Source organism: Acetobacter sp. DmW_136, from assembly GCF_008690365.1.
GTDB classification, from domain to species: Bacteria; Pseudomonadota; Alphaproteobacteria; order Acetobacterales; family Acetobacteraceae; genus Acetobacter; species Acetobacter oryzifermentans.
In genome coordinates this window covers 1-55,835 of record NZ_VHON01000018.1, presented here as the reverse complement: position 1 = coordinate 55,835, position 55,835 = coordinate 1, and the positions used below count along the sequence as shown (strand labels likewise).

General features: G+C 46.9%; 52 protein-coding genes and 1 pseudogene. 37 read left to right on the top strand and 16 right to left on the bottom strand.

The annotated features are described in order from the left end of the window. Window positions 1-352: 352 nt before the first annotated feature. The 10 genes from FKW31_RS07375 (at window position 353) to FKW31_RS07330 (ending at window position 13,129) form a co-directional block, all read left to right on the top strand. A complete protein-coding gene (locus FKW31_RS07375; RefSeq protein WP_063354666.1) occupies window positions 353-805 on the top strand; it encodes a MarR family winged helix-turn-helix transcriptional regulator in 453 nt (150 codons plus the stop codon). A gap of 306 nt (window positions 806-1,111) precedes the next feature. Further along, entirely contained in the window at window positions 1,112-2,236 is a 1,125-nt protein-coding gene (locus FKW31_RS07370) for an FAD-dependent monooxygenase (protein WP_006115757.1), read from the top strand. Between the two features lie 23 nt (window positions 2,237-2,259). Then, window positions 2,260-2,742, top strand: coding sequence for a (2Fe-2S)-binding protein (locus tag FKW31_RS07365; protein ID WP_063354972.1), 483 nt, complete (start codon window positions 2,260-2,262; stop codon window positions 2,740-2,742). Then, on the top strand, window positions 2,739-6,311 hold the full coding sequence (locus FKW31_RS07360; RefSeq protein ID WP_150178210.1) for a molybdopterin cofactor-binding domain-containing protein: 3,573 nt from the start codon (window positions 2,739-2,741) through the stop codon (window positions 6,309-6,311). Before FKW31_RS07365 ends, FKW31_RS07360 begins: the two co-directional genes overlap by 4 nt. A gap of 67 nt (window positions 6,312-6,378) precedes the next feature. Next, entirely contained in the window at window positions 6,379-7,419 is a 1,041-nt protein-coding gene (locus FKW31_RS07355) for a 2,5-dihydroxypyridine 5,6-dioxygenase (protein WP_089179666.1), read from the top strand. Then, entirely contained in the window at window positions 7,416-8,048 is a 633-nt protein-coding gene (locus FKW31_RS07350; RefSeq protein ID WP_006115760.1) for an isochorismatase family protein, read from the top strand. The genes FKW31_RS07355 and FKW31_RS07350 overlap by 4 nt, the downstream gene beginning before the upstream one ends. A gap of 21 nt (window positions 8,049-8,069) precedes the next feature. Further along, window positions 8,070-8,864 (top strand): alpha/beta fold hydrolase, encoded by a 795-nt coding sequence (locus FKW31_RS07345; protein ID WP_150178209.1) that lies wholly within the window; start codon window positions 8,070-8,072, stop codon window positions 8,862-8,864. Between the two features lie 93 nt (window positions 8,865-8,957). Further along, window positions 8,958-9,710, top strand: a complete 753-nt coding sequence (locus FKW31_RS07340) for an Asp/Glu racemase (protein WP_150178208.1) — start codon at window positions 8,958-8,960, stop codon at window positions 9,708-9,710. A 402-nt stretch (window positions 9,711-10,112) separates the two neighbouring features. Then, window positions 10,113-11,426 carry an MFS transporter gene (locus tag FKW31_RS07335; RefSeq protein WP_050793108.1) on the top strand — a complete coding sequence of 438 codons (1,314 nt, stop codon included), beginning with the start codon at window positions 10,113-10,115 and terminating at the stop codon, window positions 11,424-11,426. Between the two features lie 335 nt (window positions 11,427-11,761). Further along, window positions 11,762-13,129: a carbohydrate porin gene (locus FKW31_RS07330; protein WP_238332773.1), complete on the top strand. Its 1,368-nt coding sequence runs from the start codon at window positions 11,762-11,764 to the stop codon at window positions 13,127-13,129. An 89-nt stretch (window positions 13,130-13,218) separates the two neighbouring features. Here the strand turns inward: FKW31_RS07330 and FKW31_RS07325 are convergent, their stop codons facing one another. Continuing rightward, on the bottom strand, window positions 13,219-14,142 hold the full coding sequence (locus tag FKW31_RS07325) for a LysR family transcriptional regulator (RefSeq protein WP_150178207.1): 924 nt from the start codon (window positions 14,140-14,142) through the stop codon (window positions 13,219-13,221). Window positions 14,143-14,262: 120 nt separating this feature from the next. On the opposite strand from FKW31_RS07325, the gene FKW31_RS07320 reads away from it, so the two are divergent. Genes FKW31_RS07320 through FKW31_RS07305 form a run of 4 tightly spaced genes read left to right on the top strand, consistent with a single transcriptional unit; the run spans window position 14,263 to window position 19,264 of the window. After that, window positions 14,263-15,900 carry an MFS transporter gene (locus FKW31_RS07320; protein WP_150178206.1) on the top strand — a complete coding sequence of 546 codons (1,638 nt, stop codon included), beginning with the start codon at window positions 14,263-14,265 and terminating at the stop codon, window positions 15,898-15,900. 15 nt (window positions 15,901-15,915) lie between these two features. Next, window positions 15,916-16,992, top strand: a complete 1,077-nt coding sequence (locus tag FKW31_RS07315) for an HlyD family secretion protein (protein ID WP_089179658.1) — start codon at window positions 15,916-15,918, stop codon at window positions 16,990-16,992. 4 nt (window positions 16,993-16,996) lie between these two features. Next, window positions 16,997-18,520, top strand: a complete 1,524-nt coding sequence (locus FKW31_RS07310) for an efflux transporter outer membrane subunit (protein ID WP_150178205.1) — start codon at window positions 16,997-16,999, stop codon at window positions 18,518-18,520. A 9-nt stretch (window positions 18,521-18,529) separates the two neighbouring features. Further along, window positions 18,530-19,264: a hypothetical protein gene (locus FKW31_RS07305; protein ID WP_150178204.1), complete on the top strand. Its 735-nt coding sequence runs from the start codon at window positions 18,530-18,532 to the stop codon at window positions 19,262-19,264. Between the two features lie 102 nt (window positions 19,265-19,366). Here the strand turns inward: FKW31_RS07305 and arsC are convergent, their stop codons facing one another. Continuing rightward, on the bottom strand, window positions 19,367-19,714 hold the full coding sequence (gene arsC / locus FKW31_RS07300) for an arsenate reductase (glutaredoxin) (RefSeq protein WP_006115773.1): 348 nt from the start codon (window positions 19,712-19,714) through the stop codon (window positions 19,367-19,369). Between the two features lie 80 nt (window positions 19,715-19,794). Here arsC and FKW31_RS07295 point away from each other — a divergent pair. Then, window positions 19,795-21,476: pseudogene (locus FKW31_RS07295) on the top strand (SulP family inorganic anion transporter). A 3-nt stretch (window positions 21,477-21,479) separates the two neighbouring features. Here the strand turns inward: FKW31_RS07295 and FKW31_RS07290 are convergent. Both FKW31_RS07290 and FKW31_RS07285 read right to left on the bottom strand, forming a co-directional pair. Next, window positions 21,480-22,265 carry a sulfite exporter TauE/SafE family protein gene (locus FKW31_RS07290; protein ID WP_089179653.1) on the bottom strand — a complete coding sequence of 262 codons (786 nt, stop codon included), beginning with the start codon at window positions 22,263-22,265 and terminating at the stop codon, window positions 21,480-21,482. 28 nt (window positions 22,266-22,293) lie between these two features. Further along, window positions 22,294-23,220, bottom strand: a complete 927-nt coding sequence (locus FKW31_RS07285) for an MBL fold metallo-hydrolase (protein ID WP_150178203.1) — start codon at window positions 23,218-23,220, stop codon at window positions 22,294-22,296. 88 nt (window positions 23,221-23,308) lie between these two features. Between FKW31_RS07285 and FKW31_RS07280 the strand changes: the two genes are divergently transcribed. The 5 genes from FKW31_RS07280 to FKW31_RS07260 all read left to right on the top strand — a co-directional run bounded on the left by FKW31_RS07280 (window position 23,309) and on the right by FKW31_RS07260 (window position 25,909). Further along, window positions 23,309-23,989: a peroxiredoxin gene (locus FKW31_RS07280; protein ID WP_006115778.1), complete on the top strand. Its 681-nt coding sequence runs from the start codon at window positions 23,309-23,311 to the stop codon at window positions 23,987-23,989. Window positions 23,990-23,993: 4 nt separating this feature from the next. Further along, complete coding sequence (locus FKW31_RS07275) at window positions 23,994-24,425, top strand: helix-turn-helix transcriptional regulator (RefSeq protein WP_006115779.1); 432 nt, start codon at window positions 23,994-23,996, stop codon at window positions 24,423-24,425. 14 nt (window positions 24,426-24,439) lie between these two features. Further along, window positions 24,440-25,003 (top strand): DNA-3-methyladenine glycosylase I, encoded by a 564-nt coding sequence (locus tag FKW31_RS07270; protein ID WP_150178202.1) that lies wholly within the window; start codon window positions 24,440-24,442, stop codon window positions 25,001-25,003. Window positions 25,004-25,073: 70 nt separating this feature from the next. Beyond that, the gene (locus FKW31_RS07265) at window positions 25,074-25,520 is read left to right on the top strand and encodes an HIT family protein (protein WP_150178201.1); all 447 of its coding nucleotides are present in this window, start codon (window positions 25,074-25,076) and stop codon (window positions 25,518-25,520) included. Window positions 25,521-25,549: 29 nt separating this feature from the next. Further along, entirely contained in the window at window positions 25,550-25,909 is a 360-nt protein-coding gene (locus FKW31_RS07260) for an ArsC family reductase (protein WP_150178200.1), read from the top strand. A gap of 52 nt (window positions 25,910-25,961) precedes the next feature. Here FKW31_RS07260 and bfr read toward each other — a convergent pair whose 3' ends face one another. The 3 genes from bfr to FKW31_RS07245 all read right to left on the bottom strand — a co-directional run bounded on the left by bfr (window position 25,962) and on the right by FKW31_RS07245 (window position 29,620). Continuing rightward, complete coding sequence (gene bfr / locus FKW31_RS07255) at window positions 25,962-26,447, bottom strand: bacterioferritin (RefSeq protein WP_035352900.1); 486 nt, start codon at window positions 26,445-26,447, stop codon at window positions 25,962-25,964. A 186-nt stretch (window positions 26,448-26,633) separates the two neighbouring features. Next, complete coding sequence (locus FKW31_RS07250) at window positions 26,634-27,659, bottom strand: DUF4105 domain-containing protein (protein WP_150178199.1); 1,026 nt, start codon at window positions 27,657-27,659, stop codon at window positions 26,634-26,636. Continuing rightward, window positions 27,656-29,620, bottom strand: a complete 1,965-nt coding sequence (locus tag FKW31_RS07245; RefSeq protein WP_150178212.1) for a triacylglycerol lipase — start codon at window positions 29,618-29,620, stop codon at window positions 27,656-27,658. The genes FKW31_RS07250 and FKW31_RS07245 overlap by 4 nt, the downstream gene beginning before the upstream one ends. 116 nt (window positions 29,621-29,736) lie before the next feature. Here FKW31_RS07245 and FKW31_RS07240 point away from each other — a divergent pair, with 116 nt between their 5' ends. Continuing rightward, entirely contained in the window at window positions 29,737-30,330 is a 594-nt protein-coding gene (locus tag FKW31_RS07240; RefSeq protein ID WP_193562057.1) for a histidine phosphatase family protein, read from the top strand. A 322-nt stretch (window positions 30,331-30,652) separates the two neighbouring features. Next, the gene (locus FKW31_RS07235; RefSeq protein WP_150178198.1) at window positions 30,653-32,329 is read left to right on the top strand and encodes an alpha-keto acid decarboxylase family protein; all 1,677 of its coding nucleotides are present in this window, start codon (window positions 30,653-30,655) and stop codon (window positions 32,327-32,329) included. Between the two features lie 66 nt (window positions 32,330-32,395). Here FKW31_RS07235 and FKW31_RS07230 read toward each other — a convergent pair whose 3' ends face one another. Continuing rightward, the gene (locus FKW31_RS07230; protein ID WP_150178197.1) at window positions 32,396-33,430 is read right to left on the bottom strand and encodes a HoxN/HupN/NixA family nickel/cobalt transporter; all 1,035 of its coding nucleotides are present in this window, start codon (window positions 33,428-33,430) and stop codon (window positions 32,396-32,398) included. A gap of 188 nt (window positions 33,431-33,618) precedes the next feature. Between FKW31_RS07230 and FKW31_RS07225 the strand changes: the two genes are divergently transcribed. From FKW31_RS07225 to FKW31_RS07185, 9 genes are all read left to right on the top strand, one after another. Further along, window positions 33,619-34,440 (top strand): urease accessory protein UreD, encoded by an 822-nt coding sequence (locus FKW31_RS07225; protein ID WP_150178196.1) that lies wholly within the window; start codon window positions 33,619-33,621, stop codon window positions 34,438-34,440. A 27-nt stretch (window positions 34,441-34,467) separates the two neighbouring features. Next, complete coding sequence (locus tag FKW31_RS07220) at window positions 34,468-34,770, top strand: urease subunit gamma (RefSeq protein WP_006115792.1); 303 nt, start codon at window positions 34,468-34,470, stop codon at window positions 34,768-34,770. Next, entirely contained in the window at window positions 34,754-35,098 is a 345-nt protein-coding gene (locus FKW31_RS07215) for an urease subunit beta (RefSeq protein WP_089179645.1), read from the top strand. The genes FKW31_RS07220 and FKW31_RS07215 overlap by 17 nt, the downstream gene beginning before the upstream one ends. Beyond that, complete coding sequence (ureC, locus tag FKW31_RS07210) at window positions 35,095-36,801, top strand: urease subunit alpha (RefSeq protein ID WP_150178195.1); 1,707 nt, start codon at window positions 35,095-35,097, stop codon at window positions 36,799-36,801. Before FKW31_RS07215 ends, ureC begins: the two co-directional genes overlap by 4 nt. Further along, a complete protein-coding gene (locus tag FKW31_RS07205; protein ID WP_150178194.1) occupies window positions 36,801-37,286 on the top strand; it encodes an urease accessory protein UreE in 486 nt (161 codons plus the stop codon). Before ureC ends, FKW31_RS07205 begins: the two co-directional genes overlap by 1 nt. A gap of 10 nt (window positions 37,287-37,296) precedes the next feature. Further along, window positions 37,297-37,962, top strand: a complete 666-nt coding sequence (locus tag FKW31_RS07200) for an urease accessory protein UreF (RefSeq protein ID WP_150178211.1) — start codon at window positions 37,297-37,299, stop codon at window positions 37,960-37,962. Beyond that, window positions 37,959-38,573, top strand: a complete 615-nt coding sequence (gene ureG, locus FKW31_RS07195; RefSeq protein ID WP_006115797.1) for an urease accessory protein UreG — start codon at window positions 37,959-37,961, stop codon at window positions 38,571-38,573. The genes FKW31_RS07200 and ureG overlap by 4 nt, the downstream gene beginning before the upstream one ends. A 527-nt stretch (window positions 38,574-39,100) precedes the next feature. Further along, window positions 39,101-40,051, top strand: coding sequence for a porin (locus FKW31_RS07190; protein ID WP_170315294.1), 951 nt, complete (start codon window positions 39,101-39,103; stop codon window positions 40,049-40,051). Between the two features lie 50 nt (window positions 40,052-40,101). Beyond that, the gene (locus FKW31_RS07185) at window positions 40,102-40,551 is read left to right on the top strand and encodes a hypothetical protein (protein WP_063354636.1); all 450 of its coding nucleotides are present in this window, start codon (window positions 40,102-40,104) and stop codon (window positions 40,549-40,551) included. A gap of 31 nt (window positions 40,552-40,582) precedes the next feature. Here the strand turns inward: FKW31_RS07185 and FKW31_RS07180 are convergent, their stop codons facing one another. Both FKW31_RS07180 and FKW31_RS07175 read right to left on the bottom strand, forming a co-directional pair. Beyond that, window positions 40,583-41,470, bottom strand: a complete 888-nt coding sequence (locus FKW31_RS07180) for a DNA-binding response regulator (RefSeq protein ID WP_150178193.1) — start codon at window positions 41,468-41,470, stop codon at window positions 40,583-40,585. Beyond that, window positions 41,467-44,784, bottom strand: coding sequence for an ATP-binding protein (locus tag FKW31_RS07175; RefSeq protein WP_150178192.1), 3,318 nt, complete (start codon window positions 44,782-44,784; stop codon window positions 41,467-41,469). The genes FKW31_RS07180 and FKW31_RS07175 overlap by 4 nt, the downstream gene beginning before the upstream one ends. A gap of 139 nt (window positions 44,785-44,923) precedes the next feature. Between FKW31_RS07175 and urtA the strand changes: the two genes are divergently transcribed. Genes urtA through urtE form a run of 5 tightly spaced genes read left to right on the top strand, consistent with a single transcriptional unit; the run spans window position 44,924 to window position 50,468 of the window. Next, complete coding sequence (urtA, locus tag FKW31_RS07170; protein WP_150178191.1) at window positions 44,924-46,264, top strand: urea ABC transporter substrate-binding protein; 1,341 nt, start codon at window positions 44,924-44,926, stop codon at window positions 46,262-46,264. After that, window positions 46,257-47,861 (top strand): urea ABC transporter permease subunit UrtB, encoded by a 1,605-nt coding sequence (urtB, locus tag FKW31_RS07165; RefSeq protein WP_150178190.1) that lies wholly within the window; start codon window positions 46,257-46,259, stop codon window positions 47,859-47,861. The genes urtA and urtB overlap by 8 nt, the downstream gene beginning before the upstream one ends. After that, entirely contained in the window at window positions 47,858-48,997 is a 1,140-nt protein-coding gene (urtC, locus tag FKW31_RS07160; protein ID WP_150178189.1) for an urea ABC transporter permease subunit UrtC, read from the top strand. Before urtB ends, urtC begins: the two co-directional genes overlap by 4 nt. Next, complete coding sequence (gene urtD, locus FKW31_RS07155) at window positions 48,994-49,734, top strand: urea ABC transporter ATP-binding protein UrtD (RefSeq protein ID WP_150178188.1); 741 nt, start codon at window positions 48,994-48,996, stop codon at window positions 49,732-49,734. Before urtC ends, urtD begins: the two co-directional genes overlap by 4 nt. Before the next feature lie 38 nt (window positions 49,735-49,772). After that, window positions 49,773-50,468: an urea ABC transporter ATP-binding subunit UrtE gene (gene urtE / locus FKW31_RS07150; RefSeq protein ID WP_063354630.1), complete on the top strand. Its 696-nt coding sequence runs from the start codon at window positions 49,773-49,775 to the stop codon at window positions 50,466-50,468. A gap of 223 nt (window positions 50,469-50,691) precedes the next feature. Here urtE and FKW31_RS07145 read toward each other — a convergent pair whose 3' ends face one another. The 3 genes from FKW31_RS07145 to FKW31_RS07135 all read right to left on the bottom strand — a co-directional run bounded on the left by FKW31_RS07145 (window position 50,692) and on the right by FKW31_RS07135 (window position 52,801). Further along, a complete protein-coding gene (locus FKW31_RS07145; protein WP_150178187.1) occupies window positions 50,692-51,717 on the bottom strand; it encodes a PD-(D/E)XK nuclease family protein in 1,026 nt (341 codons plus the stop codon). A gap of 409 nt (window positions 51,718-52,126) precedes the next feature. Further along, window positions 52,127-52,360 (bottom strand): hypothetical protein, encoded by a 234-nt coding sequence (locus FKW31_RS16395; RefSeq protein ID WP_238332771.1) that lies wholly within the window; start codon window positions 52,358-52,360, stop codon window positions 52,127-52,129. Window positions 52,361-52,381: 21 nt separating this feature from the next. Further along, window positions 52,382-52,801: an MFS transporter gene (locus FKW31_RS07135; protein ID WP_006115811.1), complete on the bottom strand. Its 420-nt coding sequence runs from the start codon at window positions 52,799-52,801 to the stop codon at window positions 52,382-52,384. 300 nt (window positions 52,802-53,101) lie between these two features. Here FKW31_RS07135 and FKW31_RS07130 point away from each other — a divergent pair, with 300 nt between their 5' ends. Further along, complete coding sequence (locus FKW31_RS07130; protein ID WP_089179633.1) at window positions 53,102-53,977, top strand: arginase family protein; 876 nt, start codon at window positions 53,102-53,104, stop codon at window positions 53,975-53,977. 42 nt (window positions 53,978-54,019) lie between these two features. Here FKW31_RS07130 and FKW31_RS07125 read toward each other — a convergent pair whose 3' ends face one another. From FKW31_RS07125 to FKW31_RS16385, 3 genes are all read right to left on the bottom strand, one after another. After that, complete coding sequence (locus tag FKW31_RS07125; RefSeq protein ID WP_238332770.1) at window positions 54,020-54,910, bottom strand: LysR family transcriptional regulator; 891 nt, start codon at window positions 54,908-54,910, stop codon at window positions 54,020-54,022. Between the two features lie 127 nt (window positions 54,911-55,037). Beyond that, window positions 55,038-55,298, bottom strand: a complete 261-nt coding sequence (locus tag FKW31_RS16390; RefSeq protein ID WP_238332769.1) for a hypothetical protein — start codon at window positions 55,296-55,298, stop codon at window positions 55,038-55,040. A gap of 39 nt (window positions 55,299-55,337) precedes the next feature. After that, window positions 55,338-55,661, bottom strand: coding sequence for a hypothetical protein (locus FKW31_RS16385; RefSeq protein WP_238332768.1), 324 nt, complete (start codon window positions 55,659-55,661; stop codon window positions 55,338-55,340). Window positions 55,662-55,835: the final 174 nt, after the last annotated feature.

The following is a 55,835-nucleotide window of genomic DNA, read 5'->3' as shown; positions in this document are numbered from 1 at the left end:
CTTGGCGGGGTGCTGCATATATGACTCGCCTCAACAGGCGTCTAAATCACTAGAATAATACATAATGGTGTCCGCGGCGGGATTCGAACCTTATTTTAAATGATTTGTCTAACATCTATAATTTCTATTCAGTCCCATTAAAGTCTCTGTTTCTTGCTTTGAATGACTCATAAGGCTTTTATTAAAGATTATTTGAGCCGATTAGGGAGAAAACATGCTAGTAGAAATAGGAACTCTCATAAGATTAGTTTTTTAAGCTGAGCTGAAGGCTAGATTATGTATAAAAGTGTATATCGAACAACAGAAATTTAAATGTTATTTTTTATCAAAATATACTTAAGGGAAATGTGATATGAAGAATAATAAAAAGAAATCTGAACAGAATTATGCCTTGGATGAACAAGTTGGTTTTCTGTTACGGCGTGCTTATCAGCGTCATACAGCTATTTTTCAGGAGCATATTCCAGACCAACATCTTACCTCTGCGCAATTTGCTGTTTTGGTTACCACCCATAAACTTGGTCAGGCTTCTTTGGTTCAGATTAGCCATGAAGCTGCGATTGATCATGCGACATTGCGTGACATTGTATCGCGTCTAAAAAAACGTGGGTTGTTGAAGGTAGAACAGAGTAAGCAAGATCGTAGGCAGAAACTTGTTTCGCTCATGCCTGAAGGTGAACAACTTTTACATGAGACCACTCCTGTAGCACGGCAGGTGACTGATATAACGTTGTCTCCGTTAAATGAGTGTGAGCAGATTGCTGTGCTCCATATTTTACAGAAGTTATCTCATTTTGAAGTATAATGCTGTCATATTGGCATCTTATTGATGGCAGAGAAATACGCTACGGCTACATCTGTTGTTATAGAAAATCATAAAAATATAACTAGTTTTAATACTTTAAAATTCTGATGATTTTCGTAATTTGAAAATCTCAGGCTATTTTGCACGAAGAGCAAAGAATAATAAAACTATAAAAATCAATATGTTATAAAAAAACGTAACGATAATGAAATTATTATCTTGACGTTTCTCCGTTCCTCCCTGAACATTCATATATCGCGTATACGCTATTAAGTCTGTAATTTTACTGCTGGTCGGAGAGTTAATATGTCAGGTGGAGTTCGTATAGGCATTGCAGGGGCAGGGCTTGGTGGCGTTGCAGCAGCAGGGCTGCTGGAGAAAGCTGGTTTTGATGTTGTTCTGTTTGATCAGGCTCCCGCTTTTTCTCGGCTGGGTGCGGGCATCCAGTTTGGTCCCAACGTCCTTAAAATTCTCGCCACTTTAGATGGTCTCGATAAAAAGCTAGAAGAAATTTCATGTCTTCCTGATTATTGGCTCAGCCGTAAGTGGGACGACGGCACAGTTATGGCCAAGATTCCGCTTAATGCTGAACGGGGACGCTATGGTGCGCCTTATATTACCATTCATCGTGGTGATCTGCATCAGGCTATGCTGGATTGTGTAAGTTCGGAACGTGTGAAATGGGCTCACAAACTGGTCGATTTTACAGATGATGGTCACGGCGTTACACTGAATTTCGAAAACGGCGCTTCAGAAAAGGTTGATATCCTTATTGGTGCTGACGGTATAAACTCACGTGTACGCGAAAAAATCTTCGGTTTGGATGAGGCTGTTTATACCGGATGGATTGCACATCGTGCCATTATTCCGGGTGCAGCCGCCAAGAGCTTGGGAGCTGACCTGAACGCGAAGTGGTGGTCTGCTGATCGGCATATCGTGTGCTATTATCTTGATAAGAACGAGGATGAGTTCTACCTGGTAACAGGGGAGCCAGCAGAATGGACTTCTCGTGCAGGACAGTTGCCAAGCTCACGTGAAGCGTTGCGTGAAGCATTCAAGGGCTTCCATCCAATGGTTCAGGGCTATATCGACGCGACTGATGTTGTTACGAAATGGCCGCTTAAAACGCGTGCACCATTGCCTGTTTGGTATCAAGGTCGTTCTGTATTGCTGGGAGATGCTTGCCACCCAATGAAGCCGCATATGGCGCAAGGGGCGGCTATGGCAGTGGAAGATGCAGCTGTTTTGGCCCGGTGCCTTACTGAGTTAGGTACAAAGGATCTGGAACGTACATTCCGTTCTTATCATGAAGCACGAAAAGAGCGTGCGACCAAAGTTCAGAGCATTTCCAATGCCAATACATGGCTACGGCAGCCTGAAGATCCTTACTGGTGTTACGGTGATAATATCTACGATCTGACAATCGAATAAGCGTAGAAAAGAGGATGGGCGTTATGGCAGCCAGCGTCTTTCTAACAGTTAATGGCCGCCGTCATACCATTACGGCAGTCGGGAATACGCCGCTTCTTACAGTTTTGCGTAATGATTTGGGGCTGAATGGCCCCAAATATGGCTGCGGTTTAGGGGCATGTGGTGCCTGCACGGTGCTAATGGACGGGAAAGCTGCACGGAGTTGTGTGGTCTCGTTAAACGCTGCAGCAAAGTGTAAAAACATTGTGACACTGGAAGGCCTTTCTCCAGATGGAAGTGATCCTGTGCAAAAGGCTGTGGTTGCAGCACAGGCAGCGCAGTGCGGCTATTGCCTGAACGGTATGGTCATGACGCTGCGGGCGTTTTTAGACGCGACCCCCAATCCCGATGAAGACGCACTAAAGGCTGCCCTGCGCTATAATCTTTGTCGTTGTGGCACTCATGTAGAAATTATGCGTGCTGCACGAATTGCAGCCGGATTGGAAAAGGAGGATAGCGGAAAATGACCGGTGTGCTCCAGATATTCCGGAAATCACTTCCTCCCCAAGGGCTTTCTGCACGAGGAGAATTTATCCCACGGGATGAGGTGCTGGTTCAGGTTGATGAAAACGGTCAGATTTTAGGGTTTTGTGGGCATGTAGATCTTGGGACAGGTATTGCAACTTCTCTGGCTCAGATTGTAGCAGAAGAACTGGATGCAGATCCTACATATGTCCGGATGGTATTGGGGCATACAGATCGTACCCCTGATCAAGGGGCGACAATTGCAAGTGAGACCATTCAGGTTTCATCTCGTCCGTTACGTCGGGCAGCGGCGCAGGCACGCAAGTTGCTGCTACAACGTGCTGCGCAACTTACAAAATTCCCTGTTGAATCATTATCTTTCCGCAATGGGAAGTTAACAGGATCTTTGCCCGGAATAACAAACTGGGGGATGGGAGATATTGTACGTGGTGTTCAAATCCGTGAGGAATTGGATGAAACTACGCCGGTGAAGCCTCCATCTGAATATCGTCTGGTGGGCCGCAGCCATCCGCGGGTCGATATTCCGGATAAAGTAACGGGCCGCATGGTTTATGTGCATGATGTGCGCGTAGAGGGCATGCTGCATGGTCGTGTTATTCGGCCTCCCTATGCGGGTTATGATCATGGTCCGTTTGTAGGGCGTTCGTTATTAAAGGTGGACCGTGCATCTGTGACCCATATTGAGGGCCTTGTGGATGTAGTGGTGATTGGTGATTTTGTCGGGGTGGTTGCTGAGCGTGAAGAACAGGCAATTGCAGCGGCAGAAGCGTTACAAGTTACGTGGGCACCAGTTGCTGTACCAGATCTTTCAGATCCGATAGAAGCGATACGGGCTAACCCGTACGAGCCTCGCGTTGTTTTGGATCGTGGAGATGTGGATGCGACGTTGGGTAAACTCTCCCATCGTCTAGATCGCGAATACCATTGGCCTTATCAGATGCATGGCTCTATTGGGCCTTCTTGCTCTGTGGCATCTTGGCATGAAGGTAGCCTGACAGTTTGGTCTGGCACGCAAAATCCGCATATGTTGCAAGCCGATATCGCGTTGTTGATGGATTTGCCTGTTACCAACGTAACAGTTATTCGTCACGAAGCAGCAGGATGTTACGGGCGGAATTGTGCGGATGATGTGGGGGGTGATGCCGCTCTTCTTTCTCGCGCAGTTGGGCGGCCTGTTCGGGTTCAGCTTTCCCGTGCTCAGGAACATGTTTGGGAACCTAAAGGCGCGGCCCAGCTTGTGCGTATTGAAGGTGGACTGGATGCTAATGGTGCGCCTGTCGCTTATAATTTAGATACAAGTTACCCTTCCAATGTATCGCCATTGCTGGCGCTGGTGCTGACTGGGCAAGTGCCTGCGGAAGTACCTGCTGTAGCTCAGATGGGGGATAGAACGTCTATCCCTCCTTATGATTATGCGAATGCACGGGTTACAGTAAAAGATATGCCGCCTTTGGCGCGTGCTTCATGGTTTCGTGGTGTATCTGCACTGCCCAACAGCTTTGCGCACGATAGCTATATTGATGAACTGGCAGCAGAGGCAGGCGTAGATCCACTGGAGTATCGCCTGCGTTATCTTCCAGATACACGTGCTGCAGAACTTCTTAAGGCAACAGCGGCAAAAGCTGGATGGGAACCGCGTACGCAACCGCCTCAGGTTGATCCAAAGGAACGTATCCTGCGCGGGCGTGGATTGGCCTATGCGCTGTATGTTCATGGGCCTTTCCCTGGCAAGCCGGCTGCATGGTCTGCATGGGTAGCTGATGTTGCAGTTGATCGCCTTACAGGTGAAGTAAGCGTGACGCGTGCTGTGGTCGGGCAAGATGCTGGGTTGATGATCAATCCGGCCGGTATTCGTCACCAACTGCATGGTAATGTGGTGCAGTCCACAAGCCGTGTGCTGACAGAGCAGGTTAAGTTCGACCATGAAGGTGTAGAAAGCCGGGAATGGGGCGGATATCCGATTATTCAATTTCCAGATATTCCTGAAATCAATCCGGTGCTTATGAATCGCCCGGAGGAGCCCCCTCTCGGAGCAGGAGAGTCTGCATCCGTGCCTAGTGCCGCAGCTATTGCAAATGCAATATATGCTGCTACTGGCGTGCGTTTTCGGGATGTTCCATTTACACCTGAAAAAGTCAAAACGCGTCTGGATGAGGTGTTGGGGCCGTTAGAGCGCTCTTCTGTTGTACCTTTAGTGCCGTTGTCTTTTCATGGAGAAGGTGCCCGTCCGGCTATGGCAAGCCAGGGATGGAAAAGCTTGCTACGTAAGGCTGGGTTAGGGGCGGCTTTGGCCGTGGCAGGCAGTGCATTAGCAACAGTTTTGCCATGGCGTGCACCTATCGCTCCAGTTGCTCCCCCAGTGCCCGGTATGTTTTCTGCGGAAATTATCGCTAAAGGCAAACAGGTTGCAGCAGCGGGAGATTGTGCTGTTTGCCATACAATCCCGGGCGGTAAAGAAAATGCTGGTGGTTTTGCGTTGGAAACACCATTCGGCACGATTTATTCTACTAACCTAACGCCAGATCCTAAAACAGGTATTGGCCAATGGTCTTATGCAGCCTTTGAACGCGCCATGCGTGAAGGAATTAGCCGTGATGGAAGGCATTTGTATCCGGCCTTTCCTTATACGGCATTTGCAAAAACAAGTGATGCAGACATGCAGGCGCTTTACGCTTACCTGATGTCGCAGGAACCTGTAGAGCAGAAGCTTCCCAAAACGTCATTGAAATTTCCGTATAACTTACGTTTTTCCATGGCCGGGTGGAATACGCTGTTTCATAGTACAGCGCCGTTTGTGCCGGATCAGAACCGTTCAGAGCAGTGGAATAGGGGAGCATATCTGGCGGAAGGTTTGGGTCACTGTTCTGCATGCCATACGCCACGGAATGCTTTGGGGGCAGAGCGCTGGAAAACAGCTTATCTGGCTGGAGGAGAAGCTGAAGGTTGGGTTGCTCCCGCATTATCTACACTGTCACGCTCTCCACTGCCCTGGAGCGAAGATGATCTTTACGCCTATTTGCGTACTGGCTTCAGTCCCAATCATGGCCCTGCTGGCGGCCCTATGGCACCTGTTGTGCACGCCATGGAAGACCTGCCAGATGTAGATGTGCGGGCTATAGCCCATTACATTGCCTCTTTTGATACAAGGCAAACGGCAGAGGGCGCACCAGCCTTACGACAACAGATACTGACCCGCACTGCAGATCTTCAATCCATGGAGAAAGGGGAAGGGGCACGTATCTACAATTCAGGCTGTGCAGTGTGTCATGAAGGGGAAGGGACGCATCTGTATGGAGCACGCCCTCAATTGGCGCTGAACAGTAATGTATGGGCCGATACACCAGATAATCTTATTCGTGTGGTGCTTGATGGTGCACCATCACCAGCACATCAGGCAGCCAATATGATGCCAGCTTACCGTAACCTGTTCTCTGATCGGCAGATTGCGGAAGTCGTGGCCTTCCTGCGTCGCACCATGGCTCCGGAAAAAGGGGAATGGAGCGATCTTGTTGCTCGGGTTGCGCGTATTCGTGCGGAAGGAGGACACTAAGCCATGTGTCTTTTGCCTTTTGTCCAGCAGCGTCACACCGGAACGCCTTTTTTAGGGGAACATTCCAATGCCCGTAAGTGATTTTGAACTCGTCCAATCATGGCGTCAGGTTCTGGATCTTTGTAATTTACAGAGCGGTCAGAGCGTTACAATCCTGACCTCAATAGGAACAAATGCACAGACCTTACGTTGCGCTCTTCTTGCGGTGCAGGAAAAAGGTGCCATTGCTAATCGGCTTGATTTGCAACCTACCAATGGTGGAACGTCTCTTTCACGAGATCCTTTAGCTTATGTTGGCACAACACCACTTACTGGTAACAGGGCCGCAGTAGAAATGTTAAAGGCCAGTGATCTTGTTCTGGATCTTATGACATTGCTTTTCTCTGCTGAACAACATGAGATTTTAGATGCTGGTGGGCGTATTCTACTGGTAGTAGAACCACCAGATGTGTTGGTGCGTATGACGCCTACAGCCGAGGATCGTACGCGCGTGCTGAAGAATTCAGCACGGCTCAAAGCTGCCAAAGTTATGAAAGTAACATCTGCAGCAGGCACGGATGCTACGTTTGCGTTGGGTGAATATCCTATTTTGGAAGAATACGGTTTTGTAGATAAACCGGGAAGATGGGACCATTGGCCAAGCGGTTTTTTGGCAACATGGGCAAATGAAGGCTCGGCTGAAGGCAAGATTGTGCTGGCGCCAGGGGATATTCTTCTGCCGCAGAAAAGTTACATCACGGCCCCTATTACGTGTCATTTGGAAAAAGGCTACGTGCGCGCTATTGAAGGTGGTTTTGAAGCTGATCACCTGCGTGATTACATGGAAAGTTTTCATGACCCCGAAGTTTTTGCGGTTTCGCACATAGGCTGGGGACTACAGAACCGCGCACATTGGTCTGTGATGGGGTTCTATGATCGAGAGGCAAGTATTGGCATGGATCCGCGTGCTTGTGCCGGTAATTTCCTATGGTCCACTGGCCCTAATAATGAAGCTGGTGGTGACCGTGATACTGCCTGCCATATTGATATTCCCATGCGTGATTGCACAGTAATGCTGGATGATGAAGCCGTGGTGCGAAATGGTAAACTGGTTGGAGAATCCAAATGACAACAGAAGATATGCGTGATGAGGCACGATATCAGAAACAGGGTTTTGGTAACGAGATCGGCATTGTTGGAGGTGTCGGCCTGTTAATCATTGATTTTGTCAATGGTTTTGCTGATCCGGAAGCATTTGGCGGTGGGAATATTCCGCAGGCTATTGAACGTACGCAGGATCTACTTGCATTTGCACGCGAGAAAGGTTGGAAAGTTGCGCATTCACGCATCATTTTTGCGGATGATGGTGCTGATGCGAATATTTTTTCCCTAAAGGTTCCTTCTATGTTGGGGCTTACGGAAAATAATCCGGCTTCGGCTATTGTGCCTGAACTTGCACCGGTGCCGGGTGAATATGTTGTGCGTAAAACGGTGCCTTCTGCATTTGCAGGCACACCGCTTGCTGCTTGGTTTGTAAGCCACGGTGTGCAGACTGTGGTGGTGGCGGGTTGTGTAACATCGGGTTGTGTACGTGCAAGCGTGCTGGATGCCATGCAGGCTGGTTTTCGCCCTGTTGTTATCTCAGATTGCGTAGGAGATCGCGCAATTGGCCCGCATGAGGCCAATCTGTTCGATATGGCCCAGAAAGTTGCAGACGTTATGCCGTTGGACGCGCTGCTATCCCGCATTTCTAATTAATATTCAGGAGATTATTGAGTTATGAGTGAAGAAAAATTTCTTTATGGTGCCAACGTATATGCCAACGGTATTCGTCAGCATTATCTGCGGTATGGTGGCAAAGGTAAGCCGTTGGTGTTGGCTCCTGGCATTACCAGCCCTGCCATTACATGGGGGTTTGTAGGAGAACGGCTTGCTGCGGATCATGATGTTTACATTCTTGATATACGTGGGCGGGGCCTTTCTTCAACCGGGCCAGATCTAGATTATGATCTGGATAGCTATGCTGATGATATTTTGGAATTCATTAAAGCGCTTGGTCTGAAGGATGTTACACTCATGGGGCATTCCATGGGGGCACGTATTGCTATTCGTGCTGCGCGCAAGAATTCAGTAGATCTTGCTCAGCTTATTTTGGTTGATCCTCCTGTTAGCGGCCCCGGACGGCGTGCTTATCCTGCAAATTTAGACTGGTATACAGAATCTATTCGCCTTTCCCGTAAGGGGATGAGTGCTGAAGACATGCAGCGTTTTTGTCCGACATGGACAGAGGAGCAGCGTCAACTACGTGCTGAATGGCTGCATACTTGTGATGAACTGGCAACACGCATTTCGTTCGAAAAATTCCACACGGAAGACATTCATCAGGACCTTCCACATTTGAAGGTGCCAGCTCGTTTGGTTGTCGCAACACGCGGTGGGGTGATTCAGAAAGAAGATGAAGCTGAAATATCCAGTTTGAACAGTGCTATTGAGATCGTGCACGTTGAAAACGCGGGACATATGATCCCGTGGGATAATGAAGAAGGCTTTTATAGCGCTGTTACTGTAAAATAGCCCTAAATTTGAAACTGCTGAATAAAGCAGGAACTTTAAGGGGACACTCATTTTTATGGGTGATCCCATTTATTGTCTTCACAAGAGGTTCTGATGAAGAAAATTTATCGTATCGGGCAGATTGTTCCCAGTTCCAACATTACAATGGAAACGGAAATTCCTGCACTGTTAAAGCTGCGTGAAAATATTCGGCCAGAACGGTTTACGTTTCATTCTGCACGTATGCGCATGAAAACGGTGAGTAAGGATGAGCTGGCTGCCATGGACGGGCAATCAGACCGTTGCGCGTTTGAACTGAGTGATGCAGCTTTGGATGTGCTGGGTTATGCCTGCCTTGTTGCCACTATGTCCATGGGGCCGGGCTATCACCGTGTTTCCGAAAAGCGCCTACATGAACGAACAGTTGAAAACGGACATCCTGCGCCTGTTACCACCAGTGCAGGAGCGCTGATTGAGGGCTTAAAGGTTCTTGGTGCCAAGAAAATTGTGGTTGTAGCACCTTACATGCGGCCTTTGACGGAATTGGTAGTGGATTACATCAGCCGCGAAGGTATTGATGTTATTGATTATGTGGCGCTGGAAATTCCAGATAATCTGGACGTGGGGCGTCATGATTGCCTGCGTTTACCGGAGATTGTGAAGGGCTTACGTTATCAGGATGCTGATGCAGTTATTGTTTCGGCTTGTGTGCAGATGCCTTCGCTTCCCGTTGTATCTATGGTGGAAGCTATAACTGGCAAACCGACTTTGAGTGCTGCTGTAGCAACAACGTATGCCATGCTTAAAGCCATGAAGTTGGAAGCAGTAGCACCTGGGGGTGGTGCACTTCTTTCTGGCGCATATTAAACTTATTGGTGGAGAGGTTACATGTATTTTCCTCTCCATCAAAAATTTTAAAAGCGAGTAGATGTGTTTTTATAAAATGTGATGTGTACGCTAATTATATATATTATTACTTCTTTTATATCAAAAACATTTGTAAATTATTATATTTTTTGAACATAATAATTTTCTCAATTTATGTTGTCTGTAAAATATTTAGCCTGAGTGAAATCATCTAAAATTTCTGTGTTGGCGCGTTGCGCAAAGGACACATCGGAAAATAATGTTTCGAATAAGAAATATAATCTTTACAACTATGGTGTGTACGCGACTATCTTATCATATCGGAATCGCAATAAATTTCTCGGGCGGTGTGGGGCTGTTTGTTGGAAGTTTCTTGCTGGTAATATGTGATCTGGAGTGCTCATGCGAAGTGTTGCTGTTTCCGGGCAGACAAGCCGTTCCGAGCAAAGCGGGAACAGGCTTTTTAGTACAATGGCGTGGCGTATTTTGCCGCTACTTTTTCTTGGTTTTTTGGCATCCTATCTAGATCGGGTGAATGTTGGATATGCCAAACTGCGTATGCTGTCTGATTTGGGGATGAGTGAAGCTGCGTATGGTTTGGGTACGGGGCTATTCTTTCTTGGTTACATTTTGTGCGAAGTCCCCAGTAACCTGATGCTGGTTAAATTTGGTGCGCGTAACTGGATTGCTCGTATCCTTGTAACGTGGGGATTGTGCTCTGGCCTGATGATGTTTGTGCATACACCCACACAGTTTTATATTCTGCGTATTCTATTGGGTGTTGCAGAAGCAGGTTTTATGCCTGGTGTGCTGTATTATTTGGCATTGTGGTTTCCTCCTCAGTATCGCTCCAAAGTCACTGCGGCTTTTATGGCGGGTATTCCTTTAGCCAGTGTGATTGGCGGCCCTGTGTCTGGCCTGTTGATGGACAGGCTGAATGGTGTAGCTGGTTATGAAGGTTGGCGTTGGCTTTTTTTCTGGGAAGCATTGCCACCGGTCCTTATTGGGGTAGCTGTTTTTCTATTTCTGCCGACGTCACCAGATAAAGCTACATGGCTCACTGCATCAGAAAGTGAGTGGCTGCGTCGTGAAAATCCGCTGCCTTCTGATAAGGTTAGTCTTTCTGTTAGTATTGGTGCGGCATTTCGCAGCCCGTGGGTATGGCTTTTGGGCATTGTGGATGGAACGTTACTTCTGGGTTTATATACAATTGCTTTTTGGACACCTTCATTGCTGCATGATGATGGCATTCGTTCTACCTTTCAAATCGGTTGCCTCAGCGCTATTCCGCAAATTGGTGCTGTAGCCAGTATGTTTCTGATCGGGCGGAGTTCCGATGAGCGAGGTGAGCGCCGGTGGCATATTGTTCTTCCTATTGTTGTGGGCAGTATTGCAATGGCGTGTATTCCGTTGTGCATGGGCAATCCATTTATCGTTATTGCCTGTATTACAGCGGCCAATATGGGTATTCTTGGTGCGCTCCCACCTTTTTGGGTATTGCCGTCCATTATGCTTAAGGGAAGTAGCGCTGCGGTTGGGCTGGCATTGGCGGGTTCCATTGCCAATATAGCAGGATTTTTTGCAACGGCTTTGGTTGGATATGCCCGTAGTGTTACGGGGGATATGTCCGGCGTGATCTGGCTTTTTGCAGGCTTGGTTCTTCTTGGTGGACTTTCGGTTCTGATGATTCCGAAAAACAGCATGAAGTCATTATAAATTCTTTTTCTATATATCATTTTCAGAACAAGTAATTCTTGTTCTGTTCTTGAAAACCACAGGTGATGGGACTGTCCGGAACAAAGTTTCCGTGACACAAATAGGAAAATAACGTGATGCAGAACACGGGTTTACACGCAGTCTCTTTTTCCTGTCGTGCTACAAAATTCATGGGCTGTTGTGGTGTTTTTGGTGGGTTATTGCCAAGTTTGGTATTTGCTGAACCACAACACACCGAAAAGATGGAGCAAGTTGGAAACTTTTACTTTGTTAAAGGTAACAGGCATTATTATGATGCTGCTCATGCACCTACGCAACCTGGTGTGCCCAGGTTTGTGCCGGCGCCTAATGGGGGAGATGGGCCTGTAGCACCTAATGGCAAAGGGGCGCATTCCATTTTGCCACAACCTTACTTCTTTTCCCTCCAATTTAAACCCGTAGCACAGGGAGGGAAATTTCTTGCTGATCACGGTGTTTATTTTAACGGCTGGAATATATCACAGCTAAATGCCAACGTCGGTGGTGGGTATAAAAACGGTTCTGCTTATACTAACTGGGCTTTGTTGGGGCTAAACCTTGATATGCAACGGATAGCCGGGATATCGGGTGGTCAGATGCATTTTATTATCGATGATGTGGCAGGGCAGGGGCGTAGTTGGGAGTATAATGCTTCTGATTGGTCATGGATCAACACATGGGGCAACCATGATGGATTGCAGGTTCGTGAATTTACTTGGGATCAAGAACTTTTTAACAAACATCTTTTTATTCTAGCTGGCCGTTCAAACCCGAAAGGTGGTGAGTTTGAAGGCTCGGAACTGTATTGTCAGTTTGCAACCTTCCTGTGTTCATCACCAACAACATTTACAATTGATGGCTCATCACCATCATTTACGGTTTCATCATGGAGTGCACGTGTGCTGATCAAGCCCACAGCTTCTACGTATATTAAAGGCGGTATCTGGGAAGTAGAGCCTTGGGTGCGCGCCAAAAACCATAATGGTTGGCCTGGGCCAGACTGGGGGTTTGATAAAGCCGAGGGTGAATTCATACCCGTTGAAGCCGGATATCATACAGACTTTACAACAGATAAGTATCCTCGTGCTTATAGCCTTGGTTTTACGTATGATACCTCTATTTATAGTGATCCACTTTATAACACCGAGCATCAGGTTTACGCATTAGCGGGCGGCAAGGCGCAACCACGCCGTGGGCGTACAACTGTATACGCGCAAGCCCAGCAGATGATCTGGAAGCCCGACCCGAATGATACACGGGGGCTTATTGTTTTTGGGTCTGCAAACTTTCTGACATCGGGAGATGGCACCGTAAGAAATGGCTTTGTGGCAGGTCTGTTTGATTGGGGGCCTTTCCGTTCACGACCGAGGGATTATGTAGGCCTCGTGTTCCAGAGTTATTTGTGGAATCGTAAAGTCGTGCATTCCATGAATGCTTCTTTGCAAGCCGAAGGTTATCGCAATCAATGGAATAGTTCGGAAACCATGATGGAACTGAACTATGGCTTGAATGTTGCGCCGGGTGTTATGGCAACGCCTTATTTTGAATATATTTGGAATCCCGATCAGCTTGCATCTTCCAGAGTGCTGCCTAATGTTAAATATGCTGCGCAGGTTGGCTTAATGGTTAACTTTGAAATTAACCCCGGCCTTAATCTTCCTGAACTGCATAGATATAGAAAGTAATATTCTATATCTATGAGAGTTTGCATGGGTATAGGGAATGTTCTGGAAAGCTGGGTATGCTTTCCAGAGTTTCTCATCCTCTTATTACATCAAGGGGGAAATTTTCCTAACACCTGTCGAGAAACACGAAAAAGGGTTTCTCTCAACCAGCGATGTACGGGGTCCATGTCACGGCGTGGATGCCACGCTTGAAAAGCTTCCACGGATGGAAGTGAGAGAGGAAATTCAAAAGATGTCAGCCCAAGGGCTTCTTGAGAGATATGATCAATCACAATGCCTGGTAAAGGCAGAATGAGATCTGTATTTTTCATATTTTCTATCATTGCATGGTAATTGGGCACGACCATTGCAATTCTACGTGTCAGCCCATGTTGATTGCGCAGCATCCAATCAATCGGGCCTTGCGCGCGCCCTCTGCGTGAAACACTGATATAATCGTAACGTACCATGCTTTCCGGTGTGATGGGTTCTGCCAGAATTGGGTGCTCTTTACGCACAAGGCCCCGCATATAGTCTCGGAAAATGGTCTGGCGGCGTATTTCGGGCTTCATCATTTCCGTTGCGCCGATGTACAAATCTACACTGTCATCACGCAACGGGACAGATGCAGCCGCATCGAGTTCGGGTGCCCAGATCACTTCACACCGAGGGCAATCCTTTTTCAAGGCTTCCAAGAGTGGAAGAGCTAGCGCAGCTATAACCAGATCATTAGCCCGAAGGGTAAGGGTAGGCGCCATGTTTGCCAGATTGGCAAGTGCGCGTGTTTCTATAAGGCTATCTGCGGCGACAACAACATTCTGCACCCGGTTGAGTATGCCAGCGGCAAAGGCCGATGGGGTCATGCGTCGGCCAGATTGCACAAGAATGGGGTCAGCAAATGCTTTGCGTAATTTAGCAAGCTGACGGCTCATAGCCGGTTCACTGATTTTTAGCCGACGTGCGGCAAGAGAGACGCTTTCTTCTTCGATAAGCACCTGAAGGTAGCGAAGCAGGTCGAGATCATAACCTTTCATCCTTTCAGAAATAGATGTTGTTTTGTGGAATGACTAGAGTTTTCTATTCCGAAAATCGAATTCGTCACTTATCAGAAATAGGGGTTGTCGAAGGCGCAGTGAACCGTTTGAAGTGCGCTGATGACCAACGCTGCTCCTGCACAAGGGGTTGGTGCACCGGTTATTCATGCCGCGCCACCACGCCCTTCTTATATTCCCCCTTTTGGCCTACGCACTGTTGTTGGCTGTTTGGGTATGCTGCTGGCCGTGCATGTTGCAGGATTTAATGAGCATGTGACCGAGATCGGTCTTTCCGATATTCGGGGGGCCATGCACATCGGCCACGATGAGGGCACGTGGGTTATTGCGATTTATGAGGCGTTTAATATTGCAGCCATGGCGTTTACGCCGTGGTTTTACATGACGTTTTCGATCTATCGCTTTTCCATTTTCATGACAGCAGTTTTGGCACTGCTTTCCATTCCAGCGCCCTTTATGCCGGATGTCACTTCACTTTGCATTCTACGTGCATTTCAAGGGTTAACGGCAGGTTGTTTACCGCCTGTGCTGATGACTGTAATGCTGAAATACCTCCCTCCAGAAATTCGGGTATTTGGTATTGGCGGATACGCCATGAGCGCTACTTTTGGGCCTAATCTGGGTTTGCCGCTGGAAGCATTCTGGTTCGAACGTATGGGCTGGCATTGGCTGTATTGGGAAATTATTCCAACAGCAGCGTTGGCCATTGCGATGATGGCCTATGGCTTGCCGAAAGACCCAATGCATTTTGAGAGGTTTGAAAAGTTTAACTGGCTTGGATTGCTGGTAGGGCTGCCAGCAATTTGTTCCTTGGTGATCGTGTTGTATCAAGGAGATAGGCTGGATTGGTTCCGTTCCCCTGTGATTACGGATCTAACATTCTGGGGTGTGGCAGCATTTATTGTTTTTGTAATTAACGAGGCGTTTCATCCCAGCCCTTATTTTCGCATTCAGTACTGGCGATCTCGTAATATTCAGGCGTCTTTGCTCTCATTGGTGGGTATTCTCGCCATCTGTGCGATTATGGGGGATATTCCCGCAACCTATCTGTCTGCTGTGCGTGGGTATCGGCCTATTCAAACAGCCCCGGTATCGCTGGTGGTTGCGTTGCCGCAGCTTATCATGCTGCCGTTGATTGCCGCTTTTTGTAACAGTCGTAAGGTTGATTGCCGTTTTGTTCTGGCGGGCGGCATGTTGTGTCTGGCCGCTTCTGCATGGTTGGGCACATGGCTGACGGTGGATTGGGTGCGGGATAATTTTTACCCGCTGCAAATTCTCCAGGTTTTTGGCCAACCCATGACGGTTATTCCCACCCTCATGTTGGCGACCCTTGCTATGGGGCCTGCCGATGGTCCGTTTATTTCTGGCATGGTCAATATGCTTAAAGGACTGGCCAATGCGGTTGCCTATGCGCTGTTTGCTGCCTTAACCCGTAGGCGAGAGCAATATCATTCCACCATGTTGCTCGATCATCATGGCACGCATGGTCTAGCCCTGCAGGGCATGGGTAACCCCATCATGCAGCAGCTTTCGGTTACATCGCCAGATAGTGTGCATGTTGCCCGTAATTCACTTCAGGTTTTCCATACCTATGTGCATGAGCAGGCGCTCGTTCTGGCGCTGAACGATATCTATTATGTGCTGATATGGGTCTGCCTTGGATACGCTTGCATGAATCTTATTCTGCCGCGCCGGGTGTATCCGCCGCGTGCGCCTTCTCCCAACACTCCAGCCCGCTAATCCGGAATACAGATTATGATCTACAAAAAACCGTTGCTTTATGCTGGCTGTGCCGCTGCTGTGCTTGCCCTTGTGGCATGGGGTGGTTCGCGGCTGATCAATGGTGATGGTGTGAACCAATATACCAATGATGCCTATGTAACAGCAGATTTTCCCACGGTTGCGCCCAAGGTTTCAGGCCGTATTGATCGGGTTATTGCGCAGGATAACCAACTTGTGCATGCAGGTGAGGAATTGGCGCATATTGAGGATGATGATTACCGTGCAGCCTTGGAGGTAGCAAAAGGCAATGTACTAGCCGCCCAAGGCGATGTTGCCAATTTGGAAGCCGAGCTTGGTCGGCAGGATGCCGTTATTGCGCAAGCACGCGCAGCAGTTCTGGCAGATCAGGCCGCATTGATGTTTGCCCGGCAGAACGCAACCCGGTATCGCAATCTTTCCTCCGGTGGTGCTGGCACGATTGAACAAAAGCAATCGTCGGAAGCGCAGGAAAAAGAAGCAGCGGCATCCATAGCACGAGACCAAGCAGGGGTGGATGCTGCCATTCGGCAGGTTGCAGTTTTAAAAGCCCAGCTTCAGCGTGCACGTGGTGTTTTACTGCGCATGCAGGGGGATGAAAAACAGGCAGAACTGAACCTGTCTTACTGCACCATTCCCGCTCCAATGGATGGTGTAGTGGGTGAGCGTGGTGTGCGTATCGGGAATTATGTGCACCCCGGCACGGGTATTTTGGCTGTTGTGCCTGTTCATGAAGCCTATGTTCTGGCTAACTTTCAGGAAACACAGCTTACAAAAGTGCAAACTGGCCAGAGTGCGACTGTTTGGGTAGATACATTTCCCGGTCATCCCCTCAAGGCGCATGTGGATTCATTGGCGCCTGCCACCGGTGTCGCTTTTGCACCTATTCAGCCAGATAATGCGACGGGTAATTTTACCAAGGTGGTGCAGCGTATTCCCGTTAAACTTACGTTTGATCCAGACCAGCCGCTTGCGGCAAAGGTGCGTGTTGGTATGTCTGTTGAAGTGAATATTGATACGGCTTCCAAGCCAGAAGGCCCGCACGCCAATAACTCACGTTATATCTGGCAGTAGTCCCATGAAGCGTCTTTTTCTTTCCGGCTTATCCGTGCTGGTGCTTTCTGGTTGCACTGTTGGGCCAAACTATCACAAGCCGCAGGTTAAAGCGCCAGCAGATTGGCGCACAACCCAACCGCCAGCAGAAAGCCAGATTACAACGGCTTCAGCAGATCCGCAGTGGTGGACACTGTTTCATGATCAGGTGCTGACTAAGCTGGAAAATGAGGTTGCAGCTTCCAATCTGGATATTAAAGCGGCGAGCCTGCGTTTGATGCAAAGTCAGGCAGAGCGGCGCATTGCCAGTGCTGCACAGTTTCCTCATGCAGAAGCCAATGCATCTTATGGGCGTGAACGCGCCAGCACCAATGGTGTGCTGGGTTTGCTGGGCACTATGGAGCGTGAACAGGCGGGGTCTATTGCATCTGGCTCTCAAGGGTTTGGGCCTACAGCATTGCCCGGAAGTGTGGGGAATCCCTCATTCAACTTGCCCCAATACGGTATGAACGCATCGTGGGAAGTGGATTTTTGGGGGCACGTGCGGCGGCAGGTGGAAGCCGCTACAGCAGCCATGCACGAAACGGAGGAAATGCGACGAGATATTCTGGTATCTCTTATGGCAGAAACAGCGCAGGATTATATTGATTTACGTGCAACACAAACGCAGATTGGCATTTTGCAGCATAATATTCAGGTTGCAAAAGATAGTGTAAAACTCACCACATTGCGGTTCGAGCAAGGGGCCGCAACACGTTTGGATGTGGCAGAAGCTACAGGCCAGCTTCATACATTTGATGCACGCTTACCGCCTTTGCAGGCGCAAGCAACGCACATGCTAAACGCCTTGAGCTTTCTGGTTGCGCGTGAACCAGGGGCGTTGGATGCAGAACTTGGGGCGCCAGGCCCAATCCCTCTGGTGCCTGCCTTGGTGCCGGTGGGCTTGCCATCTGAACTGGCAGAGCATCGGCCTGATATTCGTATGGCGGCAGATCATTTGCATGCTGCCACGGCCAGTATTGGTGTAGCCATTGCAGATTTCTTTCCGCGCGTCACACTATCTGGCAGTTTGGATGTGCAGGCCCTTCAGTTTAGTGGTTTGGGTTCATGGGCATCACGTCAGTATGGTTTTGGCCCTACTGCAACACTCCCTTTGTTTGAAGGTGGAAGGCTAACAGGCCAGTTGCATTTGCGTAAGGCGCAGCAGAAAGAAGCAGCAACTATGTTCCAGCGCACGGTTTTAAAGGCGTGGCAGGAAATTGATGATGCCATGGCCGATTTTACGGCAGCTCAGCGGCGGCGTGATGAATTGGCTGAAGCCGTACATGAAAACGAAATTGCAGTGGATACAGCCAAGGTCCAATATGTGCAGGGTTCATCCGACTTTTTAAATGTGCTGACATTGCAGAATGCGCTTTTGTCTTCTCAAAGTGCATTGGCAGATGCCACGGCGCGCGTGGCAGGGTCTGTCACGCACCTTTACCGTGCAGTTGGTGGCGGCTGGGAAGGTATTTACCCAGACAAAACGAAAGCAAAAAAACATGTGTGAGATTGGCGTATGATAACAATCAGACGTGCGGCAACTCTGGGTAACGCACATTCAGATACGCTCATACTGCGCTGTCATTTTGCATTCGCTGATTATCAAGATCCAGCATACACGCATGATGGACGCTTACGTGTGCTTAATCTGGGTAAGCTTGCGCCGGCCCAAAGATATTATCTGGGGCCTGAAGCCAATGTGGATATTCTAACATGGCTCTTCGCAGGAAGTCTGATCAGCAATGCAGATGATTTTGAGCAGGAAGATATTGGGCCCGGAGGGCTGCATCTTTTAAGCACAGGTACAGGGTGCCAAAGGATAGAGTGGAGTGCTGGTCTGGCGGGTGCTGCGTTTATTCAGTTCTGGTTTATGGCGGATGTAGAAGGTGTGCTGCCTGCGCAAGAAATTCGTGCAAGTTTTCCCCAATTGGAAGACGGTGGTTTTAGAATTCTTGCATCAGGCTTTCCAGAAGATGATCCGGAGGAAGAAGGTCAGATTACAGATGGTGCCCCTGTTGCTTTAACTGCGCGTGCACGCTTGTTACATGCGGTGATACCCGCGGCGGAGGGGGCAGCTTACAGCACCACGTTAGGGCGTGATCTTTATCTGCTGGTTGTATCAGGCATTGTAACTATAAACGGAAATGTTCTGCATTGTGGTGATGCTGCGGCAATAACGGATCAGCAGGATGTGGTTGTGATTGCGCAGGAAAAAGCAGAGCTTCTTTTAGCCGATGTATCGGCTAAGTAAATATCAATGAACTCAAGTATCCGTGTTATGATATTTGAGTTCATTTATGTAACACCATACGCCCCCTTGGGTAAAAGATAGGGCGTATGGCTGTGGAAAAACTTATAACAGTTCCAGCACAATATCCGCCGGGCGACAGGCTTTTGCACCTTTGGGTGTGACCACAACAGGACGATTGAGAAGTTTGGGATATTCTGCAATGGCATCAAGAATCTGATCATCGCTGATGTCGGGTGCATCAAGCCCCAGTTCCTTACATAATGCTTCCTTGCTGCGCAAAATGTCGCGTGCGCTCAATTTTCCTTTGGCAAGAATGCTTTCCAATTCCGCACGAGTTGGGGGAGCTTTCAGATAAAGGATAATTTCCGGTTCAATTCCCGCATCTCGAATAAGGCCCAGAACTGTGCGTGAAGTGCCGCAGGAAGGATTGTGGTAGAGAGTAACTGACATAGGTGCATCCTAAAGAGTGAAGCCTCAATTATGATATTTGAGGGTATCATGGCACGCAAATAGAATGGGATGGAGAGAGTATGTCGCCCTTGTTAGGCATAAAAAATTGGCTCGGCCAACGGATAACCAAAAAGTCCGGGTCATGGTCGGATATGCTGGCAGGGCTTTCTTTAGCCTCTATGAACATTCCTCAGGTTCTGGGGTATGCCCGTATTGCTGAAATGCCTGCTGTGTGCGGGCTATATACAGTGTTGTTCCCGTTGGTGGCGTTTGCCCTGTTTGGATCCTCACGCCATCTGGTGGTAGCTGCAGATTCTGCTACGGCTGCCATCTTTTCCAGTGGTCTGTCAGAAATGGTTTCCCCCGGCAGTGCCAGATATATGGAGTTGGTTAGCGCAGTTGCTCTCCTTAATGCAGGATTTCTCTTAGTTGCCCGCTTATTTCGGTTAGGGTTTCTGGCAGATTTTTTGTCTCGCACTGTGCTGGTGGGTTTTTTGGCAGGCGTGGGTGTACAAGTGGGCTTAAGCATGTTGTATGACATGACAGGCCTAGTCTCATCCTCTCACAATACACTGGCTCAGGCGATAGGGTTGTTCCAAGGTTTCGGGCAGATGCAAGGGTTAAGCATGGCCATTGCCAGCCTGAGCTGTGTTGTGTTGTTGGCAGGAGCAAGACAGAAGCCTCATTGGCCAGTAGGCTTGTGTGTTGTGGTTATCAGTATTTTTTGTAGTTGGAAGTTAGACTTACAACATTACGACGTTGCCATTCTGGGCAGCATACGTGGTGGTTTGCCAGCGTTTTCCGTACCTCTGCCCGGCTGGCATGATATACTAGCTCTGCTACCCATTTCGGCGTCCTGTGTTTTTGTTATTATTGCGCAAAGTGCTGCAACTTCACGTGCTTTTGCAAACATGTTTCATGAACATGTTGATGAAAATGCAGATATTGTGGCCTGTGTGCTGCTAATGCTGCGGCTGCCTTAACAGGTACGTTTACGGTAAATGGTAGCCCCACGCAAACAGCTATGGCTGTGCAGGCAGGCGCAAGATCACAAAAAGCACAGCTTGTTTTTGCTGCTGTAACAGCCTGTGTACTTTTGTTTTTTCCTGCACCGTTGCAGTATCTCCCTCGTTGCGTGCTTGGTGCCATTGTGTTTTGTGTGGCCGTGCGAATGATAGATATTCAGGCGCTTAATGGCATTCGCAATGAAAGCCCCGGAGAATTTCGTTTAGCACTGGTAACAGCCGCTACGGTTGTAAGTGTAGGGGTGGAACAGGGTATCTTTATTGCTATTGCGCTTTCTTTATTTCGGCACGTTCGGCATAGCTATATGCCGCATACGTTGGTAATGGCACCAGAAGCCACGACTGGAATGTTAGAGGCTGAAGCGGTGGCACCCGGAGAGCAAAGTATGCCGGGTATTATCATTTATCGGTTTTGTGCAGATTTATTTTATGCAAATTGTAATTTGTTTACTGATGATATCATGACGCTGATTTCATCCGCGCCGGACCCGGTAAAATGTGTTGTGGTAGATTGCAGTGCAATTACCGATATTGACTATTCAGCCGCGCAAGTGGTGCGGGATGTTTTGCAAAGGCTGCATGCACGTGGGATTACCGTGTTGTTTGGTCGTGTTGCTCCATTTTTTCTAAAAGATATGGAGCGTCACCATATTATAGCAGTGCTTGGAAAGGATAATATTTACATGCAGCTTCACACAGCGTTGGCGAGTGCTCGTAAGCTGTGTGGTAGCGCATAAGCTTTATAATTTTTGTACACTTTGCCAGATCATATAAACTGCCACGATAAAAATAATGCAGGCAAAAAGTGTTGTAAGGTGACTAGAAGATTTTGCCATGCGGCGGGCTGTGCGGGTGCCAAAAAGGCAACCAATGGCTCCTCCTAAAATGAAAAGAGCCGCCAACTGCCAATCAATATAGCCGGACAGCATATAGCTTAAAGCAGTACTAAACCCAAAAGCGGAAACGGCAACCAGAGACGTGCCAACTGCATTGAGAATAGGCATGCCGGTAGATGCAATAAGCCCGGGCACAATTAGAAAGCCGCCACCAATGCCAAAAAAGCCCGAAAGTAAGCCCGTGCCAAGGCCGTAGCCCATAACTTTGGGAGCGTTATGTCTATTACAGCTTGCACCCGGACAACCAATGTTGTGCCGCCCGCGGAGCATAAGAATACCCACCCCAATCATTAACAGAGCAAAAAACAAAAGTAGCTTTTTGCCATCAACTGTTTTGCCGATAGCGGCCCCAATAAATGCTCCCGCGACCCCACACGATGCAAAGATACCTGCACAGCGCCATTTGACCGTATGGTTGCGTGCATGCTGTGCTAGCCCCACCAATGCGTTGATAGCTACAGCCAATGCACTGGTGCCAATAGCCACATGAGGGTTTTTTACACCTACCAGATATACCATAAGCGGTACTGCCAGAATGGACCCCCCGCCACCAATTAATCCCAAAGTAAAACCGACCAGTACGCCAGACATAAGTTCTAGCAGGAGATGGGGAACAGATAAGGTGAGCATATGTGGTATCCAGAAAGGTCAGTAAATTTTAGAGCTTGTTGATGGGGATCTTGATGTAACTTGTGCCGTTATCTTCTGGTTCTGGCATATGCCCCCCACGGATATTGATTTGTACGGAAGGCATAATCAGGTTGGGTAGGGCAAGTGTTGCATCTCGTGATGTGCGCATATTTACAAACTCATCCTCACTTATGCCCTCATGCACATGCACATTATGCGCGCGCTCTGCACCTACAGTGGTTTCCCACGCATAGGTATCACGGTGTGGAGCCTTGTAATCGTGGCAGAGGAAAAGGCGCGTTTCCGCTGGTAAGGTGAGAAGGCGACGGATAGAGCGATACAGCATCCGGGCATCCCCACCGGGGAAGTCTGCACGGGCAGTGCCATAATCTGGCATAAACAGTGTATCGCCAATAAAGGCTGCATCACCGATAATAAAAGCCATATCTGCGGGGGTATGGCCTGGCACGTGTAATGCTATGGCGTTCAGGTTGCCCAGCTTGAACTGTTCGCCATCTGTAAAAAGATGATCAAACTGAGATCCATCACGAGCAAATCTGGTATCGGCATTAAAGATTTTGCCAAAAACTTCCTGCACCTGCACAATGTTGGCACCAATACCCAGCTTGCCGCCCAGTTGTTCCTGCAACCATGGTGCGGCGGAAAGATGATCAGCATGCGCATGTGTTTCTAGTTGCCATGCAACCTGCAATTTTTCAGTGCGCACATAATCGACAATTTTTTGAGCAGAATCGTATTTAATACGGCCAGAAGCCTGATCATAATCCAGCACGCTATCAATAACGGCAGCCGTTAGAGTTTGTGGATCATGCACTACATGGCTGGCTGTGAAGGTTTTTTCATCAAAAAAGGTTTTTACAACAGGTTGTTGTTCGGGGTGCTGCACAGCCATTAAAATCTGCTGGGTGGCTGTGGCGATAGCTGGATCTGACATAAGGGAAACTCCCAACAGTTTATTATTTTAAGTAAACATGAATATACACTTTAATTAAGAATGAAAGCATCTTGCGTCAAGTGAAAGAATGCGCGTAAACACTGCTGCTATGAATGACCGCATCATAGATACCAGTCAGTTGGAGCCGGTAGTGGCCGCACCCAGAATTGGAGACATGGCTCCAGATTTTATGGCGCGGACAACCCAAGGCATGCTTACGTTAAGTGCTTTGCGTGGGCAGTGGGTGCTGCTGTTTTCGCATCCAGCAGATTTTACACCAGTTTGTACAAGTGAATTTATTGCGTTTGCTCAGGCTGCTGCGCAATTTGCAGCTATGAACTGTGCATTGGTAGGCCTTTCCGTAGATAGCCTGCCTGCCCATCTTGCATGGATTGAAGCCATACGGGAGAGGTTTGACGTTCGGATTCCTTTCCCGGTGGTAGAAGATCCATCCATGGCCATTGCACGTGCGTATGGTATGCTGGATGCAACAGCCCGGAATAGCGCAACCGTGCGCAGTGTGTACATGATTGACCCACAAGGTATTGTGCGTGCCACAACATGCTACCCCATGACTGTTGGCCGATCTGTGGCGGAATTACTACGTTTGCTTGCTGCCCTTCAACGGGTGGATGAGGGGGATGTTCTCACCCCCGAAGGTTGGGCACCCGGAGGGAATGTGGTGCTGCCTACGGCGCAAACTCAGGATGCTGTTATGCAGGCAGGGCCATCGTGGTTCATGTGTTTAAAGCCTGATCAGGGGCGGTAAGCTCATGGTGGAAATGTCTTTAGACGAAGCAAAACAGTTGGTGGAGCAACTCAAGCTGTTTGCTCAGCCGCAGCGCCTCATGATTCTGGATGCACTTTTGCAGCATGGGGCGCTGGCAGTGGGGGAGCTGGAAAGCAGAACCGGGATTGGCCAGCCGACTCTCAGCCAGCAGTTAGGCACGTTAAGGCGTTCTAACCTTATTGTGCCACGTCGCGAATCGCGCACGATTTACTATAGCTTGCAGAGTGAAGATGAAGCCTTGCGGGTAAGGATTTTGATTGGTCTTTTAAAAGGTGACAAAGGCCTGCTATCTGCCACGCACGAGATTGCTGATAAACTCGGAACAAAATCTACCAAAAGGAAAGATCAAATCCTTCGGGAAGAAGGCGCACAGTTTGCCTTTGTGCAGACAACGCAGCCTCAGCGCCGCTTCTAAAGCCGAAAAATTATATGGATTCTCATAAGCACCGTTGCAAATGGGCATGTGGGAACATGATTTTGCGCGCTTACCATGATGCTGAATGGGGTGTGCCCATTAAGGATGCGCGCATCTTATGGGAAATGCTGGTGCTAGAAAGTTTTCAGGCCGGGCTTTCATGGAATACGGTGCTGCAGAAGCGTGAAAATTTTCGGAGGGCTTTTGCTGGGTTTGATCCAGAAAAAGTAGCGCAGTTTACAGAGCAAGATGTGCAAAGATTGATGCAGGATGCCGGGATTATTCGCGCACGTTTAAAAATAGAAGCGACTGTTAAAAATGCTCATGCCTATTTGCAGATGCAGGCAAAAGGCGAGGATTTTGCAAGTTTTGCGTGGGATGTGGCGCAGCAAAATTCTGTAAAGACGAAACAGCCTCATGCGCTTGCGCAAACGCGCGCTTCACAGGTTCTTTCCAAGGAATTAAAGAAACGCGGCTTTTGCTTTGCTGGCCCGGTTATTGTTTATGCATGGATGCAAGCCGCAGGCATGGTAAACGGGCATGAACCAGAATGCTTTCGGTATTACGCCTGTGATTGATTCGATAAGCCACACAACATGGCTGTCCTCAGGCGTGTTGCAGAAAGCAAAATTATGACTGAGGCTGAGCATGGCAAAAAATGTAATTCAACAACGTGTTGAATGGGCGAGAGAAGGGAAGTTCCCTCAGGTTATTGGGCGTATGCCTTCAGGTTGGCTTATTGTTGCAGATACACAACCAGTACAAGGTTATTGCCAGCTTCTGTCAGACCCGATTGTACCGAGCCTGAATGATCTGCACGGGCAGGAGCGTATACAATATCTGGCAGATTGCGTAACGGTAGGTGATGCCCTGTTAAAAGCAACGAGTGCCGCCAGAATTAATTATGAAACATGGTGTAATCAGGAACCCTCTCTCCATACCCATATTGTGCCGCGTTACTTAACAGAAGCTGACGTCGTAAAAACCAAACCTGTTTGTGTGGGTTATGCGGGTGTTTTTGCGCGCACGTTTGATTTGGAGCGGGATGCAGCTTTTATGGAAGAAATGCGGAAACTTTTGAATATCCAACCATAGGAAAAGTTGGTTTGCTCAAGGGAGAGGTTATGAGTGCAACAATAACAATATACGGAATTAAATCCTGCGATACGATGCGTAAAGCCATGAAATGGCTAGAGGCGCATAGTGTGGCGTATAGTTTCCATGATTATAAAAAACAGGGAATAGATACAGTAACACTCAAACAGTGGGCGCAAAATGTTGGGTGGGAAAAGTTGCTGAATAAAGCTGGCACCACGTTTCGTAAATTGCCCGATTCTGAAAAAGAAAATATTGATGAATCACGCGCATTAGCGCTTATGGTTGCTTACCCATCCCTTATAAAAAGGCCCGTTTTAGACCGGGAAGGGGAAATTACGGTTGGCTTTAAGCCAGAAGTTTATGCAGGTTTATTTGTTGTAAATTAAATGGCAGGGTGACTATGGGGCATTTATACGCCCCATAGTCTTTGATCAGCAATTATTCCTGATCGGGAGCCGCTGCAGAGTTCAGCTGGATGTAGCGTTCGATGCCAATCTGCTTGATCAGATCAAACTGACGATCCAGGAAGTCTTCGTGTTCTTCTTCATTTTCAAGGATCTTCAGCAGCAGATCACGGGAAACAAAGTCACGCACGCTTTCGCAATAGGCAATGCCTTCGCGCAGATCACCCAGAGCTTTTTCTTCCAGCTTCAGGTCGCATTCCAGAATTTCCTTCACGTCCTGACCAATCAGAATGGTGTTCAGGCGCTGGACGTTAGGCAACCCACCCAGATACAGAATGCGTTCAATCAGCCAGTCAGCATGACGCATTTCTTCAATGGATTCTTCGTACTCTTTCTTGCCCAGCAGGGTAACGCCCCAGTGGCGCAGTGTGCGTGCATGCAGGAAATACTGGTTGATAGCTGTCAGCTCATTTGTAAGCTGGATGTTCAGATGTTCGATAACTTTAGGATCTTTTACCATGATACGATTTCCAGATTTTGGTGGAAGTTTGTGAAGTCTTTTTACGGATGTTTTTGGCATAATGCAAACAGAAAATCGTTAAATATCAACGAGTTTTAATAAGTAATTCTTATTCGCAAGTCTTATTTATGTTTTTTGTTGTCGAAACAGCATCTTAAGCATGTAACAGCATTTATAACATTTCTGTTATTTGATTTGTGAAAGTGTAGGGGGCTTATCTAAAGGTAAATGAGCCCGGATTTCTTGCGAATAGTGTGCATCTGGCATCGCTCCGTCCGGCCGCTGAATACGGCTAAGGCGTTTGAGGGTGGGAAAATCATACTGTGTGTTCAGCAGCCCCAGATCATATGCCAAAGAGGCCGTGTAACCGCTTAGCAAGACGCGCCAATCCAGCCGGTAATGGAGTTGAGCGCCAGCGCGGGAGAGAATTTCTGTTGTGCAATTATCTGCGAGCGTATTGTACCAGCGCGGGTGAGTATGCAGAAAATGAATTTCTGAAAGGTAGCTTTTAAACAGGCGTTCACGCGTTTGCGGTGCAATAAAGAGCCGATAAAGATAGACGCGTTCTTTGCGGATATCTGTCCGAACACCAATTAAATCCTGTTCATCTGCGGTAACATAAAACATTTCATAATGATGGAAGAAGCCAGCAATCGCCGAATACGGAAAGCGCTTTTGCCTGCGCGTTTCGATAGATATGGCTAGGTGATGCCCGTCTTTGAATCCAAAGGTAAGAAAAACATGTGCAATACTTTCCCCAGCCCAATAGGATGTAATCATATCTACAGATGAAAGGTCATCCAGATTATATGTGGCATCATAATAGTGTGGTGTATAATCTGTTTCTGTTTTGTATTTAAAATTCCGTATGTTTTGAATATGCACAGTCCGACCAGTCAAAACGGCATCTGCTGGCAAGGCATACTCTCCAGCCCAATCACGATGATTGCGCGGTGGATCCGTTAAATACCATATTATAAAAACAGTACATAAAACTGGAATAGTGGTGCGGCTAAGACGGGCTGGGGCAAAAAAGAACATCCCCAAAATAAGCAACGGAAAAATGATACTCAGGCTCAAACGCAGCATATCTGGTGTTAAGGTGGAATAATAAAATGCAGCCGCAGAATAAAAGCTGAATAAGAAAGCACCAGCAGCCTTTACCCAGAAAACCCAGCCATGTGTGGAAGAATTATGTTGGAACTTGCTCATGGATGCACCGGGGGTGTTGTTGGCTGATATTCACCGCCAATACGTGTGATATTTTGTTTGCTCATATCCCCTGTTTCTGGAACTCCCGATGTAAGGTGAGCGAGATGCTCCAGCAAAATACGGCGTACCTCAGCAATAGTGATAGGGTTGGATTGTGTGGAATGGTCAGAATGCCGCACAACCAGTTCAGAATCAGCATAAGGTATGTGTGCACTGCGGTACTTTACCACGCCATCATCTGCAGTTGCTAATGGGCCATCCCCTAGAACGGGAATAATGGAGTGCGTACGTACTTCTGGCACAACCGGTATGGATGCTAGAGAGCGGATAAAGGCACTATGGGGTGTCATGCCATACACACTGCCCATACGCCATGGGCTCATGTTGACACGTATTGCACCAGATTCTCCAATGACAACTTGCTGCATCACTTCAGTTAGGCTGACAGGAAATGTCACCATACGGCCAACAAGGTGCGCTAAAGAAAGTGCCGCCAGATAACTTCCATGTTGTGGTGTAGAGATAAACACAACTTGTTGCACCTCAGGCAACGGTTTTGGAAACAGAGTTTCTTGCAAAAATCTATGAGCTTTTGGGGTGAGGTGTAAACTGTTGAAAGGGTGGTGTGTTAGCCCATTCCAGAGTTTATCTTTAGGGTCTATCACCTGCATTTTTGCCAAAAGCCCGCCTTGGCTATGGCCAATAAGTACCATATGCCCAAGTGCAGGATCTGCTTGCGTACCACCATTGTTTTGAATGGCGGATTCCAAGGCTTCGCGGAGTTGAAAAGCCGAGTATGGGATGGGATTTCCCGTAGCGTAAGAAAAAAACCAAAACTCAAAATGGGCGCGAATTTGAGGATCTTCCAGAAGATCGTTCACCATATCTGCCCATCGCCCAGGGCTGGATGCTGTGCCGTGAACAAGCACAACGGGAATACACCCGTAGCGGTGTGGTTCTATGGCAATAAGCTGAGGTTTGCGGCCATTATCAAAAAAACGACCGTCCAGAAAACCTTTGTATTCGCTAGACCAATCTACAGCATTGCTGAGGCTAAGTGCGCGTGAGGCTGTTTGATCGTACTGTAGAGGTATAGGTGTATTGTTGGCTGTGAGAATATGCCCATGATCATCTAAAGCTGTAAGGGTTAGATGGCCGGTAATATGATCGGAGAGAACTTGTCTGCGTGGGTCTGGTATTTCCATAAACAGGCTGACAGGAATGCGTAGTTTATCCGTAACTGTAAAGGAGGATGGTGCACGACCACTTACATGTGGAATGGCTGCAAGGGGTTCGCCCAGCCCCATGTGGCTGTAAATGTTTTTAACGCCTTTTACAGTAAGGCGCGCAGTGGGGCGGAAATCAGTAAGCTCATAGCCATGCCATATACGTTCTGATGGCACAGATGAAAGATCCAGATCGCCAAATGGTAGCACCCAGTGTTGAGAGTTGATATTTGCAGGAGAACCTAAAGCCTCTGTCAGGCTGAGCATATAAATATCACATGCTTGCCGAAAATGTGGATCATATGGGTCTGGATGTTCAGTCGTTTTATCGGCAGGATTGAGATAGGCATATGCATACATGGCAGCCGCCATGAAATCTGTGCGGGATTTATGTTTTTTCCCCCGTAAGTAGCTGAGTTCTGCCAACGCAAAAAGTTGGTCATTCAAATCTGGAGTGTAGAATTGGTCTTGCGTGCTTTTGCGCAGGATTTCAATGGCGGCAATTGGGTGTGCCTGCCATATGCCCAGCAAATTTTGGCGTTCCAGCACAATACGGGTGGTGTTACTCAGGATTGTTCCGTTAAGAGCGGTATGGGTGCGATCTTGATAAGCCTCTGTTAGGCTAAGCTGCTGAACAGAAACAGGAGGAGTGCATCCTGTAAGGGCCAGAAAAGCAGCAATGTAGCAGGTCTTGTGATTCAATTTATTGATAAATCGTATAGAAAAAACAGACATCATGCTTTCCGGAAGAACACACTCAAGCGTTAAAATATGCGGCGGAACTTACGATGTTCACGACAATGTGGCAAACAGTAATGAAAGAATGAGGCTTATCTAAAATCTTGGAAGAAATGATGCCCAATCTACCAGTAGTACGCGTTGTCTTGGTAGGAAGTTTAATACCTGATGATGTACGTAAAGGTTATATACCAGAGCAAAACAAAATAATAAAATTTCCATTTTCTAAAATAATCCAAGAAGATTTTTTAGAAAAACATAATATTTCGCGCATTTTTTGTGCATCTGATATTTTTGTAGTTTCAGATTGTCTTCTTTTAGAACAAAATATTGTTTTGGAGCAGAAGCTAAGGAATAGAAATTATGGAGCTTTGGCAGGGCGGAATTTGAAAAGTTTATCGGTAGAAGAGCAGGAGCAATTTATGAATCCTACGCACTCTCCAGTTGGTGGAGAAAGCATATATGCATTTCATGCTAGGTTAAAAGCATGGCTGGATAGCCTTTTTGATAACGCCAAAAACCAAGAAACATTCTTGATAATAGCTTCTCCTATTATCATACGTGCATTAAGCGCATGTATTATCGCTGATGGCATAAAAAATTCTTTTCATATTCTAAATAAATTAGATGTTTATCCAGAAAGTTGGAGTGTTTTTTCGGGAAGATCTGGGAATTGGCGCATTCTCACACTTTCCGCGCCTTTTTAAGGCATTAAAGTTAAAGTGTTGGAAAGAAGCGTAAAAATTTTGTTTAGTAAGAATAATCATTCACGATGTGGTGACATTTTGTGATCTATTATATAAATATATACTTGCATAATCGACATAAAAACCCACGTATATCAAAAATAAATACTTAATATCAATAGGTTGCCTTGATTTTATGGAAGGCGAAATAGGATGTTTTCTTGGTTGTGAGATATGTTTTTTATATGACAACCACCAGTTTCATATATTGGACATTTGTCTGATTGAGGGTTTTAGCTAAAAGCCGTTTTTTTGAGGCTATTCCGATAGGAGTGATTAAACCATGACATATACAGTCGGCATGTATCTTGCTGAGCGCCTCTCTCAGATTGGATTAAAGCACCACTTTGCCGTAGCCGGAGATTTTAATCTGGTTCTTCTGGATCAGTTACTGGCAAATAAGGAAATGGAACAAGTTTACTGCTGTAATGAGCTGAATTGTGGTTTTAGTGCAGAAGGTTACGCACGCGCTCATGGCGCAGCGGCCGCTGTGGTTACCTTTAGTGTGGGGGCCATTTCTGCAATGAACGCTATTGCTGGTGCATATGCAGAAAACCTGCCTGTTATTTTGATTTCTGGTTCACCTAATAGCAATGATTATGGAACCGGCCATCTTCTGCATCATACGCTGGGCACGAACGATTATACCTACCAGTTGGAAATGATGCGGCATGTAACATGCGCGGCAGAAAGCATTACAGATGCAGCATCTGCCCCAGCCAAAATTGATCATGTAATCCGCACAGCCCTGCGTGAACGCAAGCCGGCATATGTTGAAATTGCCTGTAACGTATCTGATGCAGAATGTGTTCGCCCTGGCCCGGTCTCGTCCTTGCTGGCAGAATTGCGGGTAGATGATGTCAGTCTAAAAGCGGCCGTTGAAGCTTCTATTGCTCTGCTGGAAAAATCTCAGCGTGTTACCATGATTGTAGGTAGCAAAGTGCGCGCGGCACACGCACAGGCACAAACAGAACATCTGGCCGATAAGCTAGGCTGTGCTGTTACGATTATGGCGGCAGCAAAAAGCTTTTTCCCAGAAGATCACAAAGGTTTTCGTGGTCTTTATTGGGGGGATGTTTCTTCTCCTGGTGCGCAGGAGCTGGTTGAAAAGGCTGACGCCCTTATTTGTGTGGCCCCCGTCTTTAATGACTATTCCACAGTAGGTTGGACCGCATGGCCCAAGGGTGACAATGTTTTGTTGGCAGAACCTAACCGCGTCACTGTGGGCGGCAAGACATACGAAGGCTTCACGTTGCGTGAATTCCTTGAAGAGCTGGCAAAAAAAGCTCCTAGCCGTCCGTTAACGGCGCAGGAAAGTAAAAAACATACGCCTGTTATTGAAGCATCTAAGGCAGATGCGCGTCTGACAAATGATGAAATGACCCGTCAGATCAACGCGATGCTGACATCAGATACTACCTTGGTTGCTGAAACAGGGGATTCTTGGTTCAACGCTACGCGCATGGATTTGCCGCGCGGTGCACGTGTTGAGCTGGAAATGCAGTGGGGGCATATTGGTTGGTCTGTACCCTCTGCTTTCGGGAACGCCATGGGGTCTCAAGAGCGACAGCATATTCTTATGGTAGGTGATGGCTCGTTCCAGCTTACTGCGCAGGAAATGGCGCAGATGGTGCGTTATAAGCTGCCAGTTATTATCTTCCTCGTGAATAATCGTGGCTATGTTATTGAAATTGCCATTCATGATGGCCCTTACAACTACATCAAGAACTGGGATTACGCAGGCTTGATGGAAGTGTTCAATGCGGAAGATGGTCATGGTCTGGGCCTAAAAGCCACCACAGCAGGTGAACTAGCAGAGGCTATCAAAAAAGCTAAGGCAAACCATGAAGGTCCCACCATTATCGAATGCCAGATTGAACGTTCTGATTGCACCAAAACGTTGGTGGAATGGGGCAAAAAGGTTGCAGCAGCTAATTCCAGAAAACCACAGATATCCTGAAAGTCTGATATTTAAAATCTAGTGTGTTGCAAAATACCTCCTTCCAAATTGTGGAAGGAGGTATTTTTATATTTCTTTATGATTGATCATAACAGCAGATACACCCCAGCACGTCATGAATATGGCAATAATCACGCAACCTAAAATGCCAAAGTTTTCGCTTAAAGTTTCACACCAGTTCCATAAAGCATATTCAGGGCCAAGATGGTTCCGTATAAGTTCAAGTGCTTCAATGGCGCTTATGAGCAAAGCAATGACGATAGAAACGACAGTAAGCAGCATATTATAATAAAATTTTCGAACAGGTTCTACAAAAGCCCAACCATAAGCACGAAGCATTAAAACGCCATCTAGTGTATCTACAAGAGACATGCCCGCAGTAAAGAGCGCAGGAAAGACCAAGATAGAGCAGAGCGTCATGCCATGGGATGCTTGGCTTGCCGATAAGCTGAGTAACCCAACTTCTGTTGCGGTATCAAACCCCAAGCCAAATAGGAAACCTAGTGGGTACATATGCCAAGTTTTATGAATGAGACCGAATAATGGTTTAAGAAAACGAGTGAGTAGTCCCCCTTTATTAAGAAAAATCTGGATATCTTCTTGGTGAGATATGTTCCCAGATTTAGCATAACAAAAATTTTGATAAAGATTATAAAAAATCACGATATTCATGATGGCAACAAATATTAGAAAAACAATGGAAGTCATTGGTCCGATAATTTCACCAAATTTCTGAATAACATGAAGCTTTTGTGTAAAAGTTGTCGCTGTGGCAGCAACTAAGATGGATGCTATAACTACTACACTAGAATGACCTAGGGAAAAGAAAAGCCCTACAGAAAGTGGTTGTTTGCCTTCCTGCATTAATTTACGAGTTATATTATCAATAGCAGCAATATGATCAGCATCTACGGCATGGCGTAGGCCCAAGCTATATGCAACAAACGCCATACTTAATAAGCTTGGAGAATAGCGGAAAGCAATGGAGGCCCAAAGCCAAGTTACGATGTTAAAACCACCTAATATGGTAAACAGCCCTATAGCTTTCCATGTTACATTTTCTGCAGTGGCATTGAAGTTATAACAAAGTATTTTTCTCATGTGTAACCTAAGGAGTCTAGGAAGTTTGATATTTCCTGGAAACTGATTTTTTTCAATAATTACAGTATATTTTATAATTTATAACCTTATTTCTTATACGTAAATATGCGTATATCCCACCCTTATTGACGGAAGCATAATACCCTATCTATTTAAAAATAGTTCTTACAGGAATTGGATACAATTAAGTGCCTCTTCTGCAACGTGCTTACGGTCGTTTTGGGTTGGAAGTCCGAAATGATCGTTCTCAGACCCAATGCTACGGGTTGGAGCAGGAGGGATGCTGCCGCTTGTTATTTCCTCGTGTTGCAGGCCAACAGATGGAAGTTGTCACGGTAAATATTTCAGGTGGTATAGCGGCAGGAGACCGCATTGAGGGAGATTTGAGGTGTAACCCGCACACAAATCTTCTTGTCACATCTCAAGCGGCTGAACGTATTTATCGAGCGCGTTCGAATGATCCGGCAGCTCGAATAAATGTTTCCTGCCATATCGCGGAAGATGCATGTTTGGAATGGTTGCCGCACGGCACGATTTTTTTTGATGGTAGCCGTTTACAGCGCAAAATGACTGTAGAGATGGCGGGTAATGCGCGATTTCTGTTTCTTGAAAGCCGTTTTTTTGGTCGCGTTGCTTCGGGTGAATGTGTTGAGCAACTGCATGTCAGAGATGGTCTCTCCGTTTGGCGGGGTGGGCGGCGCATTTTGGAAGATACACTGAAACTTGAAAGCGATTCTGTAAATGTTCTTTTGAAGGATCCTGCGGTGGCAGCCGGGTATCGTGCCGTTGCAACGCTTGTTTTAGTTGCATCCGATGTATCCAGTCGCCTTGAACCATTACGTAATGTGTTAGCAGCAGAAGAATGCAAAGGGTTCGCGGCCTCAACATGGAATGGCATGCTGATTGTGCGTGGCATAGCGCAGGATAATTGGCAGTTAGAGGTTATATTGCAACGTATTTTACCAATCTTGCGGAATGGACAATCTATGCCAACCACCTGGCGTTCATGACGCGGGAAAGTAGAGAAAACGTAAACTATGAAACTGACACCCCGAGAAAAAGATAAATTGCTTATTGCCATGGCAGCAATGGTGGCGCGGCGCAGATTGGAGCGTGGGGTGCGTTTAAATTACCCTGAAGCTGTCGCTCTTATAACAGATCATGTAGTGGAAGGTGCGCGGGATGGTCAGAGTGTTTCAGCGCTTATGGCAAGTGGTGGCCGTGTGTTAACGCGTGATCAGGTTATGGCTGGCGTGCCAGAAATGATTCATGACGTGCAAGTGGAAGCAACCTTTCCTGACGGAACAAAATTGGTGACGGTTCATGCCCCGATACGTTGATGCTTTGCCTGCAGATGCTTTGCCAGGGGAAATTCTGGTTGCAGAAGGTGATATTGTTCTGAATGAGGGGCAGCTCCAACGCAAGTTGATGGTTTCCAATACAGGAGATCGTCCCATACAGGTGGGAAGCCATTATCATTTTTATGAAGTAAATCCTGCTCTGCTGTTTGAGCGCGAACAAGCCAAAGGTTGGCGGCTAAACGTGCCTTCGGGCGGTGCCATTCGCTTTGAGCCGGGACAGATACGAGAAGTAACACTGGTTCCATTACGAGGCTTGCGCCAAGTATTTGGCTTTCGAGGGGAAGTGATGGGAGGTATAGATAAATGACGCATCTTTCCCGTTACGAATATGCAGGCCAGTTTGGCCCCACTACAGGGGATCGTGTTCGGCTGGCAGATACAGCTTTGCTTGTGGAAGTAGAAAAAGATTTTACAATTTATGGGGAAGAAGTGCGGTTTGGTGGTGGAAAAACTATTCGTGACGGCATGGGGCAATCACAATTGTCTCGCGCACAAGGTGCCGTAGATACGGTTATCACAAACGCGCTAATTGTTGATCATTGGGGTATTGTTAAGGCAGATGTTGCCTTGCGAGATGGACGTATTGCAGCAATTGGTAAGGCAGGAAATCCGGATATTCAGCCGGGCGTAGATATTATTATTGGTCCGGGCACAGAAGTAATTGCAGCAGAGGGTAAAATACTGACTGCTGGTGGAATTGATAGTCATATTCACTATATTTGCCCACAACAAATAGAAGAGGCTTTATCTTCTGGCATAACGACTATGCTGGGAGGAGGCACCGGGCCAGCCACAGGTACAGCGGCTACAACATGCACACCGGGGCCTTGGCATCTGGCGCGTATGCTGCAGGCCGCAGATGCGTTTCCGGTTAATCTGGCTTTTGCAGGTAAGGGCAATGCATCACGCCCAGAAGCCTTGGAGGAAATGGTAAGGGCAGGGGCGTGTTGTCTGAAATTGCACGAGGATTGGGGATCAACGCCAGCGGCTATTGATTGTTGCTTGAGCGTGGCTGACCGCATGGACGTTCAGGTGATGATCCATACAGACACGCTGAATGAAAGCGGGTTTGTGGAAGATACAATTGCTGCATTTAAAGGGCGCACCATTCATGCTTTTCATACAGAAGGTGCGGGTGGGGGGCATGCACCAGATATTATACGTGTAGCTGGTTTGCCGAATGTTTTACCATCTTCTACCAATCCAACGCGCCCATACACAGTCAACACGCTGGATGAGCATTTGGATATGCTGATGGTATGCCATCATCTTGATCCGCACATTCCAGAAGACATTGCTTTTGCGGAAAGTCGCATTCGGCGTGAGACTATTGCAGCTGAAGATATCTTTCAGGATATGGGCGTGCTTTCCATGATGTCGTCCGACAGTCAGGCCATGGGGCGTGTGGGGGAAGTGCCGTTAAGAACATGGCAAACAGCGCATAAAATGAAGTTACAGCGTGGTGCGCTGTCCGGAGATAGTGTGGCAGATAACAACCGGGTTAAACGTTATATTGCCAAATACACCATAAATCCGGCCATTGCGCATGGTTTGGCGCATGAGGTGGGATCTATTGCTGTTGGAAAATTGGCAGATCTTGTTTTGTGGGAACCTGCTTTTTTTGGTGTAAAGCCAGAAATGGTGATTAAAGGTGGTGCGATTGTTTATGCAATGATGGGCGACCCCAACGCTTCTATCCCCACGCCGCAACCCGTTCATGGTCGTATGATGTTTGGCGGATACGGTGGTGCGCTGACACATACAAGTCTTACATTTGTTTCTCAAGCCGCACTGGAAGATGATTTAGGACATAAACTTAAGCTACAACGTAAACTTTCCGCAGTGTCCAATACACGAGAAAGTATCGGTAAACGCAGCATGATTCATAATGATGCCATGCCACATATCGAAGTAGACCCCGAAACATATGAAGTGCGCGCCGATGGTGTGTTACTGACATGCGAACCTGCAGAAGTTCTTCCTATGGCACAAAGGTATTTTCTGTTCTGATGCAACGCATAATTGAAATTCTTCCAGCAGGAAGTTGGCCAGAAACAGCAGCAACCGAAATTTTTGCAGCCGACTATGAGGGCCGCCATCGCCGCCGTATGGTTATTTGCTTGCAATCTGGTGAAAAAATCCTTCTTGATCTGGAACATGCACGTTTGTTGCGGGCTGGTGATGGTCTGAAACTACAGGATGGACGCATTATTCTGGTAAAATCGCTTCCGGAAGAACTTATGGAAGTCACGGCAACAAATGGCTTATATTTGTTACGTTTGGCATGGCATATAGGAAACCGGCATCTTCCCGCAACTATTGAGGAACACCGTATTCTTATAAGGCATGATCATGTTATTGCAGATATGATTCGTGGCCTTGGTGGCCATGTGCATATGGTCATGGCTGCATTTGATCCCGAAAGTGGTGCGTATGCAGGGCGTATAGGTGCACATCAGCATGAAAACGGACATACCCACCACTCCCATGATTAATGAAGAGGACATGGAAGGTAAGGATTTTTTGCGTCTTCTTTCATGGGTCTCTCCAGCATTTCCAACAGGAAGCTATGCTTATAGTCATGGATTGGAATGGGCTGTTGAGAATGGCGATGTGCATAATGTCGCATCATTATGCCAATGGATAGAAGCTCTTCTTCATCACGGAAGTTTGCAGAATGATCAGATAATTTTGCAGGCAGCTTGGGATGCCGCATATAATCAGGCACAGTTATATGAGGTTACTGAGTTTGCCTGTGCCTGTGCTTCATCGCGTGAGCGTTATGAAGAAACTGTGTATCAAGGAGAGGCGTTTCAGAAAGCCGCTGCAGTCTGGAATGTTGTTCCACAGGATATTATTCCGTCTCATATCCGTTGGCCTTTGCCAGTCGCGCAAGGTGTCGTGTTTCGATATGGTAACGTATCACGCCAGCAAGCAGCTTTGGCGGGTGGGTATGCTGCTATTGCTGCGTTAGTTTCTGCCGCAGTGCGTTTGGTGCCTTTAGGGCAAACAGATGGACTGCGGGCATTGGCTGGTTTGGAAACAACGTTGCAGAAAGCTACTCAGAAAAGCCAGAACCTCACACTCGAAGATATTGGTGGAGCATGCCTTTGCGCAGATCTTGCTGCCATGCACCATGAAACTCAGGTTACAAGGCTATTTAGAACATGACAGACATAAAATATGGCCCGCTACGTGTCGGTATTGGTGGCCCAGTAGGAACGGGTAAAACAGCGTTAATGGATGCATTATGCCGCCGGTTTAGGGATGTATATAATATTGCGGCCATAACAAACGATATTTACACGCGTGAAGATGCTGAGTTTCTGACTAGAGCAGGTTCTTTGCCATCAGAACGTATTATGGGGATAGAAACAGGAGGGTGCCCGCACACAGCAATACGAGAAGATGCAAGTATTAATCTTGCTGGTATTGCTGAATTATCAGAACGCTTTGAAAAGCTTGATCTCATTTTGGTGGAAAGTGGTGGAGACAATCTGGCGGCAACTTTTAGCCCAGAATTGGCTGACTTAACTATTTATGTCATTGATGTTTCTGCTGGAGATAAAATTCCTCGCAAAGGTGGGCCAGGTATTACGCGTAGCGACCTATTGGTCATTAATAAAATTGATCTTGCACCATATGTAGGAGCGGATTTAGGCATTATGGATCGGGATAGTCGCAAGATGCGTGGGCAACGGCCCTTTGTCTTTACAAATATTCGAGCAGGCGAAGGTGTGGAAGATATTGCTCAATTTATTATTGAACGTGGAGCACTCTAGAAAAGAAAATAACATTCTTATTTAAAATACCTATGAGTTATCATTTTATATAAATTTTACATTATAGCTCATAGGTATTGTAATTTCATTACATAAAATATTAAATAAAAATGTATCTCATGTAACCAATATATATATCATTTCGTAGGTTCATATTTGGGTTTTCTGTTTCTAATTCGATCTAGGTAATTTCACCCATACCCCCAAAAAGATTCGTTATCGTAATGTAACGACATGGCCATTTGGCAATTATGGCTACAGGGGAGAAGGTCATGGTCGCGTTGCTATCGCGGTTTTCATTAAGTCGTAAAACAAAATTGTTTCAGTGTGGAACAACAATTCTGTCTCTTTGTGCCGTGGTCAGCGCAGCATTGCCGCAGTCATCCCATGCGGCGGCAACCTTTAACTTTGGTAAGGATCAGTTTTTTACCTTAGGTGTTGGTGTGCGTGGACAGTACCTATCTAATGATCCCAACGCTACCCCAGCACATTCTGGAGCCGCCAGTGCTAATGACTTACGTATTTATATGGGTGCGCAGTTTCATAAATATGTGAAAAGCACGCTTAATCTTGAGCGTTTGCGTGATGGCAACTGGAATGTTTTGGACGGTATTCTTCAGGTTGAACCATGGAAGTTCTTTAATGTTTGGATGGGGCGGATGTTGACCCCAAGTGATCGATCCAACCTGGATGGCCCATATTTCCTGAGCACTTATGCTTTTCCCTTTGTGTCACAATATCCAGGGGCATGGTCTGGTCGTGATGATGGTATTACAGTGTGGGGCAAGCTGGTGAAAGACCATTTCCGGTATATGGCAGGTGTGTACCGAGGCCATAACTGGGTACAAGGAGGCTCAAATTATGGTGAGCATCCTTTGTTTGCTGCACGGTTGGAATATAACTTTCTAGATCCAGAACCATCACCAGCCTATTATACCGCCAGCACTTATTATGGCAAAGCTGATATTCTCGCTATTGGTTTGGCGGGTCAGTACGAAACTGATGGCGTTGGCACAGCGCAGGATAAAGGTGATTACAAGGCATGGAATATTGACGGTCTTTTTGAAAAAAAGATCGGGAAAAATGCAAAGCATGGTGTGTATACGCTAGAAGGTGCTTATTATCAGTATTATACTGATGGTGTGCAGGATATTGCTTCTGGTTATCGCCAAAGAGCGGCAGAGTACGGGAATGTTGGTGGAATTAGTGATGGCACGGCTTTTCTTGCCAGTACAGCTTACCTTATTCCGTACACATTGGGCTGGGGGCGTTTGCAGCCGCTCGTAAGGTATCAGGAATTCCGCTTCAAAAAAGATTTGTATGGATCAGGGCATCCTAAAACGACACAGTTTGATGCCGGTGCAAACTATGTATTAGATGGTCATAATCTACGGTTTACGTTGGATTATGTTAGGTATCACGAAGCCAAAACAAAAGCCTCAAATGCCTTTCTGTTAGGTATGCAGCTTCAATACTAAAATCATATTTTCAGAACTTATCATTTTCTGAAAAATTGGGTGTTTAAGGGATGCCGGGAGATAACAAAATGCAGATCATGATGTGCCGTGGGCTGAAGGGAGCATTCGTAGTGTTCTGTGGTCTTTTTGCCGGGGCAGCATATGCAGAGTCAGATATTCGAAACCTTGATTGCCGACATCTTTTTGCGGAAGAGGTTAGGGTTTCAGACCAGGTATCTGCTCTAAAGAAGAAAAAGGTTGCTGCCGAAAAGAAAGGTAATGATACGGATAATAGCGGATTTTACGTAAAACTAGATCCTATTCCGGGTATTGGTGTGATGAACGGCATGACACTTACGCCAGAAGGTAAGCCTTTAAGGGAAGATATTTCTGATGAACGTATAAATAAGCTGGAATCACAGCTTGCAGATATCAGAAAGGCACAGGAACACAAAGTGTGCCCGGCGATGACGCTGCCAGATGCAGATGATGAACGCTTGTTGGATGAACAGGCACGATAGGCTTCTACATTAAAAAATCTAAGGGTCCTGCTTATTGTTGCTGCAGGATCCTGGATGCAGTTGCGGCCGCAGCAGAACGTGTGCTCAAACCTGTTTTATTATAAATCTGTTCAATATGTTTATCTATGGTTCTGGGGCTTACCAACAAAATATCTGCAATATCACGGCTTGTTTTGCCGCGAGAAATCCATAGTAGTACTTCTGCTTCCCGAGCGCTTATATTCAGTGCTTCCTGTAAGGTTTTTTCCGGCAAGAGCGTATGAGAAGAAATTCGGAACAAAAGTTCATCTGTAGATGAAACACCCACAAAGGTGATAAGAACTTCATTTTCACCGACCTGCTTCTGGTCAATCACCTGCCCAGGTGGTGGAAGCGTGGAAAAGCGCCTTAGGATGGTAGGTAAATCAAGTTCATCTTTATCTAAAAGATCTGCCGCTTGGGGTGTGCGCCATAATAGATTACCTGCTGAAGTTGCTGCGAACAGAAAGCGACCAGCACTATCCAGTGCAGTTTGAGCGGTTCGAATACGAGCTGCCGCTTCTATATGCACGCTGATACGCGCGAGAGTTTCTTCTAGTCTTAAAGGTTTTGTAACGTAATCAACTGCTCCAGCTTCAAAAGCCCGAAGCACGTGTTCTGTTTCTGTTAAACCCGTCATGAATATTAGTGGGATAGATGAAAGGTGATAGTCCTGATGCAGTGTTTCGCATACTTCCCACCCTGTCATGCCGGGCATAAGAGCATCCACAAGGATAAGATCGGGCACTGTGCGTGCCACAACTTCTAGGGCGGAAGTTCCAGACTGTGCCAAAAGTACAGAATACCCATTATCAGAGAGTGTTTCATCCATCATGCCCAGAACAGATGGGTCATCATCAACGATTAGAATGGTACGACGTTGGGGGGATGAGCTTTTCATGCCTCGTCCTGCTCCAGTTGGATGCGAAGTGCTTCCAGTTGATAGGTGGCAGCCATTTTTGCCAGTGGGGCAATCATATCCCGTAACATAGGCTTTTCTGATTGCAGAGAGGCTAATCTTTCTCGCACTTGTTTTAGGTTGCCTCTATTCAAAGCAGCTAGCAAATCAAGACGTTCTTTTTCTGGTAAATGGTCAGTAGGTTTCTGAAATTCAGCTTGTTTTGGGTAGTCATCTATATAAGAATCTGGAAAGATCCATGATAAAGAAAGAATCTTTCCGACTTCCTGAATGAGGATTGAAAGATTAACCGGTTTTCCAATAACAGGACAATCCTCCAAGGAAGCCACATGCCGGTTGGCACTTTCTACAAGGTTGCCAGTTAGAAACATGATAGGAATATGGGTTGCAGAAGTTTGTCGAATACGCAACGCAAGTTCGCGCCCATCCATTTCAGGCATTGTCAGGTCAAGTAACAATAAATCTGGGCATGCAAGATCAAGACAGTCCAGACATTCCCGTCCATTTTCAAAATCTCGTATATTGAAGCCGCAGCGCTCAAGGAGTTCCCGCATAATCTGGCGGTGGCTGGAGCTATCATCGACAATACTGATTGTACGTTTTGGCCCTTCATATCCGATGGGAAAAGCCGGCAGGATCGGTGAAAGTTGAATATCTTTATCTGGCAACATAAGGCGTAATTTAAAGCAAGACCCTTTGCCCATTGTGCTGGTAAAGGTCAATTCTCCCCCCATCACTTCTGTTAAAAGTTTAGTGATAGTAAGCCCAAGCCCAGTGCCGGGAATATTGGCTGTTGCTGCTGCCCGTTCAAAAGGATCAAAAATACGTTCTTGATCTTCTATGGCAATTCCGGAACCTGTATCTTCTACAGTAAATTCAGCAATTTGTGCATGCCAGCGGGCAGAAAAAGTAACAGAACCCTGTTGTGTATATTTAATTGCATTTGAAAGCAGGTTGAGCAGAACTTGCCTGAGGCGATGTTCATCGCATGTTACAACAGATGGTAAAAACTGGGGCTTCCAGTAGAATTTTAGCCCTTTTGCCTGTGCTTGTGGGCGCATCATCTGAGCGACAGATTCTAAAAAAGCGGCAAGTGGGATTGTGTCAGAATGTAATTCAATGCGTCCTGCTTCAATCCGCGAAATATCCAGCAGGCCGGAAAGAATGCTTGTGATATGATCTCCGCTTTCCCGCATGATACTGAGTGTTTTCTGCCGTTCTGGAGGCATACGTGCGTCATGCTGTAAAAGCTGGATATACCCCATGATTGCATTTAAAGGAGAGCGGATTTCGTGGCTGATACCGCTAATGTAGCGCGTTTTTGCCAAACTGGCAGCTTCTGCTTTTTCACGTGCATTTTGTAATGCCTGATCCATACGCATACGTGCACGTATCTCGTTCATCAACAGGCGTGTTTGATGCAGTGTTTCCCGTGTTGCCGTTTTACGGCCTTCCTGCGCCATAACTAAAAGCCATGCGCCTATAACGCAGGCCAGAAACACAATGAGCAATGTGCCATCAAACGGCAGACCGGTTTTGTGCGCAAGAAACCCAAGCACAAAAATAATACAGATAAGGAGGCATACAAATCGTCCACCCGGAGAAACAAGAATGCGCCTAAATTTGGAAGGTAAGGTACGCAATGGGACAGTGAGTTGGTAAGAAAGGTGAGTTGCAATAGGTTTGCAACGATCATGACATCGCCCGTCAAGCGAGCAACATAGGGAACAAATGGTACCCCCATATGCTGGGCAGGACGTCATGTCTTCGGCTTCAAACTCATGCTCACAGATCACGCAGCGCATAATCGGCTGGGTATTCCATTCTGCGGGCTGTTTGCGTGCCGTGTAAGTGCGTCCATGGGTAAGATAAGCCAGAAGAGGCGTTGTGCCACAGGCAACAAAGAGTGTTAGAAATGGTGCAAAAGCAGCGGCATACGCCCCTAGTAAATCAGACATGGCAAGGGTGCCAATGCCTGCTCCTAAAGCCCAAGCGCCAATGCCAACAATATTGAGATCCGGCAGCAATGAGCGCTTAAATTCTATTTCTGATGGGCAAAGCTTTAAAGGTTTGCAAATGGTCACATCCCCAAGGATAACACCAATCCATGCGCATGCCAGAACGGCATAAAAGATGATACCTGTTTGGATTGTGTTTACCAATCCAGCTTCCATAAGAATCAGGGCAATGGTAATATTAAAAAGAACGTAAAAGACCCGCCCAGGATGAGAATGTGTAAGTCGGGAGAAAAAGTTCGACCAAGCGAGAGATCCTGCATACGCATTTGTAATATTGATTTTGATTTGAGACACAGCCACCAAAGCGATCGTAAGGGCTGTAGCAAGCTCTGGGGGCGTAAAACTGCTCCATGCCAAATGATACATCAAACCAGGTTGTGTGGCCTGTAAAGGTGAAAAACCTGCACGTAAAGCAACCCATCCAAGAAATGATCCGGCAAGAAGCTTGGCTGCATCCAGAACAATCCATGCTGGGCCACCTAAAATCAGAGCACTCCACCATTGCCGTTTGTTCTGTGCCGTAAGTGGAGGAAGAAAGCGCAAGAAATCAATCTGTTCTGCACTTTGGCAAACCAGAACGATCATAACAGAAGCTGCACTGCCAATAGCGAGAGTATCAATTCCTGATGTGTGTTGCACCAGCCCAGAAAAATGTGTCCACTCAGCTAACCAAAGTGGGTGTTGTATAATAAGTATGGATAACGGTAGAAGGTTAAGAAAAAACCATATAGGGAATGTAATAATCTGAAATTTTGCAATAAATGTTATACCTCGTGCAACCAGTGGGATGATAACTACCGCACATGCAAGATAGGCAAGCCATAATGGAATATTGAGAAGAATGTGTAAGGTGCCCGCCAGAATGGCAGCTTCTAAGCCGAAAAAGATAAATGTAAAACTGGCGTAAATTAACGATGTAACAGTTGATCCAATATAACCAAAGCCTGTTCCGCGCGTTAAAAGATCTACATCTAGGCCAGCTTTTGCAGCCGTTGCACATAACGGTAGAGTGATACAAAAAATAAGAACCGTTACAAATGTAATGGCAATAGCTGTATTGGTGAAGCCAAAAGCGAGTGTAAGTGTACCCCCGATAGCTTCTAGTGCCAGAAACGAGATAGACCCCAAGGCAGTAAAAGCTGCGCGCATGGGGGTGGCAGTGCGGGCGCTTCGGGCTGTAAAGCGCAGTGCATAATCTTCAAAAGTCTGGTCTGCTGCCCAGCGATTATATGCCCTGCGAGTACGCACGATACGCAGGTGGCTGGTATCATGAGGCAAAAGCGGATTCCTGATCTTCTGGATATCTTGTTATAGTATCGTAACATAGAGCCGTATGGGGCTATACGCAATCATGCGTATAGGAAAATACACCATGATGCGCTGACGTAGGGTCTAGCAGCAACTGGAGTGCTTTCTTATGTCCGACATCTTGCCAAAATTTTCCCGTCGTGCGTTTGGGCGCCTAGCCCTGGCATCATCAGTTGCAGCCATAGGCGCAGCATATCGGCCAGGCCAGGCCTTGGCAGCAGCTCCCACCGGGCAACCCATTAAAGTGGGTATTTTGCATTCCCTTTCAGGGACAATGGCTATTAGTGAAACAACACTAAAAGATGTCATGCTCATGCTGATTGCGGAGCAAAACCGCAAAGGTGGCTTGCTGGGGCGTCCTTTGGAGCCAGTGATAGTAGATCCGGCATCAAACTGGCCGCTATTTGCTGAAAAGGCCCGTCAGCTTCTTTCTGTTGATAAAGTAGATGCTGTGTTTGGGTGCTGGACCAGTGTTTCCCGTAAATCTGTGTTGCCGGTGTTTGAAGAACTCAACGGTATTCTGTTCTATCCGGTGCAGTATGAAGGGCAGGAATGTAGCCGTAATATTTTCTACACAGGTGCTGCGCCTAATCAGCAGGCTATTCCGGCGGTAGATTATCTGTTGAGCGAAGAGGGCGGTAACGCCAAACGTTTTGCTTTAGTTGGCACAGATTATGTTTATCCTCGGACCACAAACCAGATTCTTGCCAATTACCTGAAGTCCAAAGGCATTAAGGACGAAGATATTATGGTGAATTATACACCATTCGGGCAATCTGATTGGCAGACCATTGTTTCGCAAATTAAGGCGTTTGGAGCGGCTGGCAAAAAAACTGCTGTTGTGTCCACTATTAATGGTGATGCCAACGTTCCTTTTTATAAGGAGCTGGGTAACCAAGGTGTGTCTGCAACAGATATTCCGGTAATGGCATTTAGCGTAGGTGAGGAAGAGCTGGCAGGTATGGACACAACCTCATTGGTTGGGCAACTTGCCGCATGGAACTATTTTGAAAGCATTGATACGCCAGAAAATAAGTTATTCATCAAGCAATGGCATGAATTTACAAAAAATCCAAAACGTACAACAAATGATCCAATGGAAGCCCATTATATTGGCTTTAATATGTGGGTGCAGGCCGTAACCAAAGCAGGCACTACAGATCATGATAAAGTTATAGATACCATGATAGGTATTCGCCAACCTAATCTTACGGGTGGTGTAGCGCAAATGCTACCTAATCATCATCTCACAAAGCCTGTATATATTGGTGAAATTCAGGAAGATGGTCAGTTTAGTGTTGTTTGGAAAACACCCAGCACAATAGCTGGGCAGGCTTGGTCTCCGTGGGTGCCAGAAACTAAAAATCTGATCGGAGACTGGAGCAAGCCAATTTCGTGTGGGAATTATAATACAGCCACTAAAACGTGTATTGGTAAAAAGCATGCGTAGATTCAGCCAGTTTCTGTGGGCTGGTGTTGTCTGTTTACTGCTTGCATTTTCAGGAGTGCGAGGGGCAGCAGCAGACGAATTTTCAGGTTTGGAAAGTGGCCAGTTTAATACCATAGCTGATACGGTTTCGGCTATGGTGGCTTCTGGTAATCCGCAAGCTGGAGCGGTTATAGATGCCTTGGAAAAACGGCATCTAGTTTATTCTCCTGCGGGTGGGGTTTTTATTCGGGCAGGCACAACCTATGTTGATGCCCGAACCGGTCAGTCTGTACAAAATATACCAGCCGATCTTAAACCTGTGCGGATGAATAATCATGTTCGCCAGGTTTTGGCGAGCGCAACTGCAGAACTGGAATTGCTTTCTCCAGAAGATGCAGTGCGTTTAAAAGCCGCAACACAAATGTATGCGCAGCATAATCCTGCCATGTTGCCGGTTATTCATCATGCTCTGGAGCGTGAAAAGAACAGTCATGTTCGGTTGAAACTTGAACAGGCAAATGCGGCGACAATGTTGGCACAACCTGTGCAACCAGGGCAGGATGCTACACGTTTGGCTGCTGTAAAAACGCTTGGTTCAGCAGGAGATCTGGAAGCACGCGGCTTACTTGCTGTTGTGGCTGCATCTGATCATGAAACACCGGAAGTGCGAAAGGCAGCGGCAAAAACTGTTTCCAGCATAGATTTGAAACAGCGTGTATGGAGCGTATTGCAAAATGCCTTTTACGGGCTGAGCTATGGGTCTGTATTGCTTTTGGCTGCAACTGGGCTTGCCATTACATTTGGCGTTATGGGTGTGATCAACATGGCTCATGGTGAGCTGATGATGATTGGCGCCTATACAACATGGCTGGTGCAGCAGGGTATTCGGGCAACCGTTCCGTGGCTAGAGCCTGTTTCCCTTTTAGTGGCAATTCCTGTTGCGTTCTGTGTGTGTGGTTTGCTGGGTATTCTTATCGAACGCGGTTTGATCCGCTTTTTGTATGGCAGACCGCTGGAAACTCTGTTGGCAACATGGGGGCTTTCTCTCATTCTTCAGCAGGCTATTCGGTCTATTTTCGGGCCTACCAATATCGCGGTTATAACACCTGCGTGGCTTTCTGGATCATGGATGCTTGGGAGTGTGGATATTACCTTAAACAGATTGGCAATTTTTGTTTTTGCCTTTTTGGTTCTGGGCGCGCTTATGCTGGTTATGCGCAAAACATCACTTGGCTTGGAAATGCGTGCCGTTACACAAAACCGCCGTATGGCAGCGTTGATGGGGATACGTACACCGCGTGTAGATGCGTTGGCTTTTGGGCTGGGGGCTGGGCTTGCTGGTTTGGCCGGGGTGGCTGTAAGCCAGATTGATAATGTAAGCCCTAATTTGGGGCAGTCTTACATTATCGATAGCTTTATGGTGGTGGTATTTGGTGGTGTTGGTAACCTGTGGGGCACATTAGCTGCGGCCATGACACTTGGTATGGGCGGAAAAATACTGGAACCAACTATTGGGGCTGTATCAGCTAAAATTGCCATTCTTGTTCTGGTTATTCTCTATATTCAGCGGCATCCGAGAGGTATGTTCCCTGTGCGTGGTCGGGGTGTAGAGTCATGAACGCGCTGTCACCTTCAACCACAAAGTCTTTCTCCGGCACCATACGTATGGCTGCAGTGGCATTTGCGGTTACGATTGTGTTGGCGGGTGCAAGTTTACTTCCAGAAGCAAATCCACTCCATGTTTCAGCCTTTGTTGTTTCATTGGCAGGCAAGTATTTGGCATATGCTATTCTTGCTTTATCTGTTGATCTTGTATGGGGTTTTGCAGGTATTCTTACATTGGGGCATGCAGCATTTTTTGCATTGGGTGGTTATGCCATGGGCATGTACCTCATGCGGGAAATTGGCACCCGTGGCGTTTATGGTAATCCCAATTTGCCAGATTTTATGATCTTTTTATCGTGGAAGTCACTTCCATGGTACTGGTGGGGGAGTGATCATTTTGCATGGGTGATGTTACTGGTACTGATAGTGCCGGGTATTCTGGCTGGTGTATTTGGCTGGTTAGCATTTCGCTCTCGTGTTTCGGGTGTTTATCTTTCCATTATCACGCAGGCTCTAACATATGCTTTGATGTTGGCATTTTTTCAGAATGGTTTAGGCTTTGGCGGCAATAATGGCCTAACAGATTTTAAGGATATTTTAGGGGCGGATTTGCATTCACCTCTTACACGCGCAGTAATTTTAGTGGTTACTGGGGCTGTGTTGGCAGGGTGTTTGCTGCTCTCTCGGTGGCTTGTATCGGGCAGATTTGGTTATCTGCTGGTGGCTGTAAGAGATGCAGAAAACCGCACGCGTTTTTTAGGATACCGTCCAGAACAGGCCAAGCTGCTGATATGGGTTTTTTCGGCCATGGTAGCGGGCATTGGCGGCGCTCTTTATGTCACACAGGTGGGTATTATTAACCCTAGTGAGTTTGCTCCTGCCAATTCTATTGAGTCTGTTATCTGGGTTGCCGTGGGTGGGCGTGGTACATTGTCAGGGTCTGTGCTTGGGGCTGTATTGGTAAATTTCGGTAAAACACTTTTTACCGCATGGTTGCCAGAGTTTTGGCTTTATGGGCTTGGTTTACTCTTTCTTGTTACCACCCTTTTTCTCCCTCAGGGCCTTATGGGGTTGCGGTATCATCTTGTCAAAAAGCAGCCGGAGGAAGTTACGCCTGAAGTCTCTAATCCGGAAGGAGAAGAGGCGTGAGTCAAACACCTTTGCTGGAAATGCGTGATGTTAGCGTAGCTTTTGATGGTTTCCGGGCTATTAATGGATTGAACCTGACGCTGCATCCAGGGGAAATGCGGGCAATTATTGGCCCAAATGGTGCAGGCAAAACGACGATGATGGATATCATCACGGGAAAGACGCGCCCAGATACAGGCACAGTTCGGTTTTGTGGAGGTGACTTGACCAAACTGGATGAACCAGCAATCGCTCGTTTAGGAATTGGCCGCAAATTTCAAAAACCAACAGTGTTCGAAGCGTTAACTGTGCAAGAAAACCTATTGCTTTCTTTAAGTGGTATTCGTGCACCGTTTTCTGTTTTGCTTGCGCGTTTTTCAGGTAAAGAACAGGAGCGCATAGACCAGATTCTGGAAACGACCCGTTTGAAAGATCATGCTGCCCGGCAGGCTGGTGGGATGAGCCACGGGCAGAAGCAGTGGCTGGAAATAGGCATGCTGTTAGGGCAGGAGCCAGACTTGCTTTTGGTGGATGAACCCGTAGCGGGCATGACAGAAGCAGAAACCATGGCAACCGCAGAGTTGCTCCGAGAGATCAACCAAACACGTAGTGTGGTCGTTGTAGAACACGACATGGATTTTGTGCGTGCATTAGAGGTGACAGTAACGGTGTTGCATGAAGGATCTGTTCTGGCGGAAGGTAATTTGGAAGATGTCAGTCATGATCCAAGAGTTATTGAGGTTTATCTTGGACGCTAAAATGCTGAACCGTAAATGCAGAAAAGGAGAATGTCCTTATGCTGAGGGTTGAGGATGTGCATCTGCATTATGGGGCTGCCATTGCTTTGCGAGGTATTTCTTTAGAAGCATGCGCAGGCAAGGTTACATGTGTGCTGGGGCGTAACGGGGTTGGTAAAACCAGCCTTATGCGTGCCATTACAGGTATGCATGCTGTCAGTTCGGGTAAGATTGTATGGGAGGGAGAGGATATCACAAGCCTTTCCGCTTATGAACGTGCAAGGCGGGGCATTGCGACAGTGCCGCAGGGGCGCGATATTTTTCCTTTGCTGAGTGTGCGTGAAAATCTTGAAACCGGGTATGGCCTTCTAAAACGGCGAGACAGAAAAATACCAGACGAAGTTTTTGAACTGTTCCCTGTTTTGGAAAAAATGCTTAATCGACGTGGAGGTGACCTATCGGGCGGGCAGCAACAGCAGTTGGCTATTGCACGTGCCCTTATTATCCGCCCTCGGCTTTTGGTGTTGGATGAACCAACAGAAGGCATTCAACCCAATATTATCAAGGACATTGGTACTATTATCTCTATGTTGCGAGATCGTGGAGACATGGCCATTGTGTTGGTGGAACAATACTTTGATTTTGCATTTAATCTTGCTGATACCGTAGAGGTTATGGATAGAGGTAAAATTATACTTTCTGGGCAAGTTGCAGAAATGGATGCAGAAGAAGTGCGCGCCAACATTGCGATTTGAGGGAGTGGAACTTTAAGAAAATCCTCTGCAAGCGTTACGAAAAACGTGGTGTTCTGTACGGGCTTCAAACCCGTTTGCCTTAAGTGGCAGAGGGTTCACTTCGTGGGTAAACCCGTGGGGTAATCAAGATAATTCGTTAAATTATTATGAGATTTTACAGGAGGCAGAAAATAGCCCCCTGTAAATTTCTGATTTTTTACAAAAGATAAATGGAATACTTTTCTTACTTATTATCAGCAAAAGTTAAATCACTACGGGCCTTATCAATTACTGCCATTGCTTTACGTAGGAAAGTCACCGTGGCATCAAAATCAATGAGCTTATTTTTATCGAGTTGTATCCAGTTGCTTTCCGAACTGACAAGGGCTGCTGTCATAGAACGTCCATTCCCGCGCCTTACTGGAGGAGTTATTGTTATATCGCTCTCTTTGTTTGCGGCTTTAAGCGTTTTTAACCATCTGTTTCTAACAGACGATCGGGCGGCTGGTAGGTGTTTTTCTGTCCAGCAACCTAATTTCATGACAAGAGATTTTTCTTCTATTTGCAAGTAGGTTTGCCAGCCAGACCAAGCCCCGAAATGCCACCAAGCTCCCATAAATCCGCCTTGTGCATTGGCAACATATCCCCAATTAAGATCCGGAAAAACTTCTTGAAGAGAGAGAAAAAAACCTTGCCAAGAATAACGGGACCAGTCGTTAGGGTGAAGGTGGAGAAAACTTTGCGTTTCTTTTTCACGAAAATCAAGCAACGATAAAAAATCATTGAATATATAGTTTTCTAACCCACTTTCTTTAATTTTTATTAAAACATTCAAAAAATCCCTTCTCAAAAGAAGGTTGTATCCAGACTTTTTTGCTTTTTTATAATTCGATTGATTTCCTGTTTTGCAAAAAATCGGTAAGATTTTCCGGTTGGGGTAACGGGCTTGGATTGCAGTTTTATAGCGATCTAATTGGTTACCATGTTCGGCAGTATCAGTTTTATCTTCGATAAGAAGAATGAGATTTTTGCCAATTTCAGCAACAATGTCCGCTGAATCAAGTTGTTTTTTAACAACGATATTTTCACTTGAAATGGGGTTCTCTTTGCTTAATTCAAGTAAGTAATTAACAAATATTTTTCCTGCATTATGCATTTTAAGGTCTTTGCTTGCACATGAGCTATCAGCCCAACTTAACAGCCAGCAAATAAAAGCATCTTGTGATAACTCTGATGTTGCCCAGCGGAATAAATTAGTATTATCAAACATAGGGTATTAATCCTCATAAAGATATTCATTTTGTGTAAATGCAATAAGTAATGCATGTTTACATTTTATGGTGTTCTATCGTTTTTGGTGAACATATGGTAGCAGAATGTTATTCTTTTCCTCTTTGTTTTTTTACTCTCATAAATGAACTCATAAAAAAGTGTTTAATGGTTCAATGCGTCAGAAATGATCGTAGCTTTGTGATGTTGGAATGCTGCTTCTAGCATTTCGCAGAGTTTTTCCCGAAGAAAGTGGGGTTCAACAATTTCGACTGTGTTGCCCAAGTGAAAAGGTGATTTGCTATCTCAAGTGATCCGCTTGCTACAAATTGAATGATGACACTTCCATCAGAGTGCAACGTGGTTGTTTGATTGTGGTGAAACAGAAAACGGGAAGCATCATAAGCAGCTTAGGGTTTAAAACGGAGAATAATTTTTTGAGGTTTCTCTTGGAAAACCCCGAAAGATTGGGCTGCACAATGTGCTGCAAAAACGGTAGCGATCATAACGATACTTTTCCGTGCGTCGGGTATCCAGACGAATGCTTTGAAGTCAGTGAGCCGGACATGGCTTTTCGCTGGAACAGTTGGAAGCATTCTCCACTGCATGACTAAAGCGGCAATGGCGATGATTGCGGCGGCCACAAATGCTCCGTGCCAGGATGATTACTCGGCTACAAGAGATCCCATTGGAACCTCAAGGATCATGGCTGCCCTGACCCTTGCAAAAACAGCCGCGGCTGCCTTATGCGTCTTTTCCTTGGCACCGAGTTCTACTGCGACAGAAAGGCCCATCGCCCAGAATGCACCAAGACTGATACCGACCAGTGCCCGGCTAAGCAGTATCACTGCAAATGTCGGTGCCATGATGGCAATCAGGCAACCTGCGAGCAGAATAAGGGAGAGCCATAAAACAATCCTGCGACAATCTATGAGCCCTGAAAAAAGCATGACCTCAGGAGCGGAACGTGCTGCCATCATTCCAGGAACTGTCATGGTAAGCCCGGCCGTTCCGGAACTTACAGGAAATGTTGTCGAAATATCAGGCAGGATACCTACAGGAAGAAATTCAGTGGTGACTGACACAAATTATCCCAACGCCAGAGACAGGATGGCCAGTTTCTGGAGACCAGGAGAAAGCTCCCGAGAAATCAAATGCTGCATGACTATAGAGTTTTTTATCAAAATGTTTGTGAGTAAATTTCAGTAATAAACATCTATTAATTCTATATTTCTCATGAAATACTCTATTGTATGAAGCGGTTTGGAAAATCTCGGATTTTTTACGAAAGAAGAAAGATAATCGCCCTCACATCTGGCGCGATGGCGAGTTGTCTGATCGGTGCCGAGGCATACCGCATGCACTTACCTGACAGGAGGTCTTCCATGGCGGATCAGAATTCCCAAACTTTGAGACTTATTTTCCCTCAGTGGCAAGGCGGAGATAATCCTCCCTATTATCTGGGGTCAAAACTTCTGGCCTGGCTGGCTCCTCCTTCTGCTGGACCTGTTGAGGAAGTTCCGGTTGACGCTCCGACAGACGTCCCTCTGCCAGTCGAGAATGAAATGCGTGGACGCAGTGTCTTGCTGAAACAAATCGGAGAAGCCCGGACAATCATTGAACGTCATCAACCGAAGTCACTGGCGGTTCTGGGCGGGGACTGTCTTGTCTCACTCGTGCCTTTTTCGTGGCTTTCAGAACGCTATGGCGATAAGCTGGGGGTGCTCTGGATTGATACCCATCCAGACGTTCAGACCCCAAAGCAGTATATGAACGCACATGCACACGTTCTGGGGGCTCTGTTAGGCCATGGCGATCCCGACCTGACAAAGGCAGTGACAAAGCCGGTTCCTGCAAAGAATGTGATGATTGCGGGCATTCATGATCCACTTCCGTTCGAAGCCCAGTTCATTGCGGATCATGGATTGCGGACATGTTCACCTCAGCAGGTGCGTGATGGTGCACAGCCGGTTATGGAATGGCTAAAAGACAGTCAGATTGAAGTGCTTGCTATTCATCTGGATCTTGATGTGCTGGATCCGCATAACTTCCGTTCTCTGCTTTTTGCAAAACCGGGTCGTGGCAAGCATGATTTTGGAGACGTTGCTGAGGGAAAACTCAACATTCCCGACGTTCTGAAACTGATTCAGGAAGTGACGACTGAAAAAGAAGTGGTCGGTATGACAATTGCCGAACACATGCCCTGGGATGCCCTGAACCTGCAGGAAATGCTTAAGCAGCTTCCTCTTATCGGCAGTTAAACCTTCGCGCCAGAAAGCCTGTATTCTTAAGAGCAGGCTTTCTCATTTTACTTTCATTTCCTCGATAAACAGCGACAGAGGCATCGAATGGCGATGGTGTCGGGGGTAGAAGAGATGAAACCCCAGATGCGTCGGACAGAAGGGTTCCAGAACTGATATCAGTTTGCCATTCTGGATGTGTTCTTCTGCAACAATTTTAGGAATGTAGGAGAGTCCAATACCGTCCAGACAGGCATCGCGCGCACCGAACACGTTGTTGCAGATAAATTGACCGACAGGCTGAAATTTCAGGTCTTTTCCTTTCTGTCTGAAACGCCACGGATAAATCTTTCCATGGGTGGGTAGACGAACACCGATACAGTTGTGCTCTTGCAGACGGGCCGGGGTTTTGGGGATGGCATGGTTTTTGAAATAGGTCGGAGACCCAACAACCGCAAATGGGATGTCAGGCGATACAGGCACTGAAATCATCCCCTGTGTCACCAGTTCTCCAAGGCGCACGCCCGCATCGAAACCTTCATCCACAATATCAATCAGGCGCAAATCCGTTGAGATCTCAAGGGAGATTTCCGGGTAATTCTTTAGAAAATCTGCAATACGAGGTCGAAGAAAGAAGCCCAGAGATTCATCTGTCACGGTGATCCGGAGATTGCCTCTGGGACATTTGCGGAATTCGTCAAGGCTGCTCATTCGGTTCTCGATTTCGTCGAAAAGCGGCTGAATATTTTGCAGCAGATAGTCTCCCGCAGGCGTGGGAACGACACGACGTGTTGTTCTCGTCAGAAGAGTGACGCCTAGTCGTTCCTCCAGAAGACGCATGGTGTGGCTTATTGCAGAGGGCGTGACACCTCTGCGGGCTGCCGCCTTTGTAAAGCTCCGTTCTTGGGCAACTGCCAGAAAAGAAAGCAGTTCGCTAAAATTTTCTCGTGACACTTGCTGACCTGAACTCTGTTTTATCACTTAATCATCAATGATGATCTTAACGATAAATGCTTTTGGAATCATAGTTTAGGCTTTTTTTAAACGCGCTCTGGTTACCTTTGATTATCCTGACAGGCAGCTAGCGTGTTTTGTTTGCGATATCTCCGGGCACGGGCTGGTAGTAGCGATTGAGTGACTTCAGATCGCGATGGCCCGTGAGCTGGGGCAGTATAATCGGGTTCAGATAGCGGGCCAACCGCGATGTGGCTTCATGACGTGAATCATGAAAGGTCAAATCCTGAATTCCGGCTTGCCGGGTCATGAGACCGAACAGGACAGAAAAGATTTTTCTCTCTCCTACCGAAAAGACAATATCTTTTTGGTCAGGTAATTTTTCCATGGTGGCCCGCTTTCGGGATCAAGTTCTTCTTTGTGTCTGTCACTCTTCACGTGAGCGAGGGAAGGTCTGCCTGTGGAAGTCTATATCCTGCCAGCGCAAACTGAAGGATTCCCCTAAGCGGCTGCCTTGTTCAATCGACCACCTGATGAGCCATACTACATCAGGAGAATGCTTGAAAATCCCGTCGGGCTGAGAAGCAGCCCGCAGAAGTTCGTCTTCTTCGCCGTCCTCTAATCTCTGTTTTCTCTTACGTGCGGGTGGTTCAAGTTGGCCCACATGCGTCTTGGCTCGTACGTCCATGAGCCAGCGGCGAGCAAGGCTGGCTGACGCGAAGGTTTCGCGATGACGTTTGCAGTTCATCATCCTGCGGGCCTGATATTGGTTGGGGCCACGATACCAGACGCCCTTGGGTAACGGCTTTCCTCTCCCAGTTTGGCTGGGGATTGACTCAAAAATCAACGATTTTCAGATTAACCTGCTGCAAGTCCTTGAAAAACTTGGCGTCCCGTACGGGATTCGAACCCGTGTTGCCGCCGT

Excerpts from the sequence above, each read along its gene's own strand:
- FKW31_RS07375 (WP_063354666.1), top strand. The coding sequence starts at position 353 with ATGAAGAATAATAAAAAGAAATCTGAACAGAATTATGCCTTGGATGAA.
- FKW31_RS07370 (WP_006115757.1), top strand. The coding sequence starts at position 1,112 with ATGTCAGGTGGAGTTCGTATAGGCATTGCAGGGGCAGGGCTTGGTGGC.
- FKW31_RS07365 (WP_063354972.1), top strand. The coding sequence starts at position 2,260 with ATGGCAGCCAGCGTCTTTCTAACAGTTAATGGCCGCCGTCATACCATT.
- FKW31_RS07360 (WP_150178210.1), top strand. The coding sequence starts at position 2,739 with ATGACCGGTGTGCTCCAGATATTCCGGAAATCACTTCCTCCCCAAGGG.
- FKW31_RS07355 (WP_089179666.1), top strand. The coding sequence starts at position 6,379 with ATGCCCGTAAGTGATTTTGAACTCGTCCAATCATGGCGTCAGGTTCTG.
- FKW31_RS07350 (WP_006115760.1), top strand. The coding sequence starts at position 7,416 with ATGACAACAGAAGATATGCGTGATGAGGCACGATATCAGAAACAGGGT.
- FKW31_RS07345 (WP_150178209.1), top strand. The coding sequence starts at position 8,070 with ATGAGTGAAGAAAAATTTCTTTATGGTGCCAACGTATATGCCAACGGT.
- FKW31_RS07340 (WP_150178208.1), top strand. The coding sequence starts at position 8,958 with ATGAAGAAAATTTATCGTATCGGGCAGATTGTTCCCAGTTCCAACATT.
- FKW31_RS07335 (WP_050793108.1), top strand. The coding sequence starts at position 10,113 with ATGCGAAGTGTTGCTGTTTCCGGGCAGACAAGCCGTTCCGAGCAAAGC.
- FKW31_RS07325 (WP_150178207.1), bottom strand. The coding sequence starts at position 14,142 with ATGAAAGGTTATGATCTCGACCTGCTTCGCTACCTTCAGGTGCTTATC.
- FKW31_RS07320 (WP_150178206.1), top strand. The coding sequence starts at position 14,263 with ATGACCAACGCTGCTCCTGCACAAGGGGTTGGTGCACCGGTTATTCAT.
- FKW31_RS07315 (WP_089179658.1), top strand. The coding sequence starts at position 15,916 with ATGATCTACAAAAAACCGTTGCTTTATGCTGGCTGTGCCGCTGCTGTG.
- FKW31_RS07310 (WP_150178205.1), top strand. The coding sequence starts at position 16,997 with ATGAAGCGTCTTTTTCTTTCCGGCTTATCCGTGCTGGTGCTTTCTGGT.
- FKW31_RS07305 (WP_150178204.1), top strand. The coding sequence starts at position 18,530 with ATGATAACAATCAGACGTGCGGCAACTCTGGGTAACGCACATTCAGAT.
- arsC (WP_006115773.1), bottom strand. The coding sequence starts at position 19,714 with ATGTCAGTTACTCTCTACCACAATCCTTCCTGCGGCACTTCACGCACA.
- FKW31_RS07290 (WP_089179653.1), bottom strand. The coding sequence starts at position 22,265 with ATGCTCACCTTATCTGTTCCCCATCTCCTGCTAGAACTTATGTCTGGC.
- FKW31_RS07285 (WP_150178203.1), bottom strand. The coding sequence starts at position 23,220 with ATGTCAGATCCAGCTATCGCCACAGCCACCCAGCAGATTTTAATGGCT.
- FKW31_RS07280 (WP_006115778.1), top strand. The coding sequence starts at position 23,309 with ATGCGCGTAAACACTGCTGCTATGAATGACCGCATCATAGATACCAGT.
- FKW31_RS07275 (WP_006115779.1), top strand. The coding sequence starts at position 23,994 with ATGGTGGAAATGTCTTTAGACGAAGCAAAACAGTTGGTGGAGCAACTC.
- FKW31_RS07270 (WP_150178202.1), top strand. The coding sequence starts at position 24,440 with ATGGATTCTCATAAGCACCGTTGCAAATGGGCATGTGGGAACATGATT.
- FKW31_RS07265 (WP_150178201.1), top strand. The coding sequence starts at position 25,074 with ATGGCAAAAAATGTAATTCAACAACGTGTTGAATGGGCGAGAGAAGGG.
- FKW31_RS07260 (WP_150178200.1), top strand. The coding sequence starts at position 25,550 with ATGAGTGCAACAATAACAATATACGGAATTAAATCCTGCGATACGATG.
- bfr (WP_035352900.1), bottom strand. The coding sequence starts at position 26,447 with ATGGTAAAAGATCCTAAAGTTATCGAACATCTGAACATCCAGCTTACA.
- FKW31_RS07250 (WP_150178199.1), bottom strand. The coding sequence starts at position 27,659 with ATGAGCAAGTTCCAACATAATTCTTCCACACATGGCTGGGTTTTCTGG.
- FKW31_RS07245 (WP_150178212.1), bottom strand. The coding sequence starts at position 29,620 with ATGTCTGTTTTTTCTATACGATTTATCAATAAATTGAATCACAAGACC.
- FKW31_RS07240 (WP_193562057.1), top strand. The coding sequence starts at position 29,737 with ATGATGCCCAATCTACCAGTAGTACGCGTTGTCTTGGTAGGAAGTTTA.
- FKW31_RS07235 (WP_150178198.1), top strand. The coding sequence starts at position 30,653 with ATGACATATACAGTCGGCATGTATCTTGCTGAGCGCCTCTCTCAGATT.
- FKW31_RS07230 (WP_150178197.1), bottom strand. The coding sequence starts at position 33,430 with ATGAGAAAAATACTTTGTTATAACTTCAATGCCACTGCAGAAAATGTA.
- FKW31_RS07220 (WP_006115792.1), top strand. The coding sequence starts at position 34,468 with ATGAAACTGACACCCCGAGAAAAAGATAAATTGCTTATTGCCATGGCA.
- FKW31_RS07215 (WP_089179645.1), top strand. The coding sequence starts at position 34,754 with ATGCCCCGATACGTTGATGCTTTGCCTGCAGATGCTTTGCCAGGGGAA.
- ureC (WP_150178195.1), top strand. The coding sequence starts at position 35,095 with ATGACGCATCTTTCCCGTTACGAATATGCAGGCCAGTTTGGCCCCACT.
- FKW31_RS07205 (WP_150178194.1), top strand. The coding sequence starts at position 36,801 with ATGCAACGCATAATTGAAATTCTTCCAGCAGGAAGTTGGCCAGAAACA.
- FKW31_RS07200 (WP_150178211.1), top strand. The coding sequence starts at position 37,297 with ATGGAAGGTAAGGATTTTTTGCGTCTTCTTTCATGGGTCTCTCCAGCA.
- ureG (WP_006115797.1), top strand. The coding sequence starts at position 37,959 with ATGACAGACATAAAATATGGCCCGCTACGTGTCGGTATTGGTGGCCCA.
- FKW31_RS07190 (WP_170315294.1), top strand. The coding sequence starts at position 39,101 with ATGGGTGCGCAGTTTCATAAATATGTGAAAAGCACGCTTAATCTTGAG.
- FKW31_RS07185 (WP_063354636.1), top strand. The coding sequence starts at position 40,102 with ATGCCGGGAGATAACAAAATGCAGATCATGATGTGCCGTGGGCTGAAG.
- FKW31_RS07180 (WP_150178193.1), bottom strand. The coding sequence starts at position 41,470 with ATGAAAAGCTCATCCCCCCAACGTCGTACCATTCTAATCGTTGATGAT.
- urtA (WP_150178191.1), top strand. The coding sequence starts at position 44,924 with ATGTCCGACATCTTGCCAAAATTTTCCCGTCGTGCGTTTGGGCGCCTA.
- urtB (WP_150178190.1), top strand. The coding sequence starts at position 46,257 with ATGCGTAGATTCAGCCAGTTTCTGTGGGCTGGTGTTGTCTGTTTACTG.
- urtC (WP_150178189.1), top strand. The coding sequence starts at position 47,858 with ATGAACGCGCTGTCACCTTCAACCACAAAGTCTTTCTCCGGCACCATA.
- urtE (WP_063354630.1), top strand. The coding sequence starts at position 49,773 with ATGCTGAGGGTTGAGGATGTGCATCTGCATTATGGGGCTGCCATTGCT.
- FKW31_RS07145 (WP_150178187.1), bottom strand. The coding sequence starts at position 51,717 with ATGTTTGATAATACTAATTTATTCCGCTGGGCAACATCAGAGTTATCA.
- FKW31_RS07130 (WP_089179633.1), top strand. The coding sequence starts at position 53,102 with ATGGCGGATCAGAATTCCCAAACTTTGAGACTTATTTTCCCTCAGTGG.
- FKW31_RS16390 (WP_238332769.1), bottom strand. The coding sequence starts at position 55,298 with ATGGAAAAATTACCTGACCAAAAAGATATTGTCTTTTCGGTAGGAGAG.
- FKW31_RS16385 (WP_238332768.1), bottom strand. The coding sequence starts at position 55,661 with ATGATGAACTGCAAACGTCATCGCGAAACCTTCGCGTCAGCCAGCCTT.